The organism is Noviherbaspirillum galbum, from assembly GCF_010974945.1.
Classification (GTDB): Bacteria; Pseudomonadota; Gammaproteobacteria; order Burkholderiales; family Burkholderiaceae_D; genus Noviherbaspirillum; species Noviherbaspirillum galbum.
On sequence record NZ_JAAIVB010000004.1, the window covers coordinates 1 to 54474 of the forward strand.

48 protein-coding genes are annotated in these 54474 nt (G+C 63.4%); 33 read left to right on the top strand and 15 right to left on the bottom strand.

Annotated elements, in window-relative coordinates:
• Positions 1 to 265: 265 nt before the first annotated feature.
• Positions 266 to 451 (bottom strand): hypothetical protein, encoded by a 186-nt coding sequence (locus tag G3574_RS00665; RefSeq protein ID WP_163959874.1) that lies wholly within the window; start codon positions 449 to 451, stop codon positions 266 to 268.
• Positions 452 to 575: 124 nt separating this feature from the next.
• Between G3574_RS00665 and G3574_RS00670 the strand changes: the two genes are divergently transcribed.
• From G3574_RS00670 to G3574_RS00680, 3 genes are all read left to right on the top strand, one after another.
• Positions 576 to 1097, top strand: coding sequence for a hypothetical protein (locus G3574_RS00670; protein WP_235952852.1), 522 nt, complete (start codon positions 576 to 578; stop codon positions 1095 to 1097).
• A 118-nt stretch (positions 1098 to 1215) separates the two neighbouring features.
• The gene (locus tag G3574_RS00675) at positions 1216 to 1953 is read left to right on the top strand and encodes an SDR family oxidoreductase (protein WP_163959956.1); all 738 of its coding nucleotides are present in this window, start codon (positions 1216 to 1218) and stop codon (positions 1951 to 1953) included.
• Positions 1954 to 2013: 60 nt separating this feature from the next.
• Positions 2014 to 2604, top strand: coding sequence for a 2-hydroxychromene-2-carboxylate isomerase (locus tag G3574_RS00680; RefSeq protein WP_163959878.1), 591 nt, complete (start codon positions 2014 to 2016; stop codon positions 2602 to 2604).
• A 17-nt stretch (positions 2605 to 2621) separates the two neighbouring features.
• Here G3574_RS00680 and cuyB read toward each other — a convergent pair whose 3' ends face one another.
• Together cuyB and cuyA are read right to left on the bottom strand one after the other, a co-directional pair.
• Positions 2622 to 3341 (bottom strand): cysteate racemase, encoded by a 720-nt coding sequence (gene cuyB / locus G3574_RS00685; protein WP_163959880.1) that lies wholly within the window; start codon positions 3339 to 3341, stop codon positions 2622 to 2624.
• Positions 3341 to 4351: a D-cysteate sulfo-lyase gene (gene cuyA / locus G3574_RS00690; RefSeq protein ID WP_163959882.1), complete on the bottom strand. Its 1011-nt coding sequence runs from the start codon at positions 4349 to 4351 to the stop codon at positions 3341 to 3343. Before cuyA ends, cuyB begins: the two co-directional genes overlap by 1 nt.
• A gap of 187 nt (positions 4352 to 4538) precedes the next feature.
• Here cuyA and G3574_RS00695 point away from each other — a divergent pair, with 187 nt between their 5' ends.
• From G3574_RS00695 to G3574_RS00710, 4 genes are all read left to right on the top strand, one after another.
• Positions 4539 to 5009, top strand: a complete 471-nt coding sequence (locus G3574_RS00695; protein ID WP_163959884.1) for a host attachment protein — start codon at positions 4539 to 4541, stop codon at positions 5007 to 5009.
• A gap of 53 nt (positions 5010 to 5062) precedes the next feature.
• Positions 5063 to 5848 carry a CBS domain-containing protein gene (locus G3574_RS00700; protein WP_163959886.1) on the top strand — a complete coding sequence of 262 codons (786 nt, stop codon included), beginning with the start codon at positions 5063 to 5065 and terminating at the stop codon, positions 5846 to 5848.
• Between the two features lie 185 nt (positions 5849 to 6033).
• Positions 6034 to 6675: a TetR/AcrR family transcriptional regulator gene (locus G3574_RS00705; RefSeq protein WP_163959888.1), complete on the top strand. Its 642-nt coding sequence runs from the start codon at positions 6034 to 6036 to the stop codon at positions 6673 to 6675.
• 261 nt (positions 6676 to 6936) lie between these two features.
• Positions 6937 to 10476 carry a response regulator gene (locus G3574_RS00710; protein WP_205609610.1) on the top strand — a complete coding sequence of 1180 codons (3540 nt, stop codon included), beginning with the start codon at positions 6937 to 6939 and terminating at the stop codon, positions 10474 to 10476.
• A gap of 97 nt (positions 10477 to 10573) precedes the next feature.
• Here the strand turns inward: G3574_RS00710 and G3574_RS00715 are convergent, their stop codons facing one another.
• Positions 10574 to 11020 (bottom strand): hypothetical protein, encoded by a 447-nt coding sequence (locus G3574_RS00715; RefSeq protein ID WP_163959890.1) that lies wholly within the window; start codon positions 11018 to 11020, stop codon positions 10574 to 10576.
• A gap of 119 nt (positions 11021 to 11139) precedes the next feature.
• Between G3574_RS00715 and G3574_RS00720 the strand changes: the two genes are divergently transcribed.
• The 9 genes from G3574_RS00720 (at position 11140) to G3574_RS00755 (ending at position 20866) form a co-directional block, all read left to right on the top strand.
• Positions 11140 to 12006, top strand: coding sequence for an alpha/beta fold hydrolase (locus G3574_RS00720; protein ID WP_163959892.1), 867 nt, complete (start codon positions 11140 to 11142; stop codon positions 12004 to 12006).
• 214 nt (positions 12007 to 12220) lie between these two features.
• On the top strand, positions 12221 to 13150 hold the full coding sequence (locus G3574_RS00725; protein ID WP_163959894.1) for an MBL fold metallo-hydrolase: 930 nt from the start codon (positions 12221 to 12223) through the stop codon (positions 13148 to 13150).
• 74 nt (positions 13151 to 13224) lie between these two features.
• Positions 13225 to 14301: a zinc-binding metallopeptidase family protein gene (locus G3574_RS00730; RefSeq protein ID WP_163959896.1), complete on the top strand. Its 1077-nt coding sequence runs from the start codon at positions 13225 to 13227 to the stop codon at positions 14299 to 14301.
• 151 nt (positions 14302 to 14452) lie between these two features.
• Positions 14453 to 16702, top strand: a complete 2250-nt coding sequence (locus G3574_RS00735) for an ATP-binding protein (RefSeq protein ID WP_163959898.1) — start codon at positions 14453 to 14455, stop codon at positions 16700 to 16702.
• A gap of 105 nt (positions 16703 to 16807) precedes the next feature.
• Positions 16808 to 17116, top strand: coding sequence for a hypothetical protein (locus G3574_RS00740; RefSeq protein ID WP_163959900.1), 309 nt, complete (start codon positions 16808 to 16810; stop codon positions 17114 to 17116).
• Positions 17117 to 17369: 253 nt separating this feature from the next.
• Positions 17370 to 18515 (top strand): trypsin-like serine protease, encoded by a 1146-nt coding sequence (locus G3574_RS00745; RefSeq protein WP_163959960.1) that lies wholly within the window; start codon positions 17370 to 17372, stop codon positions 18513 to 18515.
• A 47-nt stretch (positions 18516 to 18562) separates the two neighbouring features.
• Positions 18563 to 18784, top strand: a complete 222-nt coding sequence (locus tag G3574_RS28030) for a hypothetical protein (RefSeq protein WP_205609611.1) — start codon at positions 18563 to 18565, stop codon at positions 18782 to 18784.
• A gap of 15 nt (positions 18785 to 18799) precedes the next feature.
• A complete protein-coding gene (locus tag G3574_RS28035) occupies positions 18800 to 19540 on the top strand; it encodes a hypothetical protein (RefSeq protein WP_205609612.1) in 741 nt (246 codons plus the stop codon).
• 39 nt (positions 19541 to 19579) lie between these two features.
• Positions 19580 to 20866 carry a PP2C family protein-serine/threonine phosphatase gene (locus G3574_RS00755; RefSeq protein WP_163959902.1) on the top strand — a complete coding sequence of 429 codons (1287 nt, stop codon included), beginning with the start codon at positions 19580 to 19582 and terminating at the stop codon, positions 20864 to 20866.
• A gap of 18 nt (positions 20867 to 20884) precedes the next feature.
• Here the strand turns inward: G3574_RS00755 and G3574_RS00760 are convergent, their stop codons facing one another.
• Together G3574_RS00760 and G3574_RS00765 are read right to left on the bottom strand one after the other, a co-directional pair.
• Positions 20885 to 21937, bottom strand: a complete 1053-nt coding sequence (locus tag G3574_RS00760) for an asparaginase (protein ID WP_163959904.1) — start codon at positions 21935 to 21937, stop codon at positions 20885 to 20887.
• Between the two features lie 82 nt (positions 21938 to 22019).
• Positions 22020 to 24275 (bottom strand): fatty acid desaturase, encoded by a 2256-nt coding sequence (locus G3574_RS00765; protein WP_163959906.1) that lies wholly within the window; start codon positions 24273 to 24275, stop codon positions 22020 to 22022.
• A gap of 368 nt (positions 24276 to 24643) precedes the next feature.
• On the opposite strand from G3574_RS00765, the gene G3574_RS00770 reads away from it, so the two are divergent.
• Genes G3574_RS00770 through G3574_RS00795 form a run of 6 tightly spaced genes read left to right on the top strand, consistent with a single transcriptional unit; the run spans position 24644 to position 30841 of the window.
• Positions 24644 to 25207, top strand: coding sequence for a sterol desaturase family protein (locus G3574_RS00770; protein ID WP_163959908.1), 564 nt, complete (start codon positions 24644 to 24646; stop codon positions 25205 to 25207).
• Positions 25204 to 25941 (top strand): fatty acid desaturase, encoded by a 738-nt coding sequence (locus G3574_RS00775; RefSeq protein WP_163959910.1) that lies wholly within the window; start codon positions 25204 to 25206, stop codon positions 25939 to 25941. Before G3574_RS00770 ends, G3574_RS00775 begins: the two co-directional genes overlap by 4 nt.
• Entirely contained in the window at positions 25938 to 27224 is a 1287-nt protein-coding gene (locus G3574_RS00780) for a glycosyltransferase (RefSeq protein WP_163959912.1), read from the top strand. The genes G3574_RS00775 and G3574_RS00780 overlap by 4 nt, the downstream gene beginning before the upstream one ends.
• The gene (gene crtY / locus G3574_RS00785; RefSeq protein WP_163959914.1) at positions 27217 to 28383 is read left to right on the top strand and encodes a lycopene beta-cyclase CrtY; all 1167 of its coding nucleotides are present in this window, start codon (positions 27217 to 27219) and stop codon (positions 28381 to 28383) included. Before G3574_RS00780 ends, crtY begins: the two co-directional genes overlap by 8 nt.
• A complete protein-coding gene (locus tag G3574_RS00790; RefSeq protein WP_163959916.1) occupies positions 28380 to 29885 on the top strand; it encodes a phytoene desaturase in 1506 nt (501 codons plus the stop codon). Before crtY ends, G3574_RS00790 begins: the two co-directional genes overlap by 4 nt.
• Positions 29882 to 30841: a phytoene/squalene synthase family protein gene (locus G3574_RS00795; protein WP_163959918.1), complete on the top strand. Its 960-nt coding sequence runs from the start codon at positions 29882 to 29884 to the stop codon at positions 30839 to 30841. Before G3574_RS00790 ends, G3574_RS00795 begins: the two co-directional genes overlap by 4 nt.
• Positions 30842 to 30977: 136 nt before the next feature.
• On the opposite strand, the gene G3574_RS00800 is transcribed toward G3574_RS00795, so the two are convergent.
• Positions 30978 to 31820: a polyprenyl synthetase family protein gene (locus G3574_RS00800; protein ID WP_163959920.1), complete on the bottom strand. Its 843-nt coding sequence runs from the start codon at positions 31818 to 31820 to the stop codon at positions 30978 to 30980.
• A gap of 182 nt (positions 31821 to 32002) precedes the next feature.
• Between G3574_RS00800 and G3574_RS00805 the strand changes: the two genes are divergently transcribed.
• From G3574_RS00805 to G3574_RS00830, 6 genes are all read left to right on the top strand, one after another.
• Positions 32003 to 33670 (top strand): phosphoethanolamine transferase, encoded by a 1668-nt coding sequence (locus G3574_RS00805; RefSeq protein WP_163959922.1) that lies wholly within the window; start codon positions 32003 to 32005, stop codon positions 33668 to 33670.
• A gap of 252 nt (positions 33671 to 33922) precedes the next feature.
• Positions 33923 to 35656 (top strand): ABC transporter permease, encoded by a 1734-nt coding sequence (locus tag G3574_RS00810; protein ID WP_163959924.1) that lies wholly within the window; start codon positions 33923 to 33925, stop codon positions 35654 to 35656.
• A 24-nt stretch (positions 35657 to 35680) separates the two neighbouring features.
• Entirely contained in the window at positions 35681 to 36964 is a 1284-nt protein-coding gene (locus G3574_RS00815; RefSeq protein ID WP_163959926.1) for an ABC transporter ATP-binding protein, read from the top strand.
• Positions 36965 to 37121: 157 nt separating this feature from the next.
• Positions 37122 to 37727: a tetratricopeptide repeat protein gene (locus G3574_RS00820; RefSeq protein ID WP_163959927.1), complete on the top strand. Its 606-nt coding sequence runs from the start codon at positions 37122 to 37124 to the stop codon at positions 37725 to 37727.
• Between the two features lie 81 nt (positions 37728 to 37808).
• Complete coding sequence (locus G3574_RS00825) at positions 37809 to 37955, top strand: hypothetical protein (RefSeq protein ID WP_163959930.1); 147 nt, start codon at positions 37809 to 37811, stop codon at positions 37953 to 37955.
• A 72-nt stretch (positions 37956 to 38027) separates the two neighbouring features.
• Entirely contained in the window at positions 38028 to 40877 is a 2850-nt protein-coding gene (locus G3574_RS00830; RefSeq protein WP_163959932.1) for a hybrid sensor histidine kinase/response regulator, read from the top strand.
• A 57-nt stretch (positions 40878 to 40934) separates the two neighbouring features.
• On the opposite strand, the gene G3574_RS00835 is transcribed toward G3574_RS00830, so the two are convergent.
• On the bottom strand, positions 40935 to 42614 hold the full coding sequence (locus G3574_RS00835; RefSeq protein WP_163959934.1) for a tetratricopeptide repeat protein: 1680 nt from the start codon (positions 42612 to 42614) through the stop codon (positions 40935 to 40937).
• Positions 42615 to 42804: 190 nt separating this feature from the next.
• On the opposite strand from G3574_RS00835, the gene G3574_RS00840 reads away from it, so the two are divergent.
• Complete coding sequence (locus tag G3574_RS00840) at positions 42805 to 42990, top strand: hypothetical protein (protein ID WP_163959936.1); 186 nt, start codon at positions 42805 to 42807, stop codon at positions 42988 to 42990.
• 319 nt (positions 42991 to 43309) lie between these two features.
• Entirely contained in the window at positions 43310 to 44050 is a 741-nt protein-coding gene (locus G3574_RS00845; RefSeq protein ID WP_163959938.1) for a flagellar brake protein, read from the top strand.
• 7 nt (positions 44051 to 44057) lie between these two features.
• Here the strand turns inward: G3574_RS00845 and G3574_RS00850 are convergent, their stop codons facing one another.
• Positions 44058 to 44528, bottom strand: a complete 471-nt coding sequence (locus G3574_RS00850) for a CreA family protein (RefSeq protein WP_163959940.1) — start codon at positions 44526 to 44528, stop codon at positions 44058 to 44060.
• Between the two features lie 187 nt (positions 44529 to 44715).
• Between G3574_RS00850 and G3574_RS00855 the strand changes: the two genes are divergently transcribed.
• Positions 44716 to 45486: a helix-turn-helix domain-containing protein gene (locus G3574_RS00855; RefSeq protein WP_163959942.1), complete on the top strand. Its 771-nt coding sequence runs from the start codon at positions 44716 to 44718 to the stop codon at positions 45484 to 45486.
• 45 nt (positions 45487 to 45531) lie between these two features.
• Here G3574_RS00855 and G3574_RS00860 read toward each other — a convergent pair whose 3' ends face one another.
• From G3574_RS00860 to pncB, 3 genes are all read right to left on the bottom strand, one after another.
• Entirely contained in the window at positions 45532 to 48723 is a 3192-nt protein-coding gene (locus G3574_RS00860; RefSeq protein ID WP_163959944.1) for an EAL domain-containing protein, read from the bottom strand.
• Positions 48724 to 48797: 74 nt separating this feature from the next.
• Positions 48798 to 49844 carry a bifunctional nicotinamide-nucleotide adenylyltransferase/Nudix hydroxylase gene (locus G3574_RS00865; RefSeq protein WP_163959946.1) on the bottom strand — a complete coding sequence of 349 codons (1047 nt, stop codon included), beginning with the start codon at positions 49842 to 49844 and terminating at the stop codon, positions 48798 to 48800.
• Positions 49845 to 49865: 21 nt separating this feature from the next.
• A complete protein-coding gene (gene pncB / locus G3574_RS00870) occupies positions 49866 to 51062 on the bottom strand; it encodes a nicotinate phosphoribosyltransferase (RefSeq protein ID WP_163959948.1) in 1197 nt (398 codons plus the stop codon).
• A 150-nt stretch (positions 51063 to 51212) separates the two neighbouring features.
• Here pncB and G3574_RS00875 point away from each other — a divergent pair, with 150 nt between their 5' ends.
• Entirely contained in the window at positions 51213 to 51746 is a 534-nt protein-coding gene (locus G3574_RS00875; protein WP_205609613.1) for a DUF924 family protein, read from the top strand.
• Positions 51747 to 51946: 200 nt separating this feature from the next.
• Positions 51947 to 52672 carry a hemerythrin domain-containing protein gene (locus G3574_RS00880; protein WP_163959952.1) on the top strand — a complete coding sequence of 242 codons (726 nt, stop codon included), beginning with the start codon at positions 51947 to 51949 and terminating at the stop codon, positions 52670 to 52672.
• 78 nt (positions 52673 to 52750) lie between these two features.
• On the opposite strand, the gene G3574_RS00885 is transcribed toward G3574_RS00880, so the two are convergent.
• The 3 genes from G3574_RS00885 to G3574_RS28040 form a co-directional block, all read right to left on the bottom strand.
• Positions 52751 to 53392, bottom strand: coding sequence for an IS630 family transposase (locus tag G3574_RS00885; protein ID WP_163959962.1), 642 nt, complete (start codon positions 53390 to 53392; stop codon positions 52751 to 52753).
• Positions 53393 to 53807: 415 nt separating this feature from the next.
• The gene (locus G3574_RS00890; protein WP_163959954.1) at positions 53808 to 54293 is read right to left on the bottom strand and encodes a hypothetical protein; all 486 of its coding nucleotides are present in this window, start codon (positions 54291 to 54293) and stop codon (positions 53808 to 53810) included.
• Positions 54283 to 54474 (bottom strand): hypothetical protein (locus G3574_RS28040; protein ID WP_205609614.1); only part of this gene is annotated, 192 nt, incomplete at its 5' end. The genes G3574_RS00890 and G3574_RS28040, both read right to left, overlap by 11 nt.

Consider the following 54474-nt stretch of genomic DNA (forward strand, 5'->3'; position numbering starts at 1 on the left):
CTTGATATATTGTGAGACACCGGTTGCCCGGCGTGCACCCCATCAAGCGCCCACACTTATCGGCTGTTATTTGTTAAAGATCTGTCCGCTTGCGCTACCAGCCGGTTGCCCGGGGAGCGCTGCGCTGTGAAGCGTTGTGTTCGTCAGCAGCAGAGAAACGAGATTATGCAGCACGCACCCTGCTTCGTCAAGCGCTTCGCCGAATCAAAAAATCGGCCCGTTACCCTAGATCGCAGGAGGGCAAATTAGAGAGTGAGGACGTCGCTCAACGTTGCCGGAGCGGCCACCATTCCTCGACATCGCAAAGAAATGCAATACCTTCTTCGAGGCCGTCGCACAGTTCGAAGCCGGGAAGGTTCGGGTTCCACCGCCCTTGCCGCCGGTCACCATCCGACAGCACCAGCTCACAGCGCTCGCCGGGAGAGAGTAGAGAGAGCGCGCTGCCCATCATATTGTCATGCTCCGTTTTATCACCGGACTTTGTTGCTGTACGTTTGTACAGTATAATCAGTATTCCGAATCAATCTCAAGCTCTTCAAGCTTATCCAAAAATGAATGCCTCTACCACGACAGACATGCTGATTGAAGACAACATCGATGCGAAACTTTCTTCGCAGGACGTAGAGGAGAAAGACGACGAGTTCACCCATGAAGACAGGCTCTGGCGGGATGATGGCTGGACTGCAAAAGTCATAAAGAACGAAGACGACGATGGTTGGGCAGTGGCGATGTATCAGGATGGTCAATCTGAGCCTGCCTTGGTGGGTCCTTGGACCATGGGACGTGACAAGAAGAACCCGAAGCCACTCGATGCGGCGGCATTCTCCACTCTGGTCAAGACGGCGTCCGAAGTGCTTCGCCGCCATGAGCAGCACATGCATGCCATGCTGCACAAGAGCATCGATGTCATGACCGATGATGGCTTGGTGAAGGTCAAGCTGGATATCGTCGCTGACGAGGACGAACCTTATGCCACGCTCAGCGCCCAGGACCGTTACGGCGACGAACTGGCAAGCGTTCGTGTCCAGCCTAACTTCAAGCTGACGGCAACCAGCGCGGGCAACTGGATAGACAGCGGCTTCAAATCACCACGCTAGTCCACAGGCAGTCCGAGGCTTGCTGACGGTGGACTCGATTTTTTTGACTGATGCAGATGCAGCAATTGGATTTCCATTACCATTGACTCAACCTAGGCGCCTCAAAGCGGGGGAGACAATGGATTCCAGCCAACACAAGAAAGCCGCCCTAATCGTCGGTGCAGGCGATGCCACCGGCGGCGCAATCACGAAGCGATTTGCCCGCGGGGGCATGATTGCCTGCGCAGTGCGGCGCAGTGCGGAAAAGCTGCAGCCGCTCATCGACGAAATTCGGGCAAGCGGAGGCGAAGCGCACGGCTTCGCCGCGGATGCGCGCAAGGAAGAGGATGTCGTCAAGCTGGTGGATGACATCGAGCGGGATATTGCGCCGATCGAGGCCATGATCTTCAACATCGGCGCTAACGTGCCTTGCAGCATTCTCGATGAAACAGCCCGCAAGTACTTCAAGATTTGGGAAATGGCTTGTTTCAGCGGATTCCTCGTGGGCCGTGAAGTCGCGAAGCGCATGGTTTCCCGCGGGAATGGAACGATCATCTATACGGGTGCAACGGCGTCGCTTCGCGGCTCTGCGAATTTTGCCTCCTTTGCGGGAGCGAAACATGCCCTGCGCGCCCTGGCGCAAAGCATGGCGCGCGAACTCGGTCCCCGCCACATTCACGTCGCCCACGTGATCATCGACGGCGCGATCGATACCGCATTCATTCGCGACAACTTCCCGGAAAGGTATGCGTTGAAGGAGCAGGACGGCATCCTGAATCCGGAACATATCGCCGACAACTATTGGCACTTGCACCAGCAGCCAAGGGACGCCTGGACCCACGAACTGGACTTGCGGCCATGGACTGAGCGCTGGTAGCCCTGCAGGACTCTTCATTTCCTTCCGCACGAAGACCGTTTTCCAACCGGAGACAACACCATGAGCAAGCAGGTCGAGTTCTTTTTCGACGTGGGCAGTCCGTACAGCTATCTCGCCTTTCATGAACTGCCGAAGATTGCGGCACGCCGTGGTGCCGAGATCAAATGGCGCCCCATGCTCCTTGGCGGCGTATTCCAGGCGACAGGAAATCATAGCCCGGTCACGATTCCCGCCAAGGCAGTGCACTTGAATGTCGATCTCGAGCGCTGGGCGAAGCATTTCGGCGTCACATTCCAGATGCCACGCGTTTTTCCCATCAATACCCTGCCGCTGATGCGGGGCGCGGTGGCCATGCAACGCAGCGGGCCAAAGCAGTTCCACCGCTACCTGGCGGCGGTGTTCGCCGCGATGTTCGAACATCCGCGCAACCTGGGAGAACAGGCGGAACTGGCATCCGTGCTGGAAGAGGCAGGATTCGATCCGGCGCAGTTCGTTGCCTTGATCAATGATCCGGCCGTCAAGGCAGAACTCAAGGACACGACCGAAGAGGCTGTGCGCCGCGGCGTCTTTGGTGCCCCCGCCTTCTTTGTCGGCAACGAAATGTTCTGGGGCCAGGACCGCCTTCATTTCGTCGAGCAGGCGCTTGCCTGACACCGTACGCTGTGCAATCAGCGCTGCAATGCACCGAATGAGGCTTGCCACTCCCGCACGCACGCACGCGCCAACGCGCGGTTGGAATCGATGCTGATCGTCGACAACCTGGATTGAATGGCGTCGAACCCCACGGGTACTTCGGTGCAAGCTAGAATCAACCGGGTCGCTCCGCGGGCGAGAAGCGCCTCTCCCGCACGTTCAAGCAAAGCTCCGCCCTCTTCCCGCCTTCCCCGCTTGACCGCATAGCATCCCGGGGTAAACAGCGAGAGCATCTCATCATCGGAATTCGTGATGCATGTGATTCCCCGGGCGTCCAGTCTTTCCTGGTACAGCCGCGCCTGCCAGGTGCCCCGTGTCGCCAGAATGCCAACAATCCCAACATTACCTTCCGCCTCCATCATTTCCACGCTGGCCGAGGCGATATGAATGATAGGCGCTTCGCTGCACGCCTGCAGGTCATCGAACCAGTGGTGCGCGGTGTTGCAGGGAATGACGATATGAGTGGCACCTGCGGCATTCAGCGCCTTGATCCCGCGAGCCATCGCTGGCAACGGCGACTCGCCTTCGCCGGCAAGCGACTTTTGCCTGTCGGGAATCTGGGGCACATTCCAGCACACGACCGGCACATGGTCCTGGTCACGGCCGGCAGCCGTTTCCTGGATGATCTTTTGCATGAGGTCAACCGTCGCCGCCGGTCCCATGCCACCGAGCACGCCGATCAAGGCCGCCGTCATCACGCCGCCACCGGCTCGCCGAAAAGGTCGCGGTATCCAAACAAGCCCACCGAGCCGCCGGTATGCACGAAGACGATGTTCTCATCCTTGCGGTAATGCCCTTTGCGAATCAGGTCGATGAGGCCTGCCATGCCCTTGCCGCTGTAGACCGGATCGAGCAGGATGCCTTCGAGTCGGGCCAGCATGCGCACAGCCTCGATCATCCCGTCTGTCGGCCGGCCGTATCCGGGGCCGACGTAATCACAGTTCGCCTGCACCGCGCCGCGGCTCAACTGGCCGGGGATTCCCAGCAGCTCCCATGTCTTGCAAGCGAGCTGGTAGACGTTATCTTCCTGCTTGTCGCGCGGCGCCCGCACGCCGATGCCGAGCACTGGAATTCCGGTATTCATGCCTTCGAGGCCGGCAACGAGTCCCGCCTGGGTACCCGCGCTGCCGGTGGCATGAACCACGCAGTCTACGCGCATGCCGAGGTCGTTCGATTGCATCAGGATCTCCTGGGCGCAAACGACGTAACCCAGTGCGCCGATGGGGTTGGAGCCGCCGCCGGGAATGAGATAGGGCACCTCCCCCTGCTGGCGGAGCCGCTCGCCGACGGCCACCAGTTCATTGTTCATGTCCAGGCCGGCGGGGCGTGTTTCAACGTTGCAGTCGAACAGCCGGTCAAGCAGGACGTTGCCATTGGCGAAGTAATCCGGCCCGGCATCCGGCACGCGGGTTTCGAGAAGCGCCGTGCACTTCAGGCCGAGCCTGCATGCCGCAGCCGCCGTCTGCCGGACATGATTGGATTGCGTGGCGCCCTGGGTCACGAGATGCGCCGCCCCCTTTGAGAGAGCATCGCCGATCAGGAATTCCAGCTTGCGCGTCTTGTTGCCGCCGGTCGCCAGGCCGGTGCAATCATCGCGCTTGATGTAAATGTTCGGCCCGCCGAGGTAGCGGCTGAGATTGGGCAATGGTTCGAGGGGCGTGGGCGCATGGGAAAGCTTGACACGATGAAAGCGGGATAGATGCATGGACATTCCTGATCAAGTGTTGGCCGGCAAATTGCACGGGGTAAGCATCGGCTAGATGGCAGCGCGCAAGACATCATAAGTGACATTCTCCCGGCGTGCAGGAGCGGGCAGGAAGTTGTCCTGGCGATGGAACGAATGCGCTGCGGGCCATATCGAACTTGCCTGTCTACGCACTAACGAGGGTACTATGGATGCAACCTGGATCGTCACGGCAAATGCGGGCCGTGCAAGGTTCTTTTCCCAACTGCATGCTTCCGACCCGCTGGAAGAAATCAACGACATGGTCAACGAGCAGGTCCGCCTGAGGACGAGCGAGACCGAAAGCGACCGGATAGGTCCGACCTCGGCGACGCAGAGCATCCACGATACGGGAGGCGCCGTGCCTGGCAAGACATACGAGCCGAAGCAAACGCCCAAGGAACATGCGACCGAACTGTTCGCGAAGTCGGTGGCGGAGTATCTCCTCAAGTCGTTCCGCGACGGGCGCTTCACCCAGTTGTCGCTGGTCGTCTCGCCGCAATTCCTTGGCACCTTGCGCCAGGAACTGAGTCCGGAACTCGACTCCGTCGTCAAGCTGGAGATCAGCAAGGACTACACGCAATTCAGCCCGCAGCAGCTCTGGGACCAGATCCGCGCGCATCGCGGCAACGATCATTGACAAGGCACCTCGAGTCGGGACGTTGAGCAGCTGCAGGCAACAAGGAGATCACCATGCAAATCGTATCGGACGTCATGACGCGGGACGTGCGCCATGTCTCGCCCCGGGAGACCCTGCGGCGAGCCGCGCAACTGATGGATGAACTGGATGTCGGTGCGCTGCCAGTCTGCGAGGGCGAGCGCCTGGTCGGGATCGTGACCGACCGCGACATCACCGTTCGCGCCACCTCCGCCGGACTTCGTCCCGATGATACGGTCATCGACGACGTCATGAGCACCGACGTGCGTTGGTGCTTCGAGGACCAGCCCCTGGACGAAGTCATGCAGCAGATGGGCGATACGCAGATCCGCAGGGTGCCGGTCGTGTCGCACGACGAAGACCATCGCCTGCTTGGCATCGTGTCGCTTGCCGACCTCGCCACGAAGCAAGGTGCGGGCGCCGACCGCGTGCTCGAAGAGGTATCGTTCCCGGCGGAGCCCGACCATTCGGGCGGGACGGCCGGCGCCGACGGCGACGCAAGCGAAGTGCGCGCCTCGCGTACGGGAACGGCGTCCGGGCTTGCTGGTTCGGACTTCCTGGATGTGCGGATGAACGAGGCAGTGGAAGAGATTTCGAACGCCGATCCGAGCGACGTGGTCGAGGTGTCGCCGGAGGATCTCGTCAACCGCAATGCGCCCGGCAGCACGGACCTGCGCTCGACCGTCGGCATGGCGAACCCCGGCCAAGGCCAGCCCGAGGTTCGACGCGTATCAAGGAAGCGCGCGGATTCATCCACCGGCGAATCGGGCGCGCCGGGCGGCACCGATGCCGCGGGCGCTTCCGGGGCATCCAGCGCCTGATAGCGCATGATGGCGCTGGATACGCTTGCGGGGCCGCCCGCCTTCAGCGTCGGCAGCGGGAACGTCTTGCCATAAGGTCAAGAAAGAAGTCCGGGAAGACAAGGCGACTTTGCTAGAATGCAGCAATGGCACGGTCCGGCATCATCCATTGCCGACCGGACGCCGATCCCCACAAGGTACCCGCCATGTCTTCTCAAGCAGCCGAAAACCGCCCCGCCCATCCGCGCACGCGCGGCCGGCCGCTCAAAACCGAAGCCGATTATGCCCGCGTTCGTCTTCGCATCCTCGACGCCACCCAAGCTGCCTACGGAGATCTCGGCTACCACGCCCTGAACGTCAATGCCATCCTCGAGCGCGCGGGTTTGTCGCGGCCCACGTTCTACCGGCATTTCAACAACCTCGATGAAGTCGTGCGCCTGGTGATCGCGCGCGCCTGCGAAGGCCTGGTCGACCGCTTCGTCAACCGCATTCCAACCGATGCATCGGTCAAGGAAAAGATGGCGCATGCGGTGGAGCTTTATCTCGAATGGGGTGAAAGCATCGGCTCGTTGCTGCGTCCCCTGTACGTCGAACTGCATGACCCGCTTTCGCCGGTATCCGAACTCCGCCCGCAGGTTTTGGTCCGCATAGGCGATCTCTACCGCAAGACCGTTGAAACCGAGGGCTTGCGCATCGAAAACGATTTGCTGGTCGACCTGATGGTCACGGGCATCGAGTTCCTGGGATACCGCTACCTGCTCGAGCGGAACAGCGGCCGGATCACCAAGGGCATGATCAAGGATGCCATGTCGCGCCTCGTTGCCTGCACCTTGCGCATACCCGCCTGACACTCCTTCCAGCTTCCCTTCATCTCGCTGGCCATGCTTCTGCCCTGGGCCGCCGCTACAGGATTCGCCTCTTTCGAACGAGTCTGCAGAAGGCTCTCCAGCGATTTATACTATGGCGTTCCAGGTCCGGCCGGGCTGCATGATTGCGCGCCACCGGTCCCGGAGACAAGGTGCAACGTCCGGCCATGCATTTCCGTGCATTTCCATTACATGCCCTCCATGCCAATGTCCTTCCCTCCACGTCATCGACTTGCAGGCGCCTTGCTGATCTTGCTGGGCGCCTTCGTCCTGACCGGATGGGCGATCGGCAACCTGGACATGGTGCGCATCCTGCCCGACAGCACGGCGATGGCCATCAATACCGCCATCATGTTCCTGGTTTCCGGCGCCTGCCTCGCCCTGCATGGAAGTGAGCACGCCGGAACCCGCGTCGCATACCGCTCGCTCGCCGCCTTGCTGGTGGTTCTTCCCGCCGCCATCCTGGTGCAGCATGCCGCGGATCTCGATCTCAGCCTTGACTGGCCATCCATCCATGCGGCGCTCGGGGATGGCCACGGCAAACCCGGCCGTACCGCGCCCAACGCCTGCATCGGCTTCATCCTTGCCGGCCTCGTCTTCCTCGTCATGCGCCGCAAGCCGCGCAGCCGCCTGACGCAGAGGACGGCGCTGACCATGGCCATTGCCGTCTTCCTCATCGGACTCACCGCTTTCCTTGGCTATGTGCTCGACCTTGAAGCCCTTTACCAGGTCGCCTCCTTGAACAAGATGGCTGCCCTGACCGCTGCCGGCATGACGCTGGTCGGCATCGGCACCTGGAGCATGGTGGCCAGCCACCAGCTTCCCGGCGGCCTGTCAGAAGTGAGCGACGCCAAGCGCATCACCGGCCTGTCCGCCGCCCTGCTGACAACCTTTGCCATAGCATCGGGCGTTACCGCATTCGGCTTGCTGAAGGGGAGTTATGAACATTCCGCGCGGTCCAATCTCTTGCACGCCGCGAAGACGAGCGCACTGGGAATCTCCGGCATCCTGGACCGGGCAATCCTGCTGACCGCGTCCATCGCCACGCGGCCGGCGATCGTGTCTTCCCTGGCGATGCTCGACCAATCCCCGAAGGATGACGCAACGCTGGCATCGTTGCGGCGCGAAGCTGTCAATTTTGCGGCGCTCGGTTTCAGCGGGGTGCGGATCGCCAACGCTGCCGACGAGACCATCGTTGCCGGCGGCGCGATGGAGCTCCCTGGCGCGCCCATGGCGGTCCGCCTGACGCAGGCGCCCGGCAAGGCCATGCTCATCTGGAAGGACGGCTTCCTGTTCCACCAGGAGCATGACATCGTCGACAAGGAGCGCCATCTGGGGAAAATCGTGCTGGAGCGCCCACTCCTGCTGTTCCACGAACTCATGGAACAGGCGCAGCGCATTTCCGCTTCCAGCGACCTCGTGCTGTGCGCACGCGACGCCGACGACGTCGCCTGCTTCCCAAGCCGCCATGACCCGAAGGCGGTCCGTTATCCGATGTTCAATGCCCGTGGCGAGGCATCCGGTCCGGTGGCGCGAGCGCTGGCGGGCCAAAGCGGATCGGCGCGCATCAGGGACGCGCGCGGCGCCCAGGTCCTTGCCGGCTACTTTCCTCTTCCGAACCGGCAACTCGCCGTCATGGAAAAGATCGATGCAAGCGAGCTCTACCTGCCATTGCGGGAAAGGTTCCCATGGCTGGTCGGCGCCGTGCTGCTCTTCATCGCCGCGGGGACCCTTCTCCTGCGCAGATGGGTACAGCCATTGGCCGGCCGCATATCCGCCCAGCGCGAGCGCATGCACGCCATTCTCGACAACACCAACGATGCCTTCCTCTCCATCACTGCCGGCGGCGTCATCAGCGACTGGAACCGCGAGGCGCAACGCATGTTCGGCTGGCCGGCAAGCGAGGCGATCGGACGCAACTTCGTCGAGCTCCTCATCCCCCCGCCGGAACGCAAGGCGCGGTCGCTCGACCTGCAACGCTTCCTGGCCGATGAAACCGAAGTCCGCCCGGCACCGCGCCTGGAGATCATGGTCGTCGACCGTGCCGGCAATGCCATGCCGGCGGAGCTTTCCGCCGCGCCTTTCCGGGATGGACGCTCGGTCGCCCTCGGCATCTTCCTTCGCGATCTCCGCCCGTCGCGGGACGCCGCGAGGGAGCTCGAAGAAGCGCGCCTGGCCCTGATGCAGGCGCAGAAGCTCGATGCGGTCGGCAAGCTTACCGGCGGCATCGCGCATGACTTCAACAATGTGTTGCAGGTGCTGAAGGGCAGCTTGCAGCTGATCCAGCTCGAGAACGAGAACCGCCAGCAGGTGCAGCAGCGCGCGACCACCGCGATGGGGGCGGTGGACCGCGGCGCCAGGCTATCGTCCCAGTTGCTCGCGTTCGCCCGCAAGCAGCCCCTTCGCCCTGCCGTCACGAATCTTGGCCGGATGCTGAGGGACATGAACGACCTGCTGCAGCGAGCCGCGGGAGAAACCATCGCCATGGAGACCATCATTGCCGCCGGCTTGTGGAACACGCTGGTAGACCGGCATCAGCTTGAACAGGTCGTGCTCAACCTGGTCATCAACGCGCGCGACGCGATGGATGGACAAGGCAGGATCACCCTACAGGCAAGCAATGCCGAACTCGATCAGGCGGACCTCCCGCCCGCCGCCGGCTTGAAGGCGGGCCAATACATCATGCTCGCCATTTCCGATACCGGCTGCGGCATGTCGCCAGGCGTCGCCGATCGTGCCTTCGAGCCCTTCTTTACCACCAAGCCGGAAGGCAAGGGCACCGGCCTGGGGCTCAGCATGGCCTATGGATTCGTGAAACAGAGCGGCGGACACATCGCCATCCGTTCACAACCCGGCCAGGGGACGACCGTCACCATCTACCTGCCTCGCACCCGCGATGAAGAAGACCGGATCGTCGCGCCGCGCCTGGAGCGCGTGGTGGGCGGCAGCGAAACCATCCTGGTCGTCGAAGATGACCTCGGCGTCCAGGCGACCGCGGTGCAGATGCTCACCCAGCTGGGGTACCGTGTCTTGAAAGCGGATCAAGCCGAGGCGGCCATGGCCATCGTCGAAAGCGGCGCGAAGGTCGACCTGCTCTTTACCGACGTCGTCATGCCGGGCGCCTTGCGCAGTCCAGAGCTTGCGCGCCGCGCCCTGGCCTTGCTGCCCGGGTTGAAGGTTCTTTACACATCAGGCTATACGGAAAACGCCATCGTCCAAGGAGGACGCCTCAATCCCGGAGTGCATCTGCTGACCAAGCCTTACCAGCGGGAAGACCTCGCCCGCAAGCTTCGCGAATTGCTCGACCCGGCGCTGTCGGAGGTCTTTCAGGGTGCTCCGGAATCGATCCACAATACCGAATGCAAGAGCATGCGGGACGTGCCGGAATCGGCATACGATCCGGACGCTTCGCCACATCAGGCTCCGGTGCGGCGCATCGTCTTCGTGGAGGATAACGATGACTTCCGCGGCATGGCGGCGGAAATGCTTTGCATCCTCGGCTGCGAGGTCGAAAGCTTTGCCAGTGCGGAAGCGGCGCTGGACGTCTTGCGGAACGGCGGCTTCGATACGCTGATCACGGACATTACCCTGAACGGCATGTCGGGCATCGAACTTGCCGGCACGGCGTCTAGCCTGCACCCGGAGTTGAAGATCATCCTGGCGTCAGGCGGCGACGCGCCGGCCTCCGATGCTGCCGGGTTCAAATACGAATCCTTGAACAAGCCTTTCCTGCTCCAGGATCTGGCCGACATGCTCCAGCGAACCGCACCGGCGGAGGCGTGAGTTGACGCGGGCATTTCCGCCCGTGCAAGAACATGCCGAGGAGCCTCGCCGCCCGCGCGGAGATTCCTGCATCGATGATGCAGGCCCGCCCTGCCCGCTACCCGCGCCGCATGTTTCCCTTCTGCATGCGTCCCGGCGGCTTCTGCACGGCGCTCAACCGGCGCGCGCTGGTACGGCGCACCGCTTCGTCGAATGGCAGCCTGCCGACATCCAGGTCGAAGAACAGGTTCATGACTTCCTCGGCTTGGGCCGCGGCGCCAATCAGCAGGACGTGACCGCCATTTGCCTCGACCGCCTGCACGTCGTGCGCGGGAAAGTCACCAGCCGAGAAGCGGATCGCCTGCACGCGCGGGTGCATGCCATGCGCTTCGTTGCGCTCGGCGACCTCGACGGCAATGCCCGCCTCGCCGGCGCCGTGCACGAGCGCCTGCAGGGCATCGATCATGACATAGCTCACGCTGGCAAGCCGCATTCCGCGCATCACCGCGCCGAAGGCGTCGAAGAGTTTCCTGCAACCGCTGTCGTTGATACCCGGGGCGTCCATGTCTGTCTCCATGCAGGTCTCGAACCTTTATCGTAGTCCCGCTCCCTAACAATGCAGTGCATGCCCGACCTGGTTGTTGCGTTCCATCAGCAGGACAGCGTCATCGTGAGGGGAAACAAATGAAAATCCGGCAGGAAATCGTGCAGACCCGCGGCAATCCGGCCATCCGCCTGCACGTCCAGGTCATGGGCGAGGGCTCGCCGGTCATCCTGCTGCACGGCTTCCCGGAAAACGCGCGTGCCTGGCGGCATCAGCTGCCGGCGCTGGCCGCAGCCGGATATGCGGCATGGGCGCCCAACCTGCGCGGCTATCCGCCTTCCTCGATTTCGCCGCGCCAGCGAGATTATCATCTCCGCCATCTCGTCGACGATGTCGCCGCGGTCGTCTCGGCAAGCGGCCATGAACAGGCCGTGGTTGCCGGACATGACTGGGGCGGCATCATCGCCTATGCCTTCGCGCAGGCCCACCCGGATAAGCTGAGCAAGCTCATCATCCTCAATGCGCCGCACATGGGGATCTACCAGGAAAAGGTCTGGCATACCTCGCAGCTGTTCCGCAGCGCCTACGTCGGCTTCTTCCAGCTTCCCTTCCTGCCGGAGCGAACGCTCGCAGCCGGAGACTTCAGCGCCGTCAGGCGCATGTTCCGCTGCACCAGCCGGCGCGCGGCGTTCTCGCGCGCGGACATCGATGCGTATGTCGATGGCCTCCGGCAACCGGGCGCGCTCAAGGCGGCGCTGGATTATTACCGCGCAAATGTCAGGCCGGGCGCCATGGACCTCGCCCGCCCGGCGCGAATCCCGGTTCCGGTACAGGTCATCTGGGGAATGCGCGACCCGGCGCTTGGCGCCTTCCTGCTCGACGGAATGGAACGATTCACCCCGCGCCTCACCATCCATCGCATCGCCGATGCGGGGCATTGGGTGCAGAACGAAGCGCCAAGGGAGGTCAACGGCATCATTCTCGATTTCCTCGGCCGGTCCGACTGACACGCTTCCGGCAATGGCGGCACTGATGGCAGCGGTCACGGGCAATTGCTTGCCTGGCGTCATGGCTTGCCTGGCGCGAATGCGATGTCCGGAACCGGCCGGACGCTTGCCGGTCCACCTTGCAGGAAGCCGCAACGATCCATGCCCTCGACGCAAGTCATCGGCGGGCAAGGCCGCGGCATTGCTTGCAATCGCAAGTCACCAGGAGCCAGCCATGCGCATCCACCATTTGAACTGCGTGTCGTCGTGTCCGCTCGGCGGAAGATTGATGGACGGACGCAGCCCTTCCATCCTGCAACGCGGGGAATTGTGCTGCCATTGCCTGCTGATCGAGACCAGCCAGGACCTGGTGCTGGTCGACACCGGCTTTGGCCTGCGCGACGTCATCCAGCCGCGCAGCCGCATCAGCCCCATGTTCCTGGCCTTGCTCAGTCCGGATTTCCGGGAAGAGATGACCGCCGTGCGCCAGATCGAGCGGCTCGGCTTCAAGGCAACCGATGTCAGGCATATCGTGCTGACCCACCTCGATTTCGACCATGCCGGCGGGCTGGACGACTTTCCGCACGCGACGGTGCACATGATGCGCCAGGAACGCGACTACGCCCTAAAGCAGAAAACCTGGCTCGACCGCCAGCGCTTCCGGCCGCAGCAATGGAACAGCCGGCAGCGCTGGCGCGTCTACCAGCCTGCACACGGAGAGTCCTGGTACGGGTTCAGCCAGGTCCGCGACATGACCGGCCTGCCGCCGGAAATCCTGATGGTGCCATTGCCCGGTCACACCTATGGGCACGCGGGCGTCGCCATCCGAACGCCGGAACGATGGCTGCTGCAAGCCGGTGATGCCTACTTCTATCATCAGGAGATGGATTGGGAAAACCCGCGGTGCACACCTGGCCTCGAGTTATATCAAACCTTGATGGAGAAGGATCGCACTGCCCGCCTCGCCAACCAGCGACGCCTGAGAAAGCTAAGGCAGGCGTATCGCGGCGAGATCGAGCTGTTCTGCGCGCATGATCCGGTGGAATTCGAACGCCTCACCGGAACCAGCATCGACATTCCGCTGGGCAGCAGCGAGCATGCCTATCACCCTGGGCTGGTTACCGGCCAGCGGCATGTGCATGCGGTGGCGCGCGGCGCCGCTTGACGCCGCCGCCGCTGCGGGAACGGTTGCATGGGGAAGTCGTCCATGAAGTAACACTAACACCATGGCTGCCCTGCATGAAAACTTTCCACTGCGACAGATGCGGTCAACAGGTATTTTTCGAAAACGTCCGCTGCGAACGCTGCGGCGGCATGCTTGGCTACCAGCCCGAGGTACGCGCTATCAGTACCTTCGAGCCTGCCGGCGATAATATCTGGAGGAGCCTGAACCCGGCCAATGAAAGCCGTCTTTACCGGCAGTGCGTCAACTACGCACGCGAAAACGTGTGCAACTGGATGATTCCCGCCGAGGCGGAGGACGCGCTGTGTGCTTCCTGCCAGCTCACCCATGTCATTCCCGCCTTGTCGTCCGCGCAGAACAAGCTGTTCTGGCAACGGCTGGAAGCCGCGAAGCGCCGCCTGCTTTACACGCTGTGGGACCTGAAACTGCGTCCACCATCCAAGGCCATGGACCCGGACGGCGGCCTGGCCTTCGAGTTTCTCGAAGACATGCCTGACAAGCAGGTGATGACGGGCCACAGCAATGGCTTGATCACCCTGAACATTGCGGAGGCGGATCCGGCGCACCGGGAAAAAACCCGAGAGCAGATGCACGAACCCTACCGCACCCTGCTCGGTCATTTCCGCCATGAAAGCGGTCATTACTATTTCGACCGGCTGGTGGACGGCACGCCCTGGCTGGAGCCTTACCGCGAACTGTTCGGGGACGAGCGCGCCGACTACGGCGAGTCATTGAACCGGCACTATGAACAGGGGCCTCCGCCAGACTGGGAACAGCGCTACATCAGCAGCTACGCCAGTTCGCATCCATGGGAGGACTGGGCCGAAACCTGGGCGCATTTCCTGCACATGGTGGATACGCTCGACACTGCCTACTGGTGCGGCCTGACCGCCAGGCCGAAGAAAGCTGGCGAGCCTGAACTCGACATCCCGGGCCGCCCGCACCGCAATCATGACTTCGACGAAGTCATGCGCGACTGGTTTGCCCTGACCTACGTGCTCAACAGCCTGAACCGCAGCATCGGCATGCCCGACGCCTATCCGTTTGCCTTGTCCCCGACGGTGATCGACAAGCTAAGATTCATCCACCACGTCATCATGGAGAAACAGAAGGCCCCCCGGCCGCCGGACTGAGCCTGCCGGGATGCCTTCCGGGATCGCCCGCTGCCAACACTTTAGTCGTTGCCGCCATGACGAAAAGCAATAAGCTGCTCTCCATGGCTTGATAAGATCACGTCATTTTGTTCAGCCTGTTCCCGCAGCGACTGCCAGCCGTGATCCGCCAATGAAAATCCGTACCTACCTGGCCCTGATGGCAGGCACGGTCCTCGTACCCATCCTCGTGTTCTCGGCCTTCGCGCTCGACATGCTGGTTGACGACGAGCGCCAGGCCGCGGTGCGCAGCATGCATGAACTGGCGCGCGCCACGTCGCTCGCGGTCGATGGCGAAATGACCCGGCTGGACGGCGTGGTCCGCGCGCTGGCAACCTCGCGCTTGCTGGCAGCAGAGAACTTCCGTGAATTCTACGGGCAGGCGGTCGCCGCCAACGTCGGGCGCGGCACCCAGATGACGCTGTTCAACCAAGGCGGACAGCGGGAGTTCACGACCGTCATCCCTTATGGCAAACCATTGCCGCCGCTGCCAGCTTCCAACGTGGAACGCGCACGCCTGGTCCTCGAACAATCCGGCACCCAGGTTTCCGGCCTGATCCAGGGAAGGGTCACCGGCCAGTACCTCTGCGCCGTGGAGCTGCCCGTGACGCTGGCCAGCGGCAAGCGATATCTCATCTCGGTCTGGAATTACGCCAGCTTCTTCAAGAAGCTGCTGCCGGTGGAAAACGTTCCGGGCGACTGGCTGATCGGCGTCTTCGACAAGGACGGCATGACGGTTGCACGCAACCGTGGCAACGACGACTATATCGGCAAGCCGCCCCGGGCCGAGCTGCTTGCGGCCATCCGCGCGGGAAAGACTGGCGAAATAAGGCATGTGTCCCGCGACGGTGTGCCGATCTATACCGCGCTCGTGCGCTCGCCGCTGTCCGGCTGGACGGTGGCCGTGGGCGTGCCGATCGCCGACATCGAGGCCGCGGCAAGGCGCTCGGTCATGCTCGCGGCTGCAGGCCTGTTCGCGGCGATCGCCTGCGCCGTCGCAGCCGCGGTGTATTTCAGCCTGCGCCTGACGCGCTCCATCGGCAGCGCCGAACGCGCCGCGGTGAGCCTGCGCGAAGGCAAGGTGCCGCCGGATGCGCGCACCGAGGTGCACGAGATCGACACCTTGCTGGCGGCGATGCACCAGACCGGCGTGGTGCTGGACAGCGTGCAGCGCGAGCGCCAGTCCTTGCTCGACGACGCGCAGGAAAGGCGCGCGATGGCGGAGGAGCAGAACCGCGCCAAGGATGAATTCCTCGCGATGCTCGGCCATGAATTGCGCAACCCCCTCGCCGCGATCAGCTCCGGCATCGCCGTTCTCGACCTGGACGGGACGCCCGCCGATTCGGCGCGCCGCGCCCGCGACATCATCAAGCGCCAGTGCGGTCATCTCACCCATATCGTCGACGAACTGCTGGACGCCAGCCGCCTCATTTCCGGCAAGGTGGTGCTGTACAGGACCGCAGTCGACCTCGGCGAAGCGGCGCGTCATTGCCTCGGCGCGCTGCAGATGCGCGCGGGCGGCAAGCTCCAGCATCATGTCACCACCACGATCAGCAGCGTAATGGTGGAAGCGGACCCGACGCGACTGGAACAGATGATCACCAACCTGCTGGAAAACGCCTTCAAGTACACACCCTCGGGCGGCACGGTGCATCTTCGGGTGGAACGATCGGCTGAGTGGGCATTCCTGCACGTGCAGGATTCCGGGATCGGCATCGGCGTCGACCTGCTGGGAACGGTATTCGACAAGTTCGTGCAGGCGCCGCGCCATCATCGGGGACAGAGCGGACTGGGTCTTGGCCTGGCGATCGTGCGTGCCCTCGCGCGGCAGCATGGCGGCGACGTGACCGCGGCAAGCGGCGGACAGGACCAGGGCAGCACCTTCACGATCCGCCTGCCGCTCGCTCTCGTCGTGCCGGCGGAACAAGGGGAAAGCATGCCCGCTGCGGAACGCGCGGCTTCCGGCAACATCCTGCTCATCGACGACAACGACGACGTGCGCGAGATGCTGGCCCATGCGCTCCGCCACGATGGCATGGAAGTCAGCGCGGCCGCCACCGGCCTGGATGGCCTGGCGCTGGCCGAGCAATGCCGGCCTTTCGCCGCGCTCGTCGACATCGACCTGCCCGACATCAACGGGCATGAAGTGGCGGCACGCATCCGCGCCCGCGAAGCCGCGCAACCGCACGGGGCGCAGCCGATGCTGCTGGTTGCAGTCACCGGGTACGGCCAGCAATCCGATCGCAGGAAGGCGCTGGCGGTCGGGTTCGACGAGCATCTCACCAAGCCGGTCGACATGGGCGCGCTGCGCGGCGTTCTGGCGCGGCACGCCGCAACGACGAGGACAACGGCAGTCAATGACCACGCCGGACCGCCGGCTTGAGCTTTTCCGTGCGCAAGGCCGCCGGATATAAGCAAGATCATTACAAGGAACTTGCACACGGATCCCGTATCTTTAGTACAAGTCTTTTGTTGAAAGGAATCCACCATGAAAACCATTCTCGCGGCGATGGTCGCCGTCGCCTTCGCATCGCACGCTTATGCCCAGCAGGAAGCCACGCCTTCCGAAGTCAAGGCCCAGGGCAAGGTAGAACAGGAACAGCTCAAGGCGCAGAAAAAAGTCGACAAGGCCCTGCACAAGGAAGCCCAGGCCAATGTCGATGCCGACGCGAAGGCAACCAAGAAAAAGCTCAAGGCCCAACAGAAAGCGGACAAGGAAATCAATAATGCCACCTCCGATGTCGCCAAGGCACAGAACAAGGCAGACGTGGAAGCGGCCCGCAGCAGCGGGAAATGATCCACTTTACGGCGGGCCCGGCGGCCCGCCATCTTTCGGGAAGAGTTTGAGAAGTCGCATTAAAGCGCATTGCGATGCGAGGCAGCGCAAGTCGCTCCGCATTACGCTTTTTCCCGAGCTTCGCCGTCCGTTTTTGCCAAGTATCTGAAACATCAGCGCTTTTCTCCAGTGGCATGCAACGTGCCTCAGGGCCGTCACGCATCGCAAGCCCGCATGCGTGACAACACTTCCTGAAGACCTACAAGGAGAACTTATGCGCAACGCAAAGCCACGGCTCAACGGCCGTTTCGGCACGAAGCTGCTCGGCGTTTCCCTCGCCGCCATCATGACCTCGGCGGCGGCCCTCAGTCCCAGCCTCAGCCACGCTGCCCTCATCACGAACGGCAACTACGAACCGGCGCTGGCCGCCGATGTCATCCGCAGCCTCGGAAACATCGAGCCTGCCATCACGGTAGGTGCGCCTCCCGACTCACCGGCGCTCCACGTCGATCCTAATGTGCCGACGTCCCCTTACTCAGGCGTGGTCAGCATCAACATCAGGTTCGATGGGCAGTCGTACATCTGCTCCGGCGCGCTGGTCGGGACGCGCTCCGTGCTGACGGCCGGCCACTGCGTCGACACCGACGGCCAGGGGCATTACGTGAATCTCGCCAAGCCGGGCACCGACGTGCGCGTGGTCTTCAACAGCGCGGGCGACCGCAACGCCATCATCAACGCGACCAAGGTGGCGGTGCATCCGGACTACCAGGGATTCGGCAATTGCCCGCCCGGCGTCAACAGTTTTTGCGTCAATGATGACGTGGCGGTCCTCACCCTCTCCTCGGATGCGCCCGCCACCGCGAAGCGCTACCGGATCGCCGGCGCGCCTGTCTCTGCCTCGACGCACATCTACATGGCAGGCTATGGCACGTCGGGGACGGGGGTTGCCGGCTATACCGTGGCGCCCAGCTTCGAAGCGAAGCGCACAGGGGAAAACTACATCGATCTGTTCGACAAGAATGACGAAGCCAACTTCACCGGAAACGACGAAGTCTGGTATGCCGACTTCGATGGCAACGGGCAGGACACGTTCTGCACGATGTTCAGTGCCTGCTCGCCGGCATTGCCGAACAACCGTGAGTCCAGTATCGGCGGCGGCGACTCGGGCGGTCCCTCTTTCATCAACTGGAATGGCGAGCCGGTGCTGGTCGGCAACAACACATTCAGCGGCTGGTTCGACGGACAGACGAAAGGCACCTTCGGCACCTACTTCGGCGGCGTCCTGCTGAATCCCTACCTGGGCTTTCTGCGCAGCGCCACGAGCGATGAGATCGTGCTCGTTCCGGAACCTGCGAGCGCGGCTCTGCTTGTATTGGGGGCAATGATGATGTCGCTGGCAAGGCGCCGCGCGCGGACCTGAAGCGGGATCAGGAGGCGGCATGCCAGTCGCGGAGCACGCCGGCAGGCGTGTCCGCAAGGAGTGGCGCAGCGGCCCGTCACCGGGCCGCTGGCTGGATCGGCCTGGCTTATTTCGAGCCTGACGAGCCGCTGGTAGAACCGCTCGATGGGCTGGTCGACGACGAGCCCATGGAAGAGCCGGACGAAGACGATGGCATCGTCGACGAAGAGCCCGAAGTGCTGCTGTCGCTGCTGCCCGACGTGGTGCCGGAGGTCGTGCCGCTGCCGTAGGACGGGGAGGACGACGTGCTGGAGGAGCTAGGCGAGCTGGAGGAGCTGGAAGAGCTGGGCGAACTGGAAGAGCTCGACGTGTCGGATGCCCCGCTGGTGCTGCTCGAACCGCTGGAACTCGTGTCGGTGCTGCTCGAAGAGCTCGGAGAGGTTGAGCTGCTGGAAGAGCTCGACGGGGTGGACGAGCTAGAGGGGCTGGAAGAGCTGCTGGGCGAGGACGAGCTCGACGATCCCGATCCGCTCATGCTGCTGTCGGAACCGCTGCTGGATGAACCCGAGGAGCCCGAGCTGCCACTGCTCATGCCGCTGGACGAGCCGGAGCTGCTGGAAGGCGGAGCGGAAGTGTCGTTGCTGGACGTGCTCATGCCTGAACCGGAGCTGCCCGAGCTACCGGAGCTGCTCGAAGGCGAAGTGGCATTGGTCGTCGTGGTAGTCACGGTCGTGTTGGCGGACGAACTCGGGGAGCTGGGCGCGGTTGCGCTGCTCTTGGACGGATCGTTCGTCGTGGTGGTGGTCGTGGTCTGGCTGAACGCCGCGCTTGCGGTCCCCAACAGAGAAACAAAGATAGCTAAAGGCAATTTCTTCATGTTCACTCCTTGTATGTGTGCGCTGGCGTCAGCGCCTCGAACGATAAATGACTGGAAACCGTTAGATGCACAAAAGTTGGTAGGTTCATATCTTTTTGTGACAATTTTTCCTGGACAATCTGCCCGCAAGCAAATCGTTGTCAACCTAAGCGCTGCGGGACGGTCATAAACTGAAGCCAGTCGACATTCGTATGTTTCACCCGGCCTCATGAACACCGCTCCGATTCCTGAAGACATCGATCCCAGCCTGCCGGCATTCGTTCATGGAAGGCGACGGCGCGACCAATTTTCCTTTCCCGGAACTAACTCCGGCACCCGCGTCCTGCTCGTCGATGATCAGCGGCTGGTTGCCGCCGCACTGAAAAAAATGCTGGAAGGAGCGAAGGAAATCGAACTCTTCGCCGTCACGAATGCCGCGGACGCCATGGAGGCCATCATTTCCTTCAGGCCGACCGTCATCCTTCAGGACTTGTTCATGCCGGATGCGGATGGACTGGCCCTCGTGCACCGATACAGAAACATGGAAGAAGCCAGCGCAGTGCCGGTGCTCGTGCTGTCTTCGGAAGAAGACCCGAATACCAAGGCCATGGCGTTTTCCCGGGGAGCTAATGATTACCTGATCAAGCTGCCGGCCGCCGCGGAAATGATTGCCCGCATCCGATATCACTCGGCTGCCTACCAGCATCATCTCGAGCGTGACGCGGCTTACCGCCAGCTCAGCCGCGAACTCGAAATGGCGAGGTCGATGCAGCTCGGCTTGCTTCCGGAACCGGCCAGGCTGGGCGCGGTTCGCTTCGAATGGCTTTTCCAGGCGTCGAGTTATGTCGGCGGAGACTGCTTCGATTATTTCATGGTGGGCGACCGCCACGTCTGCTTCTACCTGGCGGACATCTCCGGCCATGGCGTGAGCGCCGCCATGCTGGCATTCAGCCTGCAGCACCAGATGCGCGCCGCGACGCATCGCATGACGCGGCTGGTGACGGAAACGACGAGCGACATAGGCAGGGCCGCGGAAATCGTGATGCAGGACGTTAACCAGCGCTTCCTGCGGATGCCCGATACCAGCCTGTACCTGACGCTGGCCTTCGGGCTGATCGAGCAGGACACCGGCCTCGCCGCAGTCGCGACGGCGGGTCACCCGCCGGCACTGGTGACGGCCATGCCCGGAGGCGACATCATTCATGCCGGCGTGCCGGGCGTTCCGATCGGCATCCTGCGCGATCCGGAGTTCGAGGCAAGCACGGTAAAGCTCGAGCCGGGAAGCCGGATCTTCCTTTACTCGGACGGCATCACCGAAACGGAGAACGCACGGCATGAAGCATTCGGTCAGCAGCGTCTCGAAGCGCTGCTGACCAACAAGGAAATGCATGGCCGTCCGCTGGCGCACGTCCGGCAGGCGCTCGGGGATACGCTGCGGGCGTGGCGGGGCGCCCGCCATTCCTTCGAGGATGACGTGACTTTCCTTGCCATGGAGTTTGGCATTGCCGGAAAATAAAGCGGCAAATTCAGCCCGCTAGGCGATCTTTTCCAAGGAATAGGTTGCCTCCACGTCTCCCACGTTCCGGCCCGCGGCATTGATCAAGGGGATGCGGCCGTAACGCTCCAGCAATGCCCTGCCCTCGCCTTGCAGCAACCCCAGCTGGGACAGGGCGGAAACGGTAGCGGTCTGCGCGGCACGGTTATTCCCGTCGACGATTTTCACGGCGATGCCGATGCCGCGCGAGCGGATGCCGATCAGCTGGACACCATCCGCACCAACCTTCGTCACCCAGTCGCCACCGCCAGCCTGCATGTAATACAGGTCGCTGCGGTTTTCACCGGAAACCAGATCCGGGCGCGCGACCATGGCGTCGCGCAGGTCGCCCATCGCGGCGCCATACTTGGCATCGTTGCTGCCCTGGGCAAGCCGGGCGTAGAGCCAGGCAAGCCGGGACAAGGGCATGGCGAAGTTCGGCGCCGAACATCCATCCATCCCCATCGGCAAATCTTTCTGTTCCAGGCCGGTCAGGTCGGAAAGCATGGACCGGATGCGTTGCTGGAGCGGATGGGCGGGATCGACGTAATCGGCGAAGGAAACGTCGTGCAACCGGCACCAGGCGAGAAAGCCGGCATGCTTGCCGGAGCAGTTATGGTGCACCTGCGACCACTTGCCGTCGGCCGGCGGCGTCTTGCCGAGCGCCTCGTAGAACATCGGCGCGTGGCAACCGCATTGCAGGTGCGTCTCGTCGCATCCTGCCTTGCCGAGCAGGCCGCGAACCACCGCGATGTGCTTGTCTTCCGCATTGTGGCTGGCGCACATGAGGGCCAGTTCCGCCGGGTCGAGGCCAAGCCGCGCCGGCCCGTCGTCGAGCATGAATGGCAAGGCCTGGAAGGGTTTGAGCGTGGAGCGCGTGAAGACCGGGTAATGGGGATCGCCGGCTTGCCAAAGGATGTTGCCGCGGATGTCGACCACGACCGCCGAGCCGAGGTGGACGTTTTCGACATGGACCGCGCCTTCATCGGCGCTTCCGACGGCGCCATTGGAAAGATAGCCGCGCGTGGTATGAACGAGTGGAATCGCTTGCATGCATGAGTCCGGATGAGATCGAGCAGCCTACTCTAACGCAGGACATTCCCGCGCGCAAACGGTGACTCCGACAGCCGGCGCCTCAACCGGCCGCCCTCGACGCAATCATTGCCGGAATGCCGCTGCGGGCGTTCGCCCGCGCTGCCAGATCGCGTTCGATGCCGTTCGCATGTTCGTGGTCCCAGGCGAGCACCCTCGGCGTCATCAGCCGGTGCCACAGCGGCGGCACCAAGGCAATGATGATGGTCGTGAGATAGCCGCCGATCATCATCGGCGCTTCGCGGCACGGCCTCAAGTCCTGGTATGGAACCTCGCCCTGGGCATGGTGATGCGAATGGCGGGTCAGGTTGAACATGCTCCACGAACTCAGGCGCTTGTTCGTATTCCAGGAATGACGCACCGCGACCGGCGTGTCCGGATGGCGCACCAGTCCGTAGTGCTCCATGTAATTGACGATTTCCAGCAAGGACTTGCCCCACAGGCCGCAGAGGATGAAGAAGCCTGCGGCCTTCCAGCCGCCGATCCATGCGGCGGCGCTGAGCAGAGCAACACTCATCAAGTAGCCGCGCAGCACGGCGTTACGCCAGCCGAGCACCGGAAAGCCCTTGCGCGCGAGGCGGCGGGCCTCGATCCTCCAGGCGCTGACGTTGCCCTTGATGGTCGAGGCGAGGATGTGGTGGTAGACGTTGCGGCCCCGGGGCGCGGTCGCAGGGTCGTTCTCGGTCGCGACATAACGATGATGACCGTGCACATGCTCGATGGCGAAGACGGTATCGAAGCTGAACGCCAGCAGCCAGCGGCCGATCAGCATCGAGACCGGATCCCAGGTGCGATGCGTCAGTTCGTGGCCGGTGATCGTTCCCACCATGCCTATCACCAGTCCCATGTAGAACACCAGCGAGACATGGTCGCCGAAGCCGGTCGCGTCACGCGCGGCGATGACGTCATAGCCGGTCAGGCCGGCCACCCATTGCCCGAAGCCGAAGGGATCGCCCGGGCTGACGTGCCAGACCGCGGCGAAGGAAATGATCAGCAGCAATGGCAGCGCCAGCCAAAGTTGCACCGTCAGGATACCGGGATGCCTGAAGCGCGGCGTGGACAGATCATCGCCGCAGATCGCATCGCCCACCACGTAAAACGCGGTCATTCCCCATAAGGCGAAGGTGATCGCCGGTCCGCCGGCAAGGATGGCCACCAGGGCGGCCAGGCTGGAACCATGGAAAAGGAAGAACTTGAGGTAATGGAGCATGCCGGCGGGATTGCCGGAAGTAACTGGCTCGCCGGTTGCAACGTTTTCGCGGAAGGCAGCCGCGTCTCCTTGCCGTTCATGCCTCGCCAGGAAGCGGTCGGCATGGATGTGCGCCGGTGGAATGCCTTGGCCTTCGAGCAGCGGGACCGCATGGTCGATCATTCCCGGCGGTCCGCAAAGATAGGCATGCGCACCGGGCTGAACCACCTCGGGAATCCTTTCCGTCACGCGGCCGCGCTCGCCTTGCCAGGATGAGGACGCAGGTTCCTCGGACAGCACTGGGATGAAGCGGAAAGGCGCTTGCCATTGCCGCTGTATCTCCGCGATCTCGTCGAGCGCGTACAGGTCGCATTGCTCGCGCGCGCCGAACAGCAAGGTCGCGGGGCGGTCCGCTCCGGCGATCGCGGCCTGCTTGAGCATGGCCAGGATGGGCGCCAGGCCGCTGCCGCCCGCCACCATGAGCAAAGGCGCGGTGCCCGGCCTCAGCCAGAAGTTGCCGTTCGGCCCAATGACCGAGACCTGCCTGCCAATGAACTCATCGTTGCAGAGACATTCCGACAGTTGACCGCCGGGAACCTGGCGCACGGTGAAGCTGACGACGCCATCGGCCTGCATCGGCGTGGAAAAGGAGTAAGGACGCGTTACATCCGGCATGACATCGAGGCACAGTTCCGCGAATTGCCCGGCGGCATAATAAATGCCTTCATCCAGTTGCACGCGGACGCGGCAGATGTCACGTGCCAGCCTGTCCTGCGAAACGATCGTTCCACCCATGCGATGTGCGGAGGAATGCGGCGGCATCTCGACCTCCAGGGCGAGGTCGGTCCTGGCGACGCTCTGGCAGGCAAGGATGTAACCCTGGCGGCATTCCTCGTCCGTGAGGATGTATCCCGATTCCGTCAGCTCGCGGACTTCCCCCCGGACCAGCCGGCACTTGCAGGTGCCGCAACCGCCGACCCGGCAGCTGTTCGGAAACGGCACGCCGGCGCGCAGCGCCGCCTGCAGCAGGGTTTCCCGGTCGTTGGCCTCGACGTCCCGGCCGTTGATGGCAACCACCGACGGGCGTCGCCGCGACAGGAACCGCAACATATTCTCCTCCTGGCGGGCCTAGCAACCCTGCCTGATCTGTTTTTGCCATTGTAGCGAGAAGCGGGCTGGCGTAGGCAGGGCGATCATGACTTTGCAGGACCTTGCCGGAAAGACGAACGTTACCGCGCGGCGACAAACCACTGGCGGCGGGCAGGCCCATGTCTCGGGCAAAGCCTGACCAAACTTGATGCAAATCGGATTCGCTTCATTCTTCGCCGACACGGATCCGGCATGCCTTTAAGATGAAACACGCTGTCCACGCGCGGGCGGGAGACGTCTCGCGCCGCGGCAATCCGCCAGGAGAATCTTCCTTTTACAACCTTGTCGTCCACGGTGCCTTTCCGTAGCCGACCCGCAGGCTCGCAGACATGAACTTCCATTGGGTGCTTATCCTGCCCGTGACGCTGGTGGCGATGGAGTTTGCCGTGACGCTTTTCCACAAGCACGTCATGCACGGCATCGGGTGGACTTGGCATGCATCGCATCACGCGCCGGCCGCGCAGGCGAATGCCGGGCGGCCGTCTTCGGGCTGGGAAAGGAACGACTGGTTCGCGGTCGTCTTCACGCTTGCGACGATTGCCTTCTTTGCGGTCGTTCCTCCCTTCGGCGCGCTCTGGTGGGTGGCATTCGGCATCACCTTGTACGGCTTGCTCTATGGCATCCTGCACGACGGCATCACGCATCGCCGCCTCGCCGGCTGGGGTTTCACCTGGCAGCCCCGGCAAGCCTACCTGCGCCGGCTGATCGCCGCACACCGCATGCATCATGCGGTCCATACCCGCGAGGACGGTGTCTCTTTCGGCTTCCTGTATGCACCTCCTGTGGAAACGCTGAAGCAGGAACTCAAGGAGCAGCTCAGTCGGCAACGGGAACGATCGCCTTTCGCGCAACGCGAACCGGCGCCCGGCCAGACCACGCGGAACATCGAATGACGCAGACCATGAGCCCAGCGAGACAAAGCCGGATCGGCGTCGGCCTCGCCCTGCTCGTCATGGCAGCCTGGCTTGCATTTCACCTGGGCGGCATCTTCCTGTTCGACATCACTTTCGCCTGGCCGGCACCGCTTGAGGCAGCCGCCCTGGTCGTCCTGCAAACCTGGCTGTCGGTCGGCCTCTACATCGTCGCGCACGACGCGATGCATGGCTCGCTCTGGCCGACGTCGCGCGCTGCCGGCGACCGCCTCGGCCAGGCCGCTGTCTGGCTCTATGCCGGGTTCTCCTACCGAGATCTCATCCGCATGCACCATGCCCACCATCGCCTTCCCGGCTCGGCGGAGGATCCCGATTTTTCGCCGGAGATGCCCCACCGCCTGCTGCCGTGGTACGCGCGTTTCATGCGCACCTATCTCACGACGAGGCAAGCGGTAACGATGCTGTTGAGGGTAACGCTGTATCTCCTGCTGGGGGCAAGACTGGAAAACATCGTGCTCTTCTTCGCGGTGCCCGGCCTGCTCTCCTCGCTGCAGCTCTTCTATTTCGGCACCTACCTGCCGCACCGCCACAAGGAAGGCGAGGCCGGGGGCTTCGCCGACCATCACCGGGCGCGAAGCAATGCCTACGGCTATCTTGGATCGCTGCTGAGCTGCTTTCATTTCGGTTATCACCATGAACACCATCTCCATCCCGGGGTGCCGTGGTGGCGACTGCCTGCCTTGAGGCGCGCATGACGGCTTCCGCCAGCAAGCACGTCGTGTTCGCCACGTCCGGATCGCTCGGCGACCTTTACCCTTTCCTCGCACTGGGGCAGGAATTGCGCCGGCGCGGACATCGGGCAACGATCGCCACCACGGCAAACCACCGTGCCCGCGTCGAGGCTGCCGGACTCGGCTTCCGCCGCATGCGTCCCGAGCCCGAGGAGTCGCCCGACTTCCTTGCACGCTTCATGCATCCGAAGAAGGGAGGAGAGTTCGTCTACCGCCATTTCCTCGCGCCGGCAATCGCCGACAGCTACGCCGACCTGGAGAAGTCCTGCGCCGATGCCGACCTGCTCGTCAGCCAGTCGCTCATGGCGCTGGCCGCGCCGCTGCTGGCGGCGCGCACCGGCATTCCCTGGATCTCGGCGGTATTCCAGCCCATGACGCTGTTTTCCGTGCATGACCGCCCCAACTACCTGCCCTACCCCGTGCTGCCATGGCTGTGCGGCCGCGACCCTGTCATCCATGCGAAGGTGCTCCACTACGTGCGCAAGTACACCGAGGAATGGGTGCGCCCGGTAATGGATTTCCGGCGCGGACTCGGCATCGATGACGCTCCCCATCCGATGTACGAAGGCCAGCATTCCCCGGATTGCGTGCTTGCCATGTTTTCGCCGCTGCTCGGCGGCCCCCGGCCCGACTGGCCCAAGGCCGCCGTGCAGACTGGGACCGCGCAGGTTGCCCTGCCAGCAAGCGCATCGTCTCCGGAACTGGACGCCTTCCTCGCGCGATGCGACCGGCCGCTGGCGGTGTTCACGCTATCTTCCACGGCCAGCGACACCGGCACCTTCTACGCCGCCGCACTGGAGGCGGCACGATCCGCGGGCATGCGCGCGCTCCTCGTCACCAGCGGCGCCGCGGCTCTCCAGGCATCGGGACTTCCTTCCCGGCTTCCGGATTGGGCATTGCGCGTCGACTATGCGCCGTTCGAACGGGTGTTCCCGCATGCGGCGGTGGTCGTGCATGCGGGCGGCATCGGCACCGCGTTCAAGGCGATGCAAGCCGGGGTGCGCCAGGTCGTGGTGCCCCATGCGCATGACCAGCTCGACAATGCCATGCGGTTGCAACGGCTCGGCGTCGGCCGCCTGCTGCGGCCAAGCCAGGCAAGCAAGCGGCGCCTGGCCGGCGTCATCATGGAAGCGCTGCGCGACGAAACGATGCGGAAAACGGCGACGCGCGTGCAGGCAGCCGCGCTCGCGGAGAACGGCGCGGCCGCCGCCTGCGACATCATCGAAAGGCGGCTCGCGCATGCATGACCTCATCCTCGTCGGTGGCGGACTCGCGAACGGCCTGATCGCATGGCGCCTCGGCATGTTGCATCCCGGCCGCGACATCGTCCTGCTGGAGCAAGGCGACAAGCTCGGCGGCAACCATACCTGGTCTTTCTATCGCTCGGACCTGACGCCGGAACAGTTTGACTGGCTGGGTCCGCTGGTTGCGCATTCCTGGCCAGCGTACGAAGTCAGGTTCCCCGGCCACCGCCGCGTCCTGGAGACGTCCTGCTTCAGCCTGACGTCCAGCCGCTTCCACGAGGCGCTGACGGCGAATCTCGGCCATCGCGCCAGGCTCAACGTGCAGGTGACCGACGTCACGGCGGACGGCGTGACGGTAAATGGACGCCGCCTGGAAGCGCGCGCCGTCATCGATGGCCGTGGTTACGCCCCTTCCCCGTACGTGTCGCATGCGTACCAGAAATTCGTCGGACAGGAAATCGTGCTCGCCGCGCCACATGGCCAGTCATTGCCGATCATCATGGATGCCACGGTGCCGCAGCACGATGGGTATCGCTTCGTCTATACCCTGCCGCTGAACGAGCGCCGCATCCTGGTGGAAGACACTTACTACAGCGGTTCCCCGGGGCTGGAGCGCGAGGCGGTGCGCGCGCGGATCGCCGACTATGTCAGGCAGCGCGGCTGGCGGATGGACCGCGTGGAGAGAGAGGAAGACGGCATCCTGCCGGTAGCGCTTGCCGGCGACATCGACGCCTTCTGGAATGAACCGCTGCGTTCGCTCCCTTGCAGCGGCTTGCGGGCAGGCATGTATCACGCCACAACCGGCTACTCGCTGCCGTGCGCGGTCCGGCTGGCGGAACAGTTTGCGTTCTGGCCGGCGGACGATAGCGCAGCGCTGCGCGAGAGGATAAGGCAGCTTTCCGTAACCCAGTGGCGCGAGCAAGGTTTCATGCGCCTGCTCAATCGCATGCTCTTCTTCGCGGGCCAGCCAGCCAGTCGTTACCGCGTGCTGGAACGCTTTTACACCCTGCCGCGCGCTTTGATAGAACGGTTTTACGCGGGCCGGCTGCGCCGGCTCGATCAGTTGCGCATCCTGTCGGGCAAGCCGCCGGTCCCGGTGCTGCCCGCGTTGCGCGCCGCCATGCAGACTGGACAGACAGGACAGACAGGAGCGACTCCATGAATGGCAATCCCGGCAAGGCTATCGTCATCGGCAGCGGATTTGGAGGACTGGCGCTCGCCATCCGCCTGCAATCCGCCGGCATCGACACCCTCCTGCTAGAGAAGCGCGACAAGCCGGGCGGACGGGCGTATGTCTACGAGGATGCCGGCTTTACCTTCGATGCCGGCCCGACGGTGATCACCGACCCAACGGCACTGGAGGAACTGTTCGCCCTCTCCGGGCGGCAGATGAAGGACTACGTCACGATGCTGCCGGTCAGCCCTTTCTACCGCCTGTCCTGGGAAGACGGCTATCGCTTCGACTACGTCAACGACCAGGCCGAACTGGACCGGCAGATCGGTCTCAAGTCGCCAGGCGACGTCGAAGGTTACCGGCGCTTCCTCGACTATTCCCGCGCGGTGCTGGACGAGGGCTACCTCAAGCTCGGCCATGTCCCGTTTCCGGATTTCCGCAGCATGGTCAGGGTGGCGCCGCAACTCATCCGCCTGGAAAGCTACCGCAGCGTCTATGGCATGGTGTCGCGCTTCATCAAGGACCCGCACCTGCGGCAGGCATTCAGCTTCCATTCGCTGCTGGTGGGCGGCAATCCCTTCGAAACCTCGTCCATCTATGCGCTGATCCACGCGCTCGAACGGCAATGGGGCGTGTTCTTCCCGCAGGGCGGGACCGGCGCGCTGGTTCAGGGCATGCTTCGCCTGTTCGCGGAACTCGGCGGGGAATTGCGGCTGGGCGCTGACGTGGATGAAGTGCTGGTCCGGCAGGGACGTGTGAGCGAAGTCGTCCTGAAAGGCGGTGAACGACTGCCTTGCCGGCTCGTCGCCAGCAACGCCGACGTTGTCCATACCTACGACAAGCTGTTGCGAAACGATGCGGTCGCCAGGCGCAAGGCGCAAAGCCTCAAGCGCAGGCGGTTCAGCATGTCGCTGTTCGTGGTGTATTTCGGCCTGAAGGGCGTGCGCGAAGGCATGCAGCACCATACCGTGCTGTTCGGCCCGCGGTATCGCGAACTGCTGAAGGACATCTTCCATGGCGACACCCTGGCCGATGACTTCTCCCTGTACCTGCACGCTCCAACGGTGACCGATCCTTCGCTCGCGCCGCCGGGCCATAGCGCCTACTACGTGCTGGCGCCCGTGCCGCATCTCGGCAATGCCGACATCGACTGGAACGAGGAAGGCCCGCGTTATGCGCAGCGCATCCTGGCTTACCTGGAACAGCAAGCCATTCCCAACCTGCGCCGCGACCTCGTCACGCAGCGCATCTTCACGCCATATGACTTCCGCGACGAACTGAACGCGCATGTCGGCTCCGCGTTCTCGCTCGAACCGGTGCTGTGGCAAAGCGCCTATTTCCGCACCCATAACAAGGACCGAGAACTGGAAGGCCTGTATTTCGTTGGCGCCGGAACGCATCCTGGCGCCGGCATCCCCGGCGTCGTCGGCTCGGCCAAGGCGACCGCGGGCATCATTCTCGACGAGCAGCTCAACAGGAACGCGGCATGAGGGCCGGCAACCATGGCGTTGGCGGCGAGGTCGCCTCCTACAGCGCGGAAGCAATCCGGCAGGGATCGAAGAGCTTCGCCAAGGCCGCCATGCTCTTCGATCCGGAGACGCGCGAAAGCGTGATGATGCTGTATGCCTGGTGCCGCCATTGCGACGACGTCATCGACGGCCAGACCCTCGGCCATGGCCAGCAATCGATGCCGATCCGGGAAAAGATGGAACGACTGCGCATGCTGCAGGAAGAGACGGCCCGCGTCTGCGACGGCAACCCGAGCGACCTTCCGGCATTCGAGGCCTTGCGTCAGGTTCTGCGCAAGCACGACATTCCGCGCCGGTACCTGTTCGAACTGCTGGACGGATTCGCGATGGATGCGCTGGACGTCCGCCACCGCACCCTGGAGGATACGCTGCGCTACTGCTATCACGTGGCGGGCGTGGTGGGTGTCATGATGGCCTGCATCATGGGCGTGCGGGACGAGGAAGTCATACATCGCGCCTCCGACCTGGGCATTGCCTTCCAGCTCACCAACATCGCGCGCGACGTGCGCGACGACTGGGAGGTGGGACGATGCTACCTGCCCGAAGAATGGCTGGCGCGCATGCAGATCGCGCGCGAGGACCTGCACCAGCCGCATTGCCAGGAACGATTGCATGCATTGGCATGCGAGCTTGTCGAACTGGCGGAGAGCTACTACGCATCCGCCAAGATCGGCATGGCGCGATTGCCCTGGCGTTGCGCCTGGGCGATTTCCAGCGCCTTGCTGATCTACCGGGATATCGGGTGGAAGGTGCGTGCGCTCGGCGTGGAGGCCTGGAATGGCCGCACGCAGGTTTCGACGGCGAGGAAGCTGGCCTACCTCGTGGCGGGGTGTGCGATGGCGGCGAATGCGGTCAGCCGGCGGGACCGGATGGCGGTGACGGCGCGTACGGGGTTATGGACGCGGAGCGTGCATTGAGAGGAATACTTTTACTACCTAGCCCCTCGCTATCAAGGGGAGCGGACCTCAGCTCGCCTTCGGCATTGCGCTCGCCACGGCCCGACCAGCTCCGCATGACGGGCACCACAAGCGACCTGCAGAAATCCGCCCCAAACTAAGTCCGGTTGAACACCGCATGCAGGAAGTCCTTCAGCACGGCGCTGTTGCGCTCGCCGTCGATGGCTTTTTCCGCCTCCCGAAGATGTTCGCGGAATTGCCGCTCCGCATTGCTTCTGCCGATGCGTGCGGCAAGGTTCAGGCCGGTATCGGCAACGTCCTGGAGGTCGTCCATGAGCTGGAAGGCAAGGCCGATGCAGGTGGTGAAGCGTTCGATGCGCGCGCTTTGTTCCGGGGTGGCATCGCAGAGCAGGCATCCGGCCTTCGCGGCCGCGATGAACAGCACGCCGGTCTTGAGGTGATGCACATCTGCGATAGCGCCGGCGTTCACGGCCTGGGTCTTGACGCTGAGATCGATGTACTGGCCGAGGGAGAGTCCGTTCGCGCCGATGGTGTCGCAAAGCAATTCAATGAGCTGCAGGCGCGTTGCCTGCGGCACGGCCGCGTGCGACGCAAGGATGCAATAGCTTTTCATCAGCAGCGAAATGGCTGCCAGGATGCTGACGTCTTCGCCGAACGCGGCGTGCGTGGAGGGACGTTGCCGCCGCTGATGGTCGTTGTCCATGCACGGCAGGTCGTCCAGCACCAGCGACGCGGCGTGGATCATTTCGATGGAGCATGCCACGTGCAGCAAGCCTTCGGGACGTGCGCCCAGGTATTCGGCAACGGCCAGGGTTAGCAAGGGGCGGATCCGCTTGCCCGGCGCCAGTACGCTGTATCGCATCGCTTCGGTGACGGTCGATGCCCGGTCCGCGCGCAGCAGCCGTTCAAGCTGCGCGTCGATCAGCGAGCGGGAGGACCGCATCCAGTCGTCGGAGACATGATAATCAGGAGCAAGCATCTCTAGGCCAATCCACCGAAATTAATAAAAGTGACGCTTTCAAGCATCATATCGTTCCGGTATCGGGAGCAATTGGCTAAGAGAGCGTTGCATGCGCTGGAACAAACAAGTATTTGGACAGGTGCTCTGTAATGCAGGTTGGCAGTTGGGGACGATATCGACTTGATTTACTTCAACAATGCATGAAAGACGCGGCGCATCCAGGCGGTGGAAAGTGGGAGTGGCAACTGCATTTCGGGTCGCCGGCGAGTTTCTGCCTGCTCATTGGAGCAATGTTCGTCGGGCTGTTCAACCATCGTTTCTGGCTGGAAGCGGGCGCCGCATTCTGGCATGGGCAAGTACTGGAACTGGCTTACCTGTTTTTCCTGATGCTGCTCCTGGTGCTCGGGCATGCCGGCGCCCTGGCGCTGGTGCCGGGAAGGAAGGCTTTGATGGCGGTCAGCGCGCTGCTGTTTCCGCTCGCCTCGATGGCGGCCTATTGCGCTGACACCTTCGGCGTCGCGATCGACCGGGAGATGCTCCGCAACATCGGCGGCACGGACCAGGCGGAGGCACTGGCCCTGTTCGGACCGCGCCTGGCCGGGTATGTCATCGGGCTTGGCGCCTTGCCGGTGCTGCTCGTGGCGCGTTCCCGCATCGCGCCGCTGCCCCGCCGGCGCGAATGGCGCGACCGCGCCGCCGTCATCGGGTCGGCCTTGCTGCTTGCGGCATTCATGCTCGCCGCCTTCGGGCAACAGGTGCGCGAGCTTGCCTACCGCCAGCAAGCGCTTCATTACCTGCTGGTGCCGGCGGCGGCATTGCAGGGCATGGCCGACCTGATCCGAGACGACAGGCTTGCCGCGGACGAAGCTCCCGCCGACGCGCGCGCATGGTCGGCGAAACAGGAACCGCCCTCGGCCAGGCCGCTGCTGGTCTTCTTCGTCATCGGCGAGACCGCGCGGCACGCGAACTTCCAGCTTGGCGGCTATTCCCGTCCGACCAATCCCGAATTGCAGGCGCTCGGCAACGTCTACTATTTTGGCAAGACCGAGGCTTGCGCGACGTCGACTGCGGTATCGGTTCCCTGCATGCTGTCTCCCCTCGACAGGGCAAACTTCAGCATGGCGAGGGCGAGGCAGGTTCCCAATGCCCTTGACGCCCTGCAAGGCGCCGGGGTGGACGTGCGCTGGCGCTCGAACAATTCCGGCGGACGCGACAGCAGCGCCCGGGTGGCCGACGTTCATCTCGCGGACGCGGAACACGACCCGCGTTGCCAGCGTGGCGCCTGCCCGGACGAAGTCCTGCTAGATGGCCTGGAACAGACGCTGGCCGGACTCGCCGGCGACGCCGTCATTGTCTTCCACACCATGGGCAGCCATGGGCCGGCATATCACGCGCGCACGACCTACCCGCCGGGCCAGGAACCGTTCCGGCCGGCCTGCCGGCAATCGCAGCCCCGCGACTGCACGCGCGAGGAACTGCTGAATGCCTACGACAACACCATCCATTACACCGATCATTTCTTGGGCACCCTGGTCCGCACGCTGCAGCGGCAGGCGGCGCGCTTCGACACGGCCCTGGTCTATGTCTCGGACCATGGCGAGTCGCTGGGAGAGCGCGGCATTTATCTGCATAGCGCACCGGCCGCCATTGCGCCCGAGGAACAGCGGCACATTCCCCTTCTGCTCTGGACTTCCCCCGGTTTCCTGCGGCGTCAGGCGCTCGCGCCCGGTTGCCTCGACGCCGTCCGGCAAAAGCCGGCGAGCCACGACAACATCTACCACACGCTGCTGGGCGCCATGCAGGTGCGAAGCGGATGGTATCGGGACGACCTGGATCTGCTGAGCGTTTGCCGGTCGGCCGGAAACTGAGGGCGGAAGCTCAACGGAGGTTTTTCCAGCGAGCCGCCGGCTTGCCGCAACTCGGAATCCGGATCGAAAGGACGATTGAAATGTAAACGGCACGTAAAAATCAGCCCGCACTTTCGTGCCTCCAGATGTTGCGACGCAAGAAAAAACATACAATGTCGTCCGGGCGCCGGCGGCGCTCGATGCACCCATCGACATTCGCATGCCGCCGCTCCCGGCCTGCAGGTTGTACGGCTCCATTTTGCAAAGGGCCCCATGTTCACGCTTTTCAATCCCGACCGGAGCGGCAAGCTCATCCTCGCGACCAAGCCCAACCGCTGGGACTGGGCGCTGCTGCCGCTGGTGCTGGCGGTGCTCGCCGCGCTGGCCTTCGGCGCCATGCAGATGAGCCGCCCGTTCACCGTCGGCCAGCCGACGCCGATTTCCCTCGATCCGGCCTACCTCCCCTATTACCTCCTGCGCACCATCATGCGGATGTTCACCGCGCTCGGCTTCGCACTGGTGTTCAGCTTCGTGTTCGCGGCGGTGGCGGCGAAGTACCGCGCAGCCGAGAAGGTACTCATTCCGCTGCTCGACGTGCTGCAGTCGGTTCCCATCCTCGGCTTCCAGGCGATCGCCATCGCGCCCTTCATTGCCCTCTTCCCAGGCAACCTGCTCGGGGTGGAATGCGCCGCCATCTTCGCGATCTTTACCTCGCAGGCATGGAACATGGCCTTCAGCCTGTATCAGTCGATGCGCACCGTGCCGCCGGAGCTGAACGAAGCCGCGCGGGTGTTCCGCCTCTCCGCATGGCAGCGCTTCTGGCGGCTGGAACTGCCCTATGCCATGCCCGGGCTGCTCTGGAACATGATGATGTCCATGTCCGGCGGCTGGTTCTTCCTGGTTGCGGCGGAAGCGATCTCGGTGGCGAACCAGGATATCAAGCTCCCGGGAATCGGCGCCTACATTGCGGTGGCGATCGATGCCGAAAACAGCGCCGCGATCGTCTACGCCATTGCGGCGATGCTTGCCGGCATCCTGCTTTACGACCAGCTGTTCTTCCGGCCGCTGCTGGCCTGGGCCGACAAGTTCCGGTTCGAGGAATCGCAGGGCGAGCATGCCCAGCAATCCTGGCTGCTGGACTGGGGCAGGCGCAGCCGGGTGATCAGCGCCCTGAGCGACCGGATCTGGGCGACGCTGCGCGGCACGCTCGGCTGGTTCAGCCGGGAAAGCGAGCGCGCCGCGGCCCCGCCGGCCAGGACCGCCAGCGCGCCCTGGCGCGCCCGCGCGTGGGACGCCCTGATCTTGCTGGCCGCGGCCTATGCTGCCTATCGCTTCGTGGTCTTCGTGCACAGCGACGTGGGCTGGGGCGAGGCCGCGCACGTGGTCGGGCTGGGCTTCGTCACCCTGGCGCGGGTCATGATACTGATCGCCCTTGCCTCGCTCATCTGGGTGCCGGCCGCGGTCTGGATCGGCCTGCGGCCCGAGTACGCCCAGCGGGTGCAGGCCGTGGCCCAGTTCCTGGCGGCGTTTCCGGTCAACCTGCTGTTTCCCCTCGTCGTCTACGTGATCGCTGCCGGCAAGCTGAGCCCGAACATCTGGCTCAGTCCGCTCATGGTGTTCGGCACCCAGTGGTACATCCTGTTCAACGTGGTGGCGGGCGCATCGACCCTGCCCAACGAGTTGCGGCTGGCGGCGGACAACCTCGGGCTGAAGGGGTGGCTGAAGTGGAAGCGGGTCTACCTGCCCGCCGTGTTCCCGAGCTTTCTCACCGGCGCGATCACGGCCAGCGGCGGTTCCTGGAATGCCAGCATCGTCGCGGAATACGTAACCTGGGGAAAGACGACCCTGGTGGCGGACGGCCTCGGCAGCTACATCAAGGAAATGACCGATGCCGGCGACTTCCACCGCATCGCACTCGGCATCGGCGTGATGTGCGTCTTCGTCATGCTGTTGAACCGTTTTTTCTGGCGCAGGCTCTACCTGATCGCCGAGGACCGCGGCCGTTGAGCCGTCTTGGAGGAGCAGAACGTCATGCCACGCCAGCCGCTGGTTGTACTACAAAAGATCCGCAAGTCCTTCCGCAGCGCGGACGGCGCGCCGCGCATCGTGCTCGAGAACGTGGACTTCGCCCTTGCCGAAGGGGAGATCGTTGCCTTGCTCGGCAAGTCCGGTTCGGGCAAGTCGACGCTGTTGCGCATCATCGCCGGGCTGGTGTCGCCGGAGGACGGCGAAGCGGTGTACCGCGGCAGCCCGATCCACGAACCGGTCTCCGGCATCGCGATGGTGTTCCAGTCCTTCGCCCTCTTCCCATGGCTGACGGTGCGCCAGAACACGGAACTCGGCCTGGAAGCGCAAGGCGTGCCGCCGGCGGAACGCGAATCCCGCGCCGACGTGATGCTGGAACTGATGGGCCTCGCCGGCTTTGCCGGCGCCCTGCCGCGCGAGCTGTCGGGCGGCATGCGCCAGCGCGTCGGCATCGCGCGGGCGCTGGTGACCAACCCCGACATCCTGCTCATGGACGAAGCCTTTTCCGCACTCGACGTGCTGACCGGCGAGACCTTGAGGAACGACATCATCGACCTCTGGGAGACCAAGCAGATACCTACCCGGGGCATCCTGATCGTGTCGCACAACATCGAGGAAGCGGTGATGATGGCGGACCGCATCATCATCCTGTCGAGCGATCCCGGCCGCATCCGCACGGAGATCGCGGTCGGCTTGCCGCGGCCGCGCGACGCCGACTCGCGGGAAGTGCGCGCCCTGATCGATGAAGTGTATGGCCTCATGACCATGCGCCACGTGGCGGTCACCGCCGCCGCGGTCGACTACCGCCTGCCCGACACCGACGTGAACCGCATCGAGGGCGTGCTGGACCTGCTCGCCGATGCGCCGTTCCAGGGACATGCCGACCTGCCGCAGCTGGCCGAGGAAGCCGAGCTGCCCGACGAAGAGCTCTTCCCGACCTACGAGGCGCTGGGCATGCTCGGCCTGGCGCATGTCGAGAAAGGCGATATCACCCTCACCGCGCTCGGCCGGCGGTATGCTGACGCCGACCATCCCTTGCGCCAGGAAATTTTCGGCCAGCAACTCCTGCTGCACGTTCCGCTTGCCAAGCGGATCCGCGAGCGCCTGGAGGCGGAGCTGGGCGGAGCCCTGCCGGAGGATCCGTTCATCGACCTGCTGGAGGAACAGCTCGAGGCCGAGGACGCCAAGCGCATGCTCGAAATCGCCATCGAATGGGGCCGCTACGGCGAGGTCTTCGAATACGATTTCCACACCGGCCGCCTGACGCTGCCGGAACGCGAGGAAGGTTGATCACGACTACATCAATACCCGCCGTTACATTACATTGCCGCTGAAACAATTGATAACGAACTAGCAAGAGCGCTTCCCGTCCAAGCTTGGTGTCCATTTATCCGGGGGTCGCGTCCATGGTGCCAGAGAGTTTGACGTTGCCGGCTGGCGTTTTCGCATGAAGCGCGGCCAGCATGCCGTGCGGCAGCGCGCCTTCGGGTTCTGGTTGGCGCTCTGGCTCGCTTTCGGCTTGCACTGCGCGGCATCGTCGCGTTCCCTGTCGCCCGCCCACAAGGCCAGCGCGCCCTTGCCCGCCTACGGCGTGGTCGGTAAGGAAGACTTGCTGCTGGCGCAGGCACGCAAGGAACTCGACCGCAAGGATTACCTGCATGCCATGCGTCATTATGGGCAGGCGATGCAAATCAACCCCGACCACCCGGAGCCCTATCGCGGCATCGCCATGATCTACTGGCGCCGCGACCGAGATGCCCGCGCGGCCGACGTGTACTACCAGCTTGCCCTCGCCCGGCCGCTCGCGGATGCCGACCTGCACGTCGACTACGCCGCCTATCTTTCGATGCAAAACAGGCTCGACGAGAGCCTCGACCACCTCTACCGCACGCTCGACAAGTGGCCGCGCGGCGAAAATATCCGCTCGCAGATCGCCCTCGTGTATTACCGGAAGCAGAATGCGGCCAAGGCATGCCAATGGGCAAACAATGCCCTCGAACATCATGACCACCTGCAGGCTGGCCTGCTCGAACGCGCCTGCGGCTATGCATGAAATGCAGCAACCTGAAGCAAACCGAAGCAACCTGAAGCAACCCGAAGCAGCATCAAGCAACATGAAGCAACCTGGAGCAGCATGACAAATGAAAAAACCTTGCGCCGACAGGGACGGCGTATCCGCGACATCCTTCTCATCCTCCTGCTGCTGCTCGCGATCTTCCATGAAGACGTACTGGCCCTGTTTCGCCTGGGGGCATCGCTCCTCGGGTCGGGCCAACATTGAACCGGGGGCCGAACCGCCCTGTCTTCATTCTATCCATGCCTGCCATCCGGTCCTCCTCCGACCACCCTGGCCATGACCACCTTTCGAACCGGACGCGATTCACCGCCTCACGATGATTTCCAGCAAATCGTCGACAGCGCGCGTCATTTCGCGATCATCGGCCTCGACACCGACGGTCGCGTGACCTACTGGAACGGCGGTGCCCGGCTGTTGCTCGGCTGGTCGATGGACGAGATGCTCGGCCAGGAACTGGAACGCATCTTCACCCCCGAAGACGTAGCGGCCGGCATTCCCCGGCATGAACTGGAACAGGCGCGCCTCAAAGGGTACGGCTCGGACGAGCGCTGGCACCTGCGAAAGGACGGATCCCGCTTCTGGGCAAGCGGGGAGGTCACGCCAATCCGCGGCGAGGACGGCGGCCTGCGCGGCTTCGCCAAGATCATGCAGGACCGCACCGTGCAGAAGAAGGACGAGATGCGCCTCAACGCCAGCACGGCGCAGCTTGAAAGCAACCTCGTCGCCACCACGCATGAGCGCGACCGCCTCTGGACCAACTCCCTCGACCTGTTGCTGGAGATTGACGCGCAGGGCCACATCCGGGCGATCAACCCGGCCTGGAAGCGTATGCTCGGCTATGACGAGAAAGACCTCGTCAGCCGGCATTTCGCGCCTTTCGTGCATCCGGACGACGTGGAACGCACGGCGCAGGCCATCGTGCAGGCGAGCCAGGGCCCGCTGATCCATTTCGAGGTGAGGATCAGGCACAAGCAGGGCACTTATCATGACATCGCCTGGACGGCCGCTCCCGAGGGCGGCATGATCTATGCGAACGGCCGCGACATCACGCTGGAAAAACGCCAGGCCGAGATGCTCAATGCGCAGACCCGGGAGCGCCTGCGCCTCGCGCTCGAAGCCGGACGGCTCGGCGTGTGGGAGTGGGACATGCGCAACGACCGCGTGCTGCTGCTCGAAGGCGCGCCTGCCCTGCACGGCTTTGCATCCAGCGAAACGGCCATCAGCTTTTCGAGCATGTCCCAGTACGTGGACCTGGTGCATCCCGACGACAGGGAAAAGCTCACGGCAGTCATCAGGCAGGCGCTCGACAGGAACAAGCGGGAGGGCCGGCGCCCGGGAACGCGGGACTACTCCGTGGAGTACCGCGTTCAGGCCCCGGGCGGCCGCTTCCGCTGGCTCGAAGTGCGCGGCACGGTGCATGAAGACGATGAAGGCAAGCCCTGCTTCATGCATGGCATCAGCCTCGACATGACGCGCCGCAAGCAGGACGAGCGCGACATGGCCTTCCTCGCCAGGGCGAGCGAAGAACTGGCGGCGCTGGTCGATACGCAATCCACCATCAACAAGGTCGCGATGCTCGCGGTCCCCGATTTCGCCGACTGGTGCGCCATCGACCTCGTTCAACACGGCAGGCTTTCGCGCATGGCGGTGGCGCACGTCGATCCGCGCAAGGTGGAGCTCGCCCGCGACCTGTACGAACGGTTTCCGCCCGAGCCGGGCGATGCCCATGGAAGCTGGCAGGTCATCCGCAGCGGCAAGCCAATGCTCGCGGCGCACATACCCGATGACGCTCTCGCGCAGAGCGTGCGCGAACCGGAACGGCTGAAGGCCCTGCAGAGCCTGGGCTTGCGTTCCTACATCGGCGTGCCGCTGACCGCGCACGGGGAAGTCATCGGCGCGGCGATCTTCATCACCGCCGAATCCGGGCGCATCTACTCGCAGCAGGACATGGCGCTGGCCATGGAACTGGCCCGGCGCGCCGCCGTCGCCATCGAAAACGCCCAGCTCTACCAGGCGGTGCAGCAGGCCGACCGCGACAAGGACGTGTTCCTGGCGACGCTCGCGCATGAATTGCGCAATCCGCTCGCGGCCTTGTCGAACGCGGTGACGCTCCTGGGCTTGCGCGCCCCGACGCCCGAACGCCTGCCTGCCATCCAGGCGCTCATGCACCGCCAGGTCGGCCAGCTCAGCAGGCTGGTGGACGATCTCCTCGACATCTCGCGCATCGCCACCGGCAAGATCGCGCTGCGCCGGGAGCCGTGCAACCTCGCGATGATCATCAACCATGCGGTCGAAGCCAGCCGTCCGCAGATCGAAGCCGGCCGCCACCAGCTCAGCCTGAATTATCCCGACCAGCCGATCGACGTGTTCGGCGACGGCGCGCGCCTGACCCAGGTGTTCGCGAACCTGCTTGGCAATGCCGCCAAGTTCACGCCGGAAGGCGGACGCATCATGGTCGACGTCAGGCAAGACGGAAACGAATGCGAGGTGCGCATCGCGGACAACGGCATCGGCATCGAGGCCGACATGCTGCCCCAGATCTTCCAGCTGTTTTCCCAGGGCAGGCAGCTTGACGACCGCGGCGGCGGCCTTGGCATCGGCCTGTCGCTGGTCGAACGCCTCGTTCACATGCATGGCGGGCGGACGAGCGCGCACAGCGAGGGCCAGGGGCGAGGCAGCGAGTTCGTGGTGCGGCTGCCGGTCGTCCAGCGTTCGCGCGACGCTGGCGACGCGGCGGCGCCGGCCCGCAAGCCGCTGCAGGAAAGCTGGTGGAACGGCAAGGAGGTCCTGGTGGTGGACGATAACGTGGATGCCGCGATGACCTTGTCCGAACTGCTGCGCATGTTCGGCGCCACGGTCGCGACCGTCAACGACGGTCCGGCGGCGCTGGACGCCATCGCGTCCGCCATGCCGGCGGCGGTCCTGCTCGACATCGGCATGCCGCTCATGGATGGTTTCGAGGTGGCACGGCGGATACGCGGCGGCTATCCCGGCGCCGGCGCGGTGCTGGTCGCGCTGACCGGATGGGGCCAGTCGCATGACAGGCAGGCCGCGCTGGATGCGGGGTTCGACTACCATTGGGTCAAGCCCGTGACCGTGCAGCGCTTGCTGGAGTTTCAGGGGTGATGGGTGGCAAGGTGACTACATGTCCCCTCCCTTTCGGGAGAGGTCCAGCGCAGGAGGTCAGGCTTCCGCCTTCTCGATCAGCGAGGGCAATGCGTCGCCGATGCGTTCGACTACGCCTTGCCAGTCGCCGCGCGCGGGTTGTCGGATGATCGTCATGCCGCCGTACCAGGGCGAAGTGTCGCCCGACAGCAGCCAGCGCCATTCTGTGTCGTAGCGGTTCATCAGCCATGTCCGGCAGCCGGTGGCCCCGGCGAGGTGGGCGACCGCGGTGTCGACCGACAGTACCAGGTCGAGGTGCGAGATCAGCGAGGCGGTGTCGAGCAGGTCGTTGCAATCGTCCATCCAGTCGATCACGGGATGGACGCTTCCCTGCAGCTGGGCGGCGGGCTCGCCCTTCTGCAGGCTGAACCAGCTTACGCCGTCGAGCGCGAACAGCGGCGCCAGCATGTCCAGCGACATGCTGCGGATGGCGTCCTTTTCAAGAAGCTTGTTGCCCGCCCAGGCGAGGCCGACCTTGAGTCCGGACACGCCAGCCATCCTGTCGTTCCAGCGCGCGCGCAGCGCTTCCGGAATCCGCAGGTAAGGCGCCTCGGGAATGGTGCCGGCGACGGAACCGAAGCGCTGGGGCAGGCTCATCGTCATGCAGAAAAGGTCGAACGCCGCCGGCGGCAGCGGCTCCGCCTCGGCATGCGCGGCATCGACGCCGGGCAGCGCGCGGAACATGCTGAGCAGGGGCGCTTCGCAGCGCACCAGCACCGCCTTCGTACCGAACCTTTCCTTGAGAAGCGGAAGGTAGCGCATCATCATGATGGAATCGCCCAGCCCCTGCTCGGTAACGACGAGCAGCGTCTTGCCCCGCAGGTCCTGGCCGGTCCAGTGGCGCGCCGCGCCGAGCTGCGCGATCAGCGCCTGGCCCTTGGCCAGCCCTGGCATGTTGGTCGCCGCCTGGAAGCGATGCTCGAAATGCGCGAAGCCGTTGCGGTAATCGCCGCGCGCGAGCGCCAGGTAGGAAAGCTGGTAATGGGCGGTATGCGATTGCGGATCGAGGCGCACCGCGTCCTGGTAGTGTTGCATCGCCTGTTCTTCCCGGCGCAGTTCCTCGCTGATGACGCCGGCGAGCAAATGGGATTCCGCTATCTCGCGTTGCGCGAGCGCCTGCCGGATGACGGCATAGGCTTCCTCGTGTCGTCCCAGCTTCATCAGGCAGCCGCCGAGGTTGCTCAGCACTTCGGCATGGTCGGGTTCGAGCGTGCGCGCGTGCTCGAGCGCCTGGATGGCCTCGAGCCAGCGCTGGTCGAGCATTTCCATCGTGCCCAGCCGCCAGCGCAATTCATGCAGCGACGGATTCAGGCCGCAAGCCTGCCGCATCAGGCGCTTCGACTCTTCCTTCTTTCCCTGCTCCTGCAGCATCAGCGCGAGATGGTAAGCGGCCTGCCACAGGCCGGCGTTCGCGTCGACCGCGTCGCGGAAAGCCGACTCCGCATCCAGCATCCGCCCCTGCGCGGACAAGACCACGCCCAGGTTAACCATCGCCTCCGCATAGCCGGGGCGCTCGCGCAGCGCCTGGCGGTAACATTCCTCCGCCCGGCGAAGATCGCCCGCGGCCAGGGCGTCGTTGCCTTTTTGTTTCCATTCCTCGGCTGGGAGGCGGGTTTCCTGGACGCTGGCGGCCGGGGCCGGCGGCGCCGGCTCGTTCGGGAGGAAGCGGTCTTTGAGCTTGGACAGGAGGGATTTCACTTGGCGGACGGCGGATGGCTGAGGAGTCGCATAGCATACCTCCGAACGCGGCAAACTTGTGTGGCGGAAACCCCAAGGCGCAGCGGCTATTCATGCCCGTGATAACAAACATTTCAACTCGAAATTGGAAATGTTTCCCGGCCATCCGTATATTTACATTGCACCGCAGCAGAATATACCGGAGAAAATCATGTTCAAAGAAGTCGCCCTGCTTTCCGCCCTTCGTTTCCAGGCTTCCTTCGTCGCTCCCGCCGCCACGGCCAATGCCAAGGCAGGCACCGCGAACACCGAGGCGCAAGCCGCCAAGGGATTCTTTTCCCGCGTGCTCGGACTGTGCGAGGCCGTGTCGGCCGGCGCCGACAAGTGGGCGCACTGAACGGAAACACCTAGCGGATCACCGTGCTGGCACGGCGCACCGAAGCGCGCCGCCTCCATGCGTCGATGATCCGCATGTTTGCCGGCGCCTGCCTCCATTGCCAAGGAGCGCCGCGTTTCCGTCGCCTTGCGAGGCGACCCCGCCTTATTGTTCCAACTTTATTGGAACATACCGCTATCCCTTCCTCGTTTTGACAATTCGCAAACGCGATCGTCATCGCGCTGAAATTTTCCTGTTTTGCGTTTCAGAATCCACATGACGCTGCCCGGCGGCAGGCTTCTGCGTTATCTTATGCGCCACTGATTCTGATACCTGGGAAATGGACCTTTCACAAAACGATAGCGAGATCGAGGATCGCTTCTTCCTGCTCGGCCGCATGGAGATCATCAATTGCCTGAATGATCTCATCCGCCAGCGCGAACCCCTGACCGTGTACTTCAACCAGGGCAAGGACTTCATCCTGACCACGCTGCTCGAGGCCGGCGCGGAGCATGTGCTTTTCGACCTCGGCGGCGATCCCCGGGCCAATCGGCGGCTCGAATCCAGCACCGGCAACTGCGTCATGGTCGCGGTGCAGAACGGCATCCGGATTCAGTTCTCGGTGCCGCAGGCGCCGCGCCGGTTCTCGTGGGGCGGCGCGGATGCTTTCGAGGTGCCGCTGCCGGCGCGCATCGTGCGCATGCAGCGCCGCGAGAGCTACCGCGTGACGCTGCCGGTCAAGAAGCCGGTCATGGCAAAGATCACCAACGACAGCGGCGTCCTGATATGCGAACTGCCCATCCACGACCTCAGCGTCGGCGGCGCGGGGCTCAACGCGGTCGACCAGTCGGCGCTGGCGGAGGGCGATGAAGTCGACATCTCCTTCCCGCTGGGCGAGGGGCAGGTCATCCGCAACCGGGCGAAGGTTCGCCACGTGACCCAGGTCGGCAGCACCGGCTCCCACCCGCTGCTGCGGGTGGGACTGTGTTTCCTGCGCCTGCCGGTCGCTTCCAGCGCGCGTCTGCAGCGTTTCATCCTGCAGGTGGAGCACCAGCGCAGCGCGCTCGTGCAGAAGCGCTAGCCGGGTTTCACTTGACCGGCAGGGGCGTCTCCCTCGGCACCGGGACAGCGGTCACGCTATTCTTCGGACTGCCTTCGATGACCCGGTCGGAGTACACCAGGTACACCAGGGTATTGCGCTTCTTGTCGGCCATGCGGACCACCCGCACGTGCTTGAACAGCAGGGAGGATCGCTCGGTGAACACTTCCTCTTCCTGAGGGATGGTGCCGCTGAAGCCGATCGGTCCGACCTGGCGGCAGGCGACCGCGGCGTCGGAAGTGTCTTCCGCGATGCCCAGGCTACCCTTGATGCCGCCGGTCTTGGCGTGGGAAAGGTAGCAGGACACGCCGCTCACCTTGGGATCGTCGAACACGTCGACCACGATCTTGTTGTTGGCGCCCAGCAGGCGGAAGGTGGTGCTGACGTCGCCGACGGTCTCGGCCCGGGCGGACGAGGCAAGGATGGCGAAGGCGGCCAGGGCAAATGCGTTTTTATTCATCGGTTCGTTCTCCAGTCGAGAGGCATTGACGATGCATCAATTGATATAGACGCCGCAAGGCTAACCGAATTTCCTCGGCCTGCCAGCGCTTCACTGCGCACTTGCCTCATTGTTTTTACCAACTTTATTATTTCTGACTAGTAAAAAAAGCCAAGGTGTATAATGGCTGACGCCTTATGGAACCGTTATGAAGAATCACCCGTTGCCCGGTCATGATGATCCGATTCTGACAACCAGCGAAACAGCGCGTCTGCTGGGAGTTGCCGTCAGTACCGCCCAGCTCTGGATCGAATCGGGAACCCTGGATTCCTGGAAGACGCCCGGCGGACACCGCCGCGTCCGGCTCAGCTCCGTCATGCGGCTCCTAGAACGCCAACCCTCCCGCTCCCGCGCCGACGCGGATCCGGCGACCCTGGTTTCCCTGCCCACCGAATTCCTGGCGGCGGACGATCCCGATTACCCCGTGCCCGAAAACGAAGCCGCTCGCCTGCAGGCGCTGGCCGCGACCGGCCTGGTCGACAGTCCCGCGGAACACGCCTTCGACCGACTCACCTGGCTCGCGGCCCAGGTCACCGGCGCCTCCATGGCGCTGCTGTCCCTGCTGACGACCAAGCGGCAATGGTTCAAGTCTCGCCTCGGCCTGGATACCGCCGAGACGCCGCGCGAATGGGCCTTCTGCAGCCACGCCATCGTGCAGGACAACGCGCTCGTCGTGGAAGACGCCAGCCGCGACCCGCGCTTTCGCGACAATCCCCTCGTGACCGGCCATCCCTTCATCCGCTTCTACGCGGGCTTCGCCGTGACCGACCGCAACCAGCTTCCGCTGGGCACGCTGTGCGTCCTCGACAACAAGCCCCGCGCGCTGACCGAAGGCCAGTTCCAGGCCTTGCATGAACTCTCCGCGCTCGCCTCGGAAGAAATCTCGCGCCGCCCGATCGCCCTGAAAACGGAAAAGTAAGCGCGCGACGTCCTGGCGACACCAACCCGCCGGCACCCATCCAATTCATCCATGCTGCCTGCACCATGCCGCGAACTCGGCGGCGGGCAGCGGCTTGCTGAACAGGTATCCCTGCGCCTGGCTGCATCCTTTTTCTTCCAGGTAGCGCAGGGCATCGTAGGTCTCGATGCCTTCCCCGATCACTTCCAGCTGCAGGCTCGTACCCAACGCGATGATGGCGTCCGTCACAAGCCGGCTGGCATGGTCGCTGCGGATGTGGCGGATGAAGGACTGGTCGACCTTCAGCTTGTCCAGCGGCAACGCGCTCAGGCGGCTCAGGCTGGAGTAGCCGGTGCCGAAATCGTCGAGCGACACCTTCACCCCCAGCGCCTTGATGCGGTTGAGCACCTCGATCGCCTGCTCGAGGTTGTCCATGATGGCGCTCTCCGTGACCTCGACATGCAGGCAGGCCGGGTCGACGCGGTACTGGCGGATGATGCCGCCGATGGTCTCGGCGAAATCACGTTGCCGGAACTGCATGGGCGACACGTTGAAGGACACCGAGATGTCGATGCCTTCGTTGCGCCAGGCCCGCTGCTGTCGGCACGCCTGGCGCACCACCCACTCGCCCATCTGGCCGATCAGGCCCGCCGATTCGGCGACCGGGATGAAGCGGTCGGGTCCGACGGGCTGCGACGCGTCGTCCGTCAGTCGCAGCAAGGCTTCGGCGCTGATGATGCGGCCGCTGCGTATGTCCACGATGGGCTGGTAGTAAAGTTCCAGTCCGCCCGACTTCAGCGCCTGCTTCAGGCGCTGCTCCAGCAGCAGCAAGGCCTCCGCTTCCCGGTCCAGTTCGGGCGAGTAGAAGCGGAAGGTGGCACGGCCGGATTGCTTGGCCTGGTACATCGCCATGTCGGCGGCATGGATCAGTCCGCTGATGTCGTCGCCGTGTTCCGGATAGAGGCTGATGCCGATGGAGGGCGACAGCGTCAGCGTGAGATCATCCACCTGGTAGGGCTGGCTGAGGTGCTGGACGATGTGCTCGGCCACCGCAACGGTGGCATGCCGCATGGTGCCGTCGAGATGGGGCAGGATCACGACGAACTCATCCCCGCCGAGGCGCCCGACCAGGTCTTCGGAGCGGGTGCAGGCGAGCAGCCGGCGCGACACTTCCTTCAACACCTGGTCGCCCGCATCATGGCCGTGCAGGTCATTGATCGGCTTGAAGCGGTCGAGATCGATGAACAGCACCGCGCCCTTGCCATGCTTGCGTGCGGCCGCCGCGACTTCGCGGGTGCCGAATTCGAAGACCAGGGTGCGGTTGGGCAGTCCGGTGAGCGAATCATGCAGCGCCGCCTGGCGGATCTGCTCCTGTGCCTGCTTGCGCTCGGTGATGTCGGTATGTGTGCCGACCAGGCGCAGCGCGCGTCCGCGGCCATCCCGCTCCGAGGCGATGCCATGCGAAAGTATCCAGTGCCAGTCGCCGTGCTTGCCGCGCAGGCGCAGTTCGCCCCAGAAGCTGGCGCGCCTGCCGTCGATCACTTCCTTCATCATGGCAATGATGGCCGGACGATCCTCGTCATGCACGCGCCTGAGCCAGGCGCGCGCGGTCCTCAACTCTTCGGGAGCCGCGCCCAGCATCGTGTAGAGCAGGTCGTTGACCGGCGACATCGCGCCGCTCGCCACGTCCATCTCCCATACCGCCGTGCTTCCCGCCTTGAGCGCCAGCGCGAGCCGGGTTTCGCTGGCCTGCAGTTCCGCCATCAGGCGCTTCTGCTCCGACACGTCGATGAACAGCGTGGCGAAGCGTCCCGGCGAGGGGCTGAAACAATACGCCTTGAAGTGCCGCCCTGTGTGCTGGTTATACCCTTCGAAGGTATCCGAGCGCCCGCTCTGCGCCACCCGGGACTGCCGTTCCACCCATATCCTCTCGAGCGTCGGCACCACCTCGGTCAGTGCCTTGTCGACGATCTGTTCCTTGATGCCGGTGTAGCGGTAGAAATTTTCGTTGACTTCCAGCATGCGCAGGTCGACCGGTTTGCCTTTCGGATCCAGGATCGGTTCGCCCACCACGAACGCCTCCGACATGTACGAAAACAAGGCACGGTACTTGGCTTCGCCCTCGCGCAGGAACTGGAGCAGCCGGCGCATCGCCGCCTGCCTTTCCTCGAGCAGCGCGGAAGCGGCGCCCAGCGCGTGCGACAGCGCCATCGCCTCGCGGATGTCGGACGTGGGCGGCGTGATCCGCTTGCCGTCGCCGAGGGCCGTCGCCGGCGCGATCAGCCCGTGGAAGGCGCCCTCGATCTTCTTGCTGAAGAACCAGGCGAGCGGAAGGCCGACCGCGAACAGTCCGGCGACGCTCGCGGCGAGCAGGAGCATGCGGGTGACGATGCCCGCGCGGATTTCCTGTTCCGGAATGGAAATCGCCACCCGCCAGCCCGTCGCCGGGGAAACGGTATGGGTGGCGAGGACATGCACGCCGTCGCGCATGGTGGCGCTGAAGCTGCCTTCCGTGTCGGACATCAGCTGGGCGTAGAACCGGTCGGCGGGAAGTTGTCCGACGAAGCGCGCGGCCTCCCTGCTGCGGGCCACGACAACCCCATCGCCGTCGAAGATCGTCGCCACCCAGCCCGGCGGCAAGCCCTGGCTGTCGAGGATGGCGTTCAGCGTCAGGGGGAGGATCGTCATGCCGAGCGCATACGTGATCTCCCCATCCTTCCTGACCGGAACCAGGACGGCAACGACAGGCCGGTGCAACACGCTCGACACATACAGGTTCGAGACCACCGGCATGGTGTCGTTGAACAGATGATCGACCAGCGCGGGAACCGGATGGGGCGGCAATGACTGGCCGGCATCGACCGCTGTGCTGAGAATCTGCCGTCCCGTCCGCTCGGTCAGGGTGATCTGGTTGCCCAGCCCGGATGCCGACAACGCATCCCTTGCCTGGTTGCGGAAGCGCTCCAAATTGCCGGCGGCCAGCGCATCCGACAAGGCGAGACCTTGCAGCAAGGCCTGGGTCCGCAGCACGTGGTTGTCCATCGCCTGCCGCAGCGCCCGCGCCGTCTGTAGCGTATCCCGTTCGGTCTGCAGGCGCTCCTGGCGGTATTCGTAGGCAAACAGGCCCATCGCGCCCAGCAGCCCCGGAATGAGGCAGGCCAGCACCAGCATGAAAAGAAAATACCTGACCGAACGGTATTGCACCCGGGCTTCAGGAGCGGTCCCTTGCATCTGCATGAAATCCGTGAGGCGCTGCATGGATATTGATCGGAGGGAATTCCGGTTGGACCTTGCCGTTCCGGCAAAGATTCCTTGCTCCCGGCGCTGCGCCGTCAAGCCTCGTCGTCGGAGGTCAATCCAAGGAAATGATCGAGTATGTGGAAGTGATCATCGAAGAACTGGTCTTCCATCGCGGCAAGTGAGACCAATGGAATCCAGGCGGCGGACGCGGCATCATCGGCGCCTTCGACATCCGGCAGCTGGTCGCGCGCCAGGGCGAAGTAATGCCCATGGGTAATCGTGCGCGTGCGCTGGCTGCGGTCCGGGTGGTCAAACACCTGCACCGCCCTGAGCGCGTCCAGCAGTTCTTCCTCCAGCACGGCGAGGCGGGTTTCTTCCATCAACTCGCGCACCGCGCCCTGCACCAGGCGTTCGCGCTGCTCGAGGAAGCCGCCGGGGAGCGCCCACAAACCCTTGCCGGGGAAGGCGCCGCGCCGCACCAGCAGCACGTGGCCGGCGGCGGTGACTACCGAATCCACCGTGGTCTGCACCGGCGGAAACGGTGCCAGCTTCCAGGCTGCGCGGTAGGCCTGGATGGCCGCATGCTCCTGAACCAGCTTGCGGTAATGCGGCAATGTCGACCATGCCTTGAGAAACTGCCGGACCGGCACGGTCAGCATGGGCGCGACCACCGCCAGCGAAACATCGATGTCTTCGGCTTCGAAGAATACCTGGCGAACGCGCGTCGAATCGACGTCAGCAAGCGCCTCGCCGGTCATGAGCTCCCAGCGTGGGAAGCGATTCAGGTAATAACTCGACGCATCCTTGAAATAGCCGACCAATGCAATGCGGGCGGTCTCGGGCACGTGCCGCCCTACCTTGCGCTGCACCGCCTCCGCCCAGCGCCGGTCCTGGTAATAATCGCGCACCGCGATGAAGGAAACGCGATCGCGCTGCGCCTCCGGCAGGCTGAGCCGGATCATGCTTGCGCGTTCGTCGCAGGTGAACGGATTCTTCGGACTGCGCGCGTGGAAGGACGAACCGAGCACGACGAACACCCGCGGCGCCGTAGCGAGGGCAAGCTCCAGAAGCCTGGCATGGCCGCAGTGGAAAGGCTGGAAGCGGCCGATCAGAACGGCGGCGTCGTGGGTTGGCGTCACGTGGTTTCCTTTACTGCCGGCTCATGCGGCATGGGAGGGATGATGAAACACCTGCCGCAGGTAAGCCAGGAAGGTTTCGTCGCGGCACAGCGTCTTGCCCGGCGAATCCGACAGCTTGGCAACCGCCTGTCCATTGCATGACATCAACTTCATCACGATGTTCAGCGGCGTGATGCCGGTGTCATTGGTCAGGTTGGTGCCGATGCCGAAGCCGGTCTGGATACGATTGGCAAAATGGCGGTACAGCGCGAATGCCTTGTCCAGGGTAAGCCCGTCGGAAAACACCAGGCGCTTGGTGCGCGGGTCGAGGCGCAGGCGGGCGTAGTGGGCAATTGCCTTTTCGCCCCATTCCACCGGATCGCCCGAGTCATGGCGCAAGCCATCGAAGAGCTTGGCGAAGTACAGGTCGAAGTCGGCAAGGAAGGCATCCATGCCGACCACGTCGGTAAGCGCGGTGCCGAGGTCGCCGCGGTATTCCTGCACCCAGTCCTCCAGCGCTGCCTTCTGGAAGTCGCGCAGCCGCACGCCGAAGGCCTGGTAAGCCTGCAGGTACTCATGCGCCATGGTGCCGATCGGCACCAGCCTGCACTTCATCGCCAGGTAGACGTTCGACGTCCCCTTGAAGAACTGCGGTGCCTCACGGGCAATCGTTGCCACCACTTCTTCATGCCAAGCGCAGGAGAATCGGCGGCGCGTCCCGAAATCAAAGAATTCGAAGGGATGGAGCAGCGGCGGTTCGCTGGCGAAATCGCGCAGCCGCGCCAGCTTGTCCTGCAGGCGCCGGCGCGCCTCGTCCAGTGTGCCCGCGTCGGAAATTCGCCGGAAGTACAGCTCATTGATAATGTAGAGCACGTAGATCTCGAAACCCATCACATGCACTTGCGGCCCGGACGCGCGCACGACCAGCGTGTCGCCTTCCGCTCGCACGGTGATGAACTTGCGCTGGAAGCGAAACACGGCCAGAAAGTCCACGAAGTCGCTCTTGATGAAGCGCAATCCGCGCAGATAGGCCAGCTCTTCCTCCTGGAAGTGCAAGGCGCATAGATGGTCCAGCTCCCGGTCCACCTCCTCCGCCAGCGACGCCAGCGGAAAGGCCGGCACGTTACGGCAATGGAATTCATACTCCGCAGTCGCGCCCGGATGGCTGTGCAGCAAGGCCTGCCACATGGTGAACTTGTAGAGATCGGTCTCAAGCAGGCTGCGTACGATCGGTGTCATGATGTCTTCCGTTTATCCTTATGGATAGGATGCATCGCCGGAAGGTTCAGCGGCTTGATGTAGCGCTGCGTGCCGCGTGGAAAACCGATCACCATGCCGACGAATGCCTTCATGCCTTTCGTTCCTCAAATTCGTCAAAGGAGAAAAACAATGGAAGAGGTGCTCAAGTTCTGGTTCGAGGACATCCCGCCAAAAAGCTGGTGGTCCGCAGAACCGGCATTCGATGACGTCATCCGCCAGCGCTTCGGCGATTTGCTGGAACGCGCGCGGCAGGGCGAGCTGCACGCATGGCGCGCCTCGCCGAAGGGCCGCCTCGCCGAAATCATCGTGCTCGATCAATTCTCGCGGAACATCCACCGCAATACGCCCGCCGCCTTCGCGCAGGACCCGACGGCGCTGGTCCTCGCCCAGGAAGCCTGCGCCGCGCGGGCCGACGAGCAACTGTCGCTGACGGAATGCGCCTTCCTCATCATGCCTTACATGCACAGCGAGTCGAAGCATATCCATGCCATCGCGGAAGACCTGTTCAAATGCTTGACACCCGAGGACAACTACCGCTTCGAACTAAGGCACAAGGCAATCATCGACCGCTTCGGACGTTACCCGCATCGGAACGCCATCCTCGGACGACCCTCGACCGAGGAAGAAATCGAATTCCTCAAACAGCCCGGCTCCTCCTTCTGACCCGTCCTTTTCCCCTTGGCCATTAAGGTTATTTTAGGATTAGATGAATGAAGTTTTAAGAACCGGCCCATCCCTTCTTGCGTAAAGTACGCTCCGTACCGACGAATTGCGAAGGCAACGCATCCCACAACGCCGCGATGCCCTCAATCCAGCCGTTACCGCAACCAACCCGCCAACCCAAGAAGACGACCGGAGCCACCATGCACGCCATCGAATCCACCGCCACAAGCGGCCAAGCTTCCCAACACCAGCGCGTCGACATCTATCGCCGCATCCACAAGGCGCTGCGCCTGTGCATGACCACCACCCTCACCCGCCTCGGCGCGGCCGATCCCGCCGACGACGCGGCAATGACCGAATGCGTGGCGCAGGTTCGCGAGCTGCTGCACATGTTCCAGGGGCACCTCGAGAAAGAGAACACCTACGTCCACCCCGCAATGGAAGCCCGCGTTCCCGCCTCCAGCGCGCGCATCGCCGACGAGCACGTGCACCACGAAGCCGAGATCCATCAGCTGCATCAGCTCGCCATGGACGTCGAACTGGCGCCGGCATCGAGCCGCGCGGCCGAAGCGCATGCCCTCTACCGCGTCCTCGCCGCCTTCGTCGGCGACAACCTGGTGCACATGCAGTTCGAGGAAACGGCGCACAACGCCGCGCTGCAGGATGCCTACACCGATGGGGAACTCATCGCCATCGAACAGTCGATCGTCAACTCGCTCTCGCCCGCGGAGAAGGCGCATCACATGCGCTGGATGCTGCCGGCGCTGAATGCCGCGGAGAGACTGGAGCTGTTGATTGGCGTGCGCGACAACGCGCCGCCGCCGGTGTTAGAGGGGATGCTGTCGATTGCTCGCGCGCATCTGACCGGTGGGGAGTATGACGTCTTGCTGGAGGGCTTGGGGCAGCCGGCACGGCTGGCGGCTTGAGACCTTCGTTTTTAGCTGCATGATTTATCTTGCCCGCTGCAAGCGCGGGCAGTCTCTCAGCTTACAGCGGATCGCCTATTAGTTTAGGGGGTATCCGCAATGAGCAAACCAGCCCCGGGATTCCCTATTGCTGATGGTATTGATGGCCTTCCGAATTGCCTCGTCGAGTTCCTCGCGCGTACGTGCTTTTAAGCTGCGCAGCTTAGTCTTCAGTTTTGACCAGCAGGATTCGATCGGTGAACAGTTGGGAGAGTAAGGCGGCCGGTACATGAGCGCTGCACCTCGCTCGGCAATCGTTTCAGCTATGCCCGCCACCTTATGAGCACCAAGGTTATCCATGACGACAACATCGCCACGGCGCAGGGTCGGCGCCAACACCTTCGACACATAGGCCCGAAACACCGCTGCATCGGTAGCGCCTTCAACGGTCATGACGGCATCGAGGGCGTAACAGGACAGGCAGCCGATGATGGTGACGTTGTGGCCGTAGTTTTTAGGGGTGGCATCATGAACGCGCGTGCCCGGTCTGGCCCTGCCGAAGCGACGCGTCATCTTCAGGTTCACGCCGGTTTCGTCAATGAACTTAAGCTTCTTGACTGAGCAACCGGCTATTGTCTTGTAATACCGCCGCCGCTCCTGACATACCCGCGTGGTGTCCCGTTCGCAGGCATGTACTGCCTTTTTTTTGGGCGCAATCCCATTTCCTGCAGGACCCGGCAGATTCTCGACGTGCTCACCAGCGGGCCATTGTCGCGCACTAGTTGCTGCCGCAGTTCGGCTAGCGTCATATCGGGCTGTTTCGCCAGGAAGCGGCGCAGTTGCGCACGGGCTTTGTTATCAAGGCGCGCGGGTGGTCCCGGATGATCCGGCTTATGCGGCGAAACATCACCGGTGCGCCGGTACAGTCGGAGGATATTTTCCACAGTCGCCAGGCTGACCTAGAAATAGTTGGCGACTTGGCGTTGCGATTGGTTACCACGTGCGCAGGCTTGAACGATTCTCCAACACAAACATCGAATAGGGAACGGGCATGATGGCACCTCTTCCGCAGGCAGGTGGCTATAAGACCTTTTATACCCGCAGATGTTGTCTTTGCTCACCTACCCCTAAAGGTACCGGCAATCCACTGTAGGTATCAGCTTATTTCTCCGTATTGCTCGCGTTCAATTTTAACTCCAGCGGCCCGCAAGATCTCCCTAAAAGCATCAATCCTTTCGGGGTAAGTGGCAATATGGAGAACAATGGTAGCCAAATTTCCGCTCTGACTGTATCCCCACCACTTCCAACCACGGTCTCTCATAGCATCTATCCAAGAAAAAAATTCCCACGGCAAAGTGTCCCACTTATCTCTCGGTGTGGATGCCAGAAGCTGATCCGTTTCCTCCTTGTTCAATTCGGGTACTTTCTCCTTGAACCAACTAGGCAAACTTATACGCCAATCGTTATCGGATGGCCATGAATCTGCATCATGTTTTGCAACTTCATAAACAATACTCAATATCCGATTTAATGCTTCGTTTGGCGAAGTTCCCAAATCAACATCAAACTCCCACGGATTAGCTGGCATCGAAGTTAATTTATTATTATGATCGATCCGTTCGCTCTCATTTCTACTGTCCATTTTTCCCAGTTCCCTGTTCGATAGATTTCATAAATTTTCCGAAATAACTCTTAGTACTACAGCTGTAAGTCATGCTGGCTGCACTCTGCGGCGGCGATGGTAGAAATTGGCGATTGCCTGATGATGTCTTCGCCATAACGACCAGTGAATAACCATCCTCAGGTCCGGTAACCAACGCCAT

Coding starts and splice junctions, on each gene's coding strand:
- G3574_RS00665 (WP_163959874.1), bottom strand. CDS start 451: ATGATGGGCAGCGCGCTCTCTCTACTCTCTCCCGGCGAGCGCTGTGAG.
- G3574_RS00670 (WP_235952852.1), top strand. CDS start 576: ATGCTGATTGAAGACAACATCGATGCGAAACTTTCTTCGCAGGACGTA.
- G3574_RS00675 (WP_163959956.1), top strand. CDS start 1,216: ATGGATTCCAGCCAACACAAGAAAGCCGCCCTAATCGTCGGTGCAGGC.
- G3574_RS00680 (WP_163959878.1), top strand. CDS start 2,014: ATGAGCAAGCAGGTCGAGTTCTTTTTCGACGTGGGCAGTCCGTACAGC.
- cuyB (WP_163959880.1), bottom strand. CDS start 3,341: ATGACGGCGGCCTTGATCGGCGTGCTCGGTGGCATGGGACCGGCGGCG.
- cuyA (WP_163959882.1), bottom strand. CDS start 4,351: ATGCATCTATCCCGCTTTCATCGTGTCAAGCTTTCCCATGCGCCCACG.
- G3574_RS00695 (WP_163959884.1), top strand. CDS start 4,539: ATGGATGCAACCTGGATCGTCACGGCAAATGCGGGCCGTGCAAGGTTC.
- G3574_RS00700 (WP_163959886.1), top strand. CDS start 5,063: ATGCAAATCGTATCGGACGTCATGACGCGGGACGTGCGCCATGTCTCG.
- G3574_RS00705 (WP_163959888.1), top strand. CDS start 6,034: ATGTCTTCTCAAGCAGCCGAAAACCGCCCCGCCCATCCGCGCACGCGC.
- G3574_RS00715 (WP_163959890.1), bottom strand. CDS start 11,020: ATGGACGCCCCGGGTATCAACGACAGCGGTTGCAGGAAACTCTTCGAC.
- G3574_RS00720 (WP_163959892.1), top strand. CDS start 11,140: ATGAAAATCCGGCAGGAAATCGTGCAGACCCGCGGCAATCCGGCCATC.
- G3574_RS00725 (WP_163959894.1), top strand. CDS start 12,221: ATGCGCATCCACCATTTGAACTGCGTGTCGTCGTGTCCGCTCGGCGGA.
- G3574_RS00730 (WP_163959896.1), top strand. CDS start 13,225: ATGAAAACTTTCCACTGCGACAGATGCGGTCAACAGGTATTTTTCGAA.
- G3574_RS00735 (WP_163959898.1), top strand. CDS start 14,453: ATGAAAATCCGTACCTACCTGGCCCTGATGGCAGGCACGGTCCTCGTA.
- G3574_RS00740 (WP_163959900.1), top strand. CDS start 16,808: ATGAAAACCATTCTCGCGGCGATGGTCGCCGTCGCCTTCGCATCGCAC.
- G3574_RS00745 (WP_163959960.1), top strand. CDS start 17,370: ATGCGCAACGCAAAGCCACGGCTCAACGGCCGTTTCGGCACGAAGCTG.
- G3574_RS00755 (WP_163959902.1), top strand. CDS start 19,580: ATGAACACCGCTCCGATTCCTGAAGACATCGATCCCAGCCTGCCGGCA.
- G3574_RS00760 (WP_163959904.1), bottom strand. CDS start 21,937: ATGCAAGCGATTCCACTCGTTCATACCACGCGCGGCTATCTTTCCAAT.
- G3574_RS00765 (WP_163959906.1), bottom strand. CDS start 24,275: ATGTTGCGGTTCCTGTCGCGGCGACGCCCGTCGGTGGTTGCCATCAAC.
- G3574_RS00770 (WP_163959908.1), top strand. CDS start 24,644: ATGAACTTCCATTGGGTGCTTATCCTGCCCGTGACGCTGGTGGCGATG.
- G3574_RS00775 (WP_163959910.1), top strand. CDS start 25,204: ATGACGCAGACCATGAGCCCAGCGAGACAAAGCCGGATCGGCGTCGGC.
- G3574_RS00780 (WP_163959912.1), top strand. CDS start 25,938: ATGACGGCTTCCGCCAGCAAGCACGTCGTGTTCGCCACGTCCGGATCG.
- crtY (WP_163959914.1), top strand. CDS start 27,217: ATGCATGACCTCATCCTCGTCGGTGGCGGACTCGCGAACGGCCTGATC.
- G3574_RS00790 (WP_163959916.1), top strand. CDS start 28,380: ATGAATGGCAATCCCGGCAAGGCTATCGTCATCGGCAGCGGATTTGGA.
- G3574_RS00795 (WP_163959918.1), top strand. CDS start 29,882: ATGAGGGCCGGCAACCATGGCGTTGGCGGCGAGGTCGCCTCCTACAGC.
- G3574_RS00800 (WP_163959920.1), bottom strand. CDS start 31,820: ATGCTTGCTCCTGATTATCATGTCTCCGACGACTGGATGCGGTCCTCC.
- G3574_RS00805 (WP_163959922.1), top strand. CDS start 32,003: ATGAAAGACGCGGCGCATCCAGGCGGTGGAAAGTGGGAGTGGCAACTG.
- G3574_RS00810 (WP_163959924.1), top strand. CDS start 33,923: ATGTTCACGCTTTTCAATCCCGACCGGAGCGGCAAGCTCATCCTCGCG.
- G3574_RS00815 (WP_163959926.1), top strand. CDS start 35,681: ATGCCACGCCAGCCGCTGGTTGTACTACAAAAGATCCGCAAGTCCTTC.
- G3574_RS00820 (WP_163959927.1), top strand. CDS start 37,122: ATGAAGCGCGGCCAGCATGCCGTGCGGCAGCGCGCCTTCGGGTTCTGG.
- G3574_RS00825 (WP_163959930.1), top strand. CDS start 37,809: ATGACAAATGAAAAAACCTTGCGCCGACAGGGACGGCGTATCCGCGAC.
- G3574_RS00830 (WP_163959932.1), top strand. CDS start 38,028: ATGACCACCTTTCGAACCGGACGCGATTCACCGCCTCACGATGATTTC.
- G3574_RS00840 (WP_163959936.1), top strand. CDS start 42,805: ATGTTCAAAGAAGTCGCCCTGCTTTCCGCCCTTCGTTTCCAGGCTTCC.
- G3574_RS00845 (WP_163959938.1), top strand. CDS start 43,310: ATGGACCTTTCACAAAACGATAGCGAGATCGAGGATCGCTTCTTCCTG.
- G3574_RS00850 (WP_163959940.1), bottom strand. CDS start 44,528: ATGAATAAAAACGCATTTGCCCTGGCCGCCTTCGCCATCCTTGCCTCG.
- G3574_RS00855 (WP_163959942.1), top strand. CDS start 44,716: ATGAAGAATCACCCGTTGCCCGGTCATGATGATCCGATTCTGACAACC.
- G3574_RS00860 (WP_163959944.1), bottom strand. CDS start 48,723: ATGCAGCGCCTCACGGATTTCATGCAGATGCAAGGGACCGCTCCTGAA.
- pncB (WP_163959948.1), bottom strand. CDS start 51,062: ATGACACCGATCGTACGCAGCCTGCTTGAGACCGATCTCTACAAGTTC.
- G3574_RS00875 (WP_205609613.1), top strand. CDS start 51,213: ATGGAAGAGGTGCTCAAGTTCTGGTTCGAGGACATCCCGCCAAAAAGC.
- G3574_RS00880 (WP_163959952.1), top strand. CDS start 51,947: ATGCACGCCATCGAATCCACCGCCACAAGCGGCCAAGCTTCCCAACAC.
- G3574_RS00890 (WP_163959954.1), bottom strand. CDS start 54,293: ATGGACAGTAGAAATGAGAGCGAACGGATCGATCATAATAATAAATTA.